Below are 55166 nucleotides of genomic sequence, written 5' to 3'. Positions count from 1 at the left end.
AAATGTCCGGGGCTTCCACATTGTGCGAGGCTACTAGAATTTTGCAAGCTCTTTGCAATGCGTCGCCTCTGCATTCCGTGCATCTTTGATTTGGTTTATTCTTGGCAAAGCTATAGTCTGATCATTGACCGAAAGATCGGAGCAGCGCGTTATGGCAGAAATTAACATCTGGATTGTGATCGGTGCGGCGTTGCTGACTGGGTTGACGCCGGGCCCTGTCATGCTGGCCATTGCGGGCACGGCCATGGCACGGGGGCGGCGGCATGGGTTTGCGGTTACCTATGGCATTACGGCGGGCGCCTCGGTCTGGGCGGTTTTGTCAGCCCTTGGGATGGGGGCATTGTTGACCGCCAATCAGTGGCTTTTCGAAACCCTGCGGTATGCTGGCGCGGCCTATCTGGCCTGGCTGGGGGTCAGGGCCGCGCGGTCTGCCTTTGGCCCCGACCGGCCGTTTGAGACCAAAGATCTGGGCGGGTCGTACAAAATGGCGGCATTGCGCGGCGCTTTGATCCATCTGACCAACCCAAAAGCCCTTTTCTTTTGGGGATCGATCTTTGCCATAGGTGCAAAGCCCGACGCATCGCCGTCGGCGGTCGTTTGGATCGTCGGCCTTAGCATGGCGGTGAACATCACCCTTGTGACGACCTGGGCCGTGTTGTTTTCGACACCGGCTTTGATGGCCGCCTATCTGCGCTTCCGACGCTGGATCGAAGGCATCTTCGCGGGGTTCTTTGGTGCCGCTGCGGTGTTCGTTGTCGCAAATCGTTCGGCGGATTAGAGTCCAAGGCGTTGTTCTAAAAAACGAATCTATTTCATGAGAGCTGAGGGCAGCGACCGGCCCGAGGGTGGGCGAGAAGCGCCCGCCCTGGGGGGCGGGTCGGGCGCTGCCCGGTGGTGCCCACCGGGCAGGACAAATAAACATGGTATCGCAGACTTTAAAACGATGATCTACGACATACGGGTTCAGCCTTTAGCATAGCAAAAACCACGCGAGATCAAGGCCAAAGGCCGCCGCGCATCGCCGTGCCGGGGGGCGGCCCGGCGATGTGCGTCTTTAGATCAATACGGCATCCCATATGCCTTGTGCGCGGCGGCGATGTCGGTCAGGACCTCGTCGCTCAACTCGACATCGACGCTGCCAAGCGCCACTTCTAGCTGGTCCATACTGGTCGCGCCGAAGATGGCCGAGCACATGAAGGGCCGGGTGCGGCACCAGGCCAGCGACATCTGCGTGACATCCAGCCCGTGCTTTTCGGCCACCGCGATATAAGCATCAACAGCCTTGAACGCGTTGTCGGTTTTGCGCCCGCCCAGATTGCCGTTCAGGTCCATCCGGCTGCCCTTGGGCACCGCGCCGCCCTGATATTTGCCCGTTAAAAGACCCGCGGCAAGGGGCGAATAGGCCAGAAGGCCCACGTCTTCGTTCACGCTGAGTTCCGACATATCGGTGTCGTAGTGACGGCAGAGCAGCGAATATTCATTCTGCATCGATACCACCCGCGGCAGGCCCTTGTCTTCGCTGATGCGCAGCCATTGCGAGGTGCCCCAGGCGCTGTCATTCGACAAGCCGAAATGGCGGATCGTGCCGCGATCGACCTCTTTTTGCAGGGCCTCAAGTGCCTCTTCTATATGGGCCAGAGTGTCGGCTTTGTTCTGGTTCGAGGGATCAAAGCCCCAGTTCTGGCGGAAGTGATATGATCCGCGGTTGGGCCAGTGAAACTGATACAGATCGATATAGTCGGTCTGCAGCCGTTTCAGGTTGCCCTCAATCACCTTGGGGATGCTGTCGCTGGTGATCGGTGCACCGTCGCGCACGGCCATCAGTCCTGCGCCGGAATGTTTGGTGGCCAGGATCACCTGATCGCGCCGTCCGGTTTTGGCAAACCAGTCGCCGATGATTTCCTCGGTCCGGCCAATGGTTTCAGCCTTGACCGGGTTGACGGGGTACATTTCTGCCGTGTCGATAAAGTTGATGCCCGCATCCAGCGATCGGTCGATCTGGGCGTGGCCTTCTTCAAGCGTATTCTGCGACCCCCAGGTCATTGATCCCAGGCATAATTCGCTGACTTTCAGACCGGTTCGGCCCAGTTCTTTCATTCGCATGGCATCTGCCCCTTATTCCGACTTTGACGGGACCTTAGTGGTTTGGCGGCGGGGGGCAAGGCGACAGGCCAGAAAAAACCTGTGCTTATAGGCGCAGGTGGCCTAGGGTCGGGATATGCGTTGGATATGGATTGTCTTTTGGTGCGTCGCGTGGCCGCTTTGGGCCGATCCACAGCGCTATGTCCTGGATGCTGAGCGATCGGATGTTGGTTTCGTCTATGCGTTTCAGGGGCAGCCCACGCAAGGCACGATGCCGGTGCGGTCGGCCGATATCACCCTTGATCTAAGGGATGTATCGCGCAGTCAGGTTGCCGTCGCGCTGGACCCGGCCCGAGCGCGGGCGGGCTTTGTCTTTGCCACGCAGACGATGAAGGGGCCCAGCATTCTGGACACCGCGCGGTTTCCCACGATCACCTTCCGGTCAACGCGTGTGACGGGCACGGTGAACGATGCGCGTCTGACGGGTGATATCACGATCCGCGGTGTGACTCGGCCCATTACGCTGACCGCGGGGCTGTTTCAGGAACAGGGCGTTGATCCGGCGCAGCGGGACAAGCTGCTGATCGTGATCAAGGGGTCAGTGAACCGCAATGATTTTGGCGCGGGTGGCTGGCCGAATTATGTGGATGAGCGGATTGATCTGAACATCCGTGCCTGGATCGACCGGGTGCAGTAGGCCGGTCTTGGACTGGGGCTTCGCCCGTTCGGGCCTGAAACGCTCCCCCAGAGCGTTTCCTAGACGGCCCTCACCCCACGGGAGTATTTTTCGAACAATAAAGAAAGTGTGGTGCTTGCATCAGGTCAGCGGGGGGCGTTAAACGGGTCGGACCACAGCAACAAAGGCACAGGATCATGGCCCGGCATCTAATTACCTCTGCCATTCCCTATATCAACGGCATCAAGCATCTGGGCAATCTGATCGGGTCCCAACTGCCTGCCGATCTGTTCGCCCGCTATCAGCGTGCGCGCGGGCATGAGGTGATGTTTCTGTGTGCCACCGATGAACACGGTACGCCGGCTGAGTTGGCGGCGGCCAAGGCGGGCAAGCCGGTGGATGAGTATTGCCGTGAGATGCACGCCATTCAGTCCGAAATTGCGGACGGGTTTCGGCTGTCGTTTGATCATTTCGGGCGATCGTCCAGCCCGCAGAACCATCGGCTGACCCAGCATTTCGCGGGGCGTCTGGCCCAGGCCGGGTTGATTGAGGAGGTCAGTGAAAAGCAGGTTTATTCGAACGCTGATGGGCGGTTCCTACCCGACCGGTATATCGAAGGCACATGTCCCAACTGCGGCTATGACAAGGCGCGGGGGGATCAGTGCGAAAACTGCACAATTCAGCTGAACCCCACCGACCTGATCAACCCGCGCAGTGCGGTTTCGGGGTCAAGTGACCTTGAGGTGCGCGAGACAAAGCATCTTCACCTGCGCCAGTCCGCCATGAAGGACAAGCTGGATCAGTGGATCGACAGCCAGGTGGATTGGCCAGTGCTGACGACCTCGATCGCCAAGAAGTGGCTGCACGACGGGGATGGTTTGCAGGATCGCGGCATCACCCGCGATCTGGACTGGGGCATTCCGGTGAAAAAGGGCGATCAGGATTGGCCGGGGATGGAGGACAAGGTCTTCTACGTCTGGTTCGACGCGCCCATTGAATATATCGCTTGCGGTGGCGAATGGGCCGAGGCGCATGGCAAGACGGATGCCGATTGGGAACGCTGGTGGCGTACCGACAAGGGCGCCGATGACGTGCGCTATACGCAGTTCATGGGCAAGGACAACGTGCCCTTCCACACGCTGTCGTTCCCGGCCACGATCATGGGGTCGGGCGAACCGTGGAAGCTGGTCGATTACATCAAATCGTTCAACTATCTGAACTACGACGGTGGCCAGTTCAGCACGTCGCAAGGGCGCGGGGTGTTCATGGATCAGGCGCTGGAAATTCTGCCTGCGGACTACTGGCGCTGGTGGCTGCTAAGTCATGCGCCCGAAAATTCAGACAGTGAGTTCACCTGGGAAAATTTCCAGGCCTCGGTGAACAAGGACCTGGCCGACGTTCTGGGCAATTTTGTCAGCCGCGTGACCAAGTTCTGCCGGTCGAAGTTCGGCGAAGAGGTCCCCGCGGGCGGTGACTACGGCCCGCAGGAACAGGCGCTGATCGACGACCTGACCCGCCGCATTCGCGCGTATGAGGCGCATATGGACGCGATTGAGATCCGCAAAGCCGCAGGCGAGTTGCGCGCGATCTGGGTAGCCGGGAATGAATACCTGCAATCGGCCGAGCCTTGGGCCAAATTCAAGACCGACCCAGATGCCGCCGCTGCCGTCGTACGCCTGTCGCTGAACCTGATCCGGCTTTATGCGGTGCTGTCGCAGCCCTTTATCCCCGATGCCGCGGCCACGCTGATGACGGCGATGAACACCGATGACGACAGCTGGCCCGATGATGTCGAACAGGCGCTGTCGGCTTTGCCCGCGGGTCATGGCTTTGCCGTTCCAGACGTGCTGTTTCGCAAGATCACGGATGAGGAACGCGAAGACTGGCAAACCCGATTTTCAGGCACGCGCGACGGATGAAGGCCATCCTGTTTCCATCGGCTGAGACACTGACCAAGTGGTTGGCCAGCCAAACCGATGCAGCCGAGCATGTCGTTGCTTTGCCCGAAGCCGAGGAATATTCAGCCAGTCTTGAAATCGAACATGCCATCATCGCCCATGGCTGGTGGCGCATTGGTCCTGCGATTTCCAGAAGTGGTAACAGTGTTGCGGTGATCCGTCCTGCGGAAAAGGGCACGGTACTAAGCGATCACATGACGGCGGCGGCAATGGGGGCCAGGGTGCGCGGCTGGATGATGCCCGCAGGAAACGCCCTCATCAAGGCTGACCCAATGGCCCAGGATGTAAAAGACATCCCCGAAGATTTGCGCAGTATTCTTGAGGATCACGATGTTTCGGATGTGTGGGAAATGGTGCCCGTCAGCATGCAGAACATCATGCTTGCAGGTCTGGCGTTGGCACCGCCGGATGAACGTCAGGGGGCCATGATATCGATCACAGATAACCTTGTGAAAATCAGGCAACGATATCAGTGATGTGGCGGGTTTTGCTTGCCTTGCCATTGGTAATTGCGGCCTGTGGCCCGGATGAAACGATCTCGGGCTATGCCGATCCTGCGGCGACCTATGGGTTGGTGCAGATGAATGGGGCCGACTTCGACGCCACGGCCACGATCCGCTTTCCGGCCAAGGGCGCTGTGCAGGGGCAGGGGCCGTGCAATGCCTATTTGGCGTCCCAGTCCGCGCCGTATCCATGGTTTGACCTTGGCCCGGTTCAAGCAACCAGAATGGCCTGTCCCGCCCTGGGGGATGAAACGCGCTTTTTCGAAAACCTGGTCCAGATGACATTGGCCGAGGTGTCGGGGGATGTGCTGATCCTATCGAATGACGCGGGCGACCAGATGGTGTTTCAGGCGCGCGACTGACGGTGCAGGATATCCAGAAATCTGGCACGCGCGGGTGGAACAGGCCGGTTGCCCAAGGCCGTGGCCAAGGCATGTTCGATGAAATATCCTGTTGTCTGAAGGGCTTGCGCGATTTCATCGTTGTGGGCATCACCGTGCCCCAGCATCACCGGCGGCAAGTGCAGCAGTTTGTCGGCCCAGTCGCCCGCGCCTTTTTCCGTGACCGCCCGGCCGGATTTGGGCGAGACATAGGTCAGCCCCTCGGTCGCACCGCTCACAGCGCAAGCGCTTAGGTCCAGACCAAAGCCCAGTTCCTGCAGCAGCGCCATTTCCCACCGAAGATAAGCCAGCGGCCACAGGTCATTCTGGCCCAGCAAATCCAGCAGGTTTTCAGTGCTTTGATAAAGCGGCGGATGCGGTTCGCGTTCGGGCAGGGCAAAGCAGATCAGGGCGCAGACCGCGTTCAGCCCCGCCAGCGCCAGCGCGTCGCCCATGACCTGCGCGGCGCGGCTGCGGATGGGTTCAACGGTGTAGCTGCCGATATGGTCTTCCAGCCGGGCTTTCCAGGTGACATCCAATTGCGCGCCCGGTTGCAGGATGGGCGCGACCTTGCGGCTGCTGGCCCCACGCACGACACCGGCGGTCAGACCGTGGGCCTTGGTGAAAACCTCGATTATCGCGGCGGTTTCCCCGTGTTTGCGCACCGCCATCAGAGCCCCGTCTTCGCGCCATTCGATCATGATGTATTTCGCAACAATGAGCGGAGGGCAGCGCCCGGCCCGAGGGTGGGCGAGAAGCGCCCGCCCAGGGGGGCGGGTCGGGCGCGGCCCGGTGGTGCCCACCGGGCGGGAATTGCGGCAAGAAGCATCACTCCAACCCCGGCTCATCCAGCAGGTGTCGCCCGGCGCGGTCTTCGACTTCGATCACCCACAGATCAGGGTCAAACCCGCGCTGTTTTTCGATGCTGGCGTCCACGTCCGCCTCGGCCCCTTCGACCAGCACGACCCATTTGCGGTCCCCTGTCATCAGGTCAAATGATCGCTGCCAGGTCACCGCCTGACCGTCCAATGTGTTCAGCTTGACCAGCACCGCGCCCGCCGTCGCATCACCGCGGCTGGTCACAAAGGCCGGTATCCCCGCCAGTTGCAGCCGCATCAGATAGGCCTGCACCCAAAACCCGGACGTCAGCCGCGTCATGCGTTTCCGTCGCGAAAATCAAGGCCCATCTCGGAATAGCGTTCCTTTTCCTCAAGCCAGCCGGGTCGCACTTTGACCTGCGTGAACAGATGCACCTTGCGGTCCAGAAACTCTTCCAGTTCTTCGCGCGCGGCCTTGCCCACAGCCTTGATCGTTTCGCCCTTGTTGCCCAGAACGATGCCCTTGTGCCCGTCACGCATCACATAGATCAACTGATCGATCCGGACCGAACCATCCTTGCGGTCTTCCCATTTTTCGGTCTCGACGGTCAGCTGATAGGGCAGTTCCTGATGCAGGCGCAGGGTCAGCTTTTCGCGGGTGATTTCAGCGGCGATCATGCGCAGCGGCAGGTCGGCAATCTGATCTTCGGGGTAAAGCCACGGGCTTTCAGGCAGTTGCGCGGCCAGCCAGGCCTTCAGATCATCAGCGCCGTAGCCCTTTTCGGCCGAGATCATGAAGGTTTCAGCAAAATCAAAGCGGTCGTTCAGGTCTTTGGACAGACCCAGCAAGACCTCGGACTGGACGCGGTCAATCTTGTTGATGGCCAGCGCGATTGTTTGACCTTCGGCGCGGTCCTGCAGACTGTCCAGAATGGCCTGAACCCCGTCGGTGATCCCGCGGTGCGCCTCGACCATCAGAACGACGATATCGGCATCCGCAGCCCCGCCCCAGGCGGCGGCGACCATGGCACGGTCCAACCGGCGGCGTGGGCGAAACAGGCCGGGCGTGTCGACAAAAACGATCTGCGCGTCCCCTTCCATCGCCACCCCGCGAATGCGCGCGCGCGTCGTCTGCACCTTATGCGTGACGATCGACACCTTGGCCCCCACCATCCGATTCAGCAACGTCGATTTGCCCGCATTCGGTTCGCCGATCAGGGCCACAAAACCCGCGCGTGTTGATGGTTTGGTCATCCTGTTGTCCCTAAAATTTGTGCAGCCGCGTGAACCAATGCGGCATTATCCCGTGCCGGGTCGCCGTTTGGCAACAGGATCGTGTCCTCAAACCCTATGCGCGTGGCGTGGCCGTCTTGTAGCGCGGCCATGGCGATGGGCCAAGCGCTGCGATCTTCGCCATGGGCCAGAACAGGAGTGCGCCCGTCAAGCTTTAAAACCATGGTGCGATACAGATCCAGCGCGGTATCGGCGTCCAGATCTGGAACTTCGATCAGAACCCGCAGAACCTGTGGCACTGACAGGCCAAGAAAACGGTCCACATCCGCCACAGACCACAACCCGGCCTCGATCCCGATCCCCTTGGCGCTGGCGATCTGCATGATGTCTGGTGCGTCGTCTTCGGACAGGTTTATGCTGACAAAATCGGGGGTTACGCCCCACGCCGCGATATCCGCATGGAGCGCAAGGCTAGCGGGTGTGATCCACGCACCCGTGCTGATACCAACCGGGGTTCCGGGGACAGCATCGCGAATGGCGTTTAGGCAGTCGGCAACGGGCGTTGGCGCAAGCGTTTCGATGCCATCTTGATAGGGATGAACATGCAGGCTTTCCGCCCCGGCCATAACAGCGCCCCTGGCGGCATCGGCCAATTCAGTCGCTGTGCGCGGGATATGCACGCCTTGGGTCGCAGGGCGCGCGCCGTTCAGGCAGGCTTGCAGCCTCATTGGCTGACCTTATCCAGCAGTGCTTTCGCGGCGGCCTGTTCGGCCTGGCGTTTGGATTTGGCGGTGGCGATTTCGGCCTGACCGTCATCCAGCCGCGCCTGAATGGTGAAAACCGGCGCGTGGTCGGGGCCGTCACGTTTCAGTTCGACATAATCGGGCGGGGTTTGGCCGCGGGCCTGGGCCCATTCCTGCAGGGCGGTTTTGGCGTCGCGGGCGTCAGCCTCGACGGTTGTTACGCGGTCACCCCACAGGCGCAGGATCATCGCTTTGGCTGCATCAAACCCCGCATCGCGGTAAACAGCGGCGATCACAGCCTCCATCGCGTCGGCCAGCAGCGCCTCTTTCCGCCGCCCACCTGAAATCATCTCGGACCGGCCCAGTTTCAGAACCTCGCCCAGTCCCACCTGACGGGCGACATCGGCGCAGGTTTCCTTGCGCACCAGCGCGTTGAAACGGGGGGCCAACTGCCCTTCGCTGGCGTTCACGTCGGCCTCAAGCAGTGCCTCGGCCATGACCAGCCCTAGCACCCGGTCGCCCAAGAATTCCAGCCGTTCATTGTCGTCGCGCGTGGCCGATGATATCGACGCATGGGTGACGGCGCGCAGCAAAAGGTCGGGGCGGTTGAATGAATGCCCGATCCGGTCGGCAAAGGCCTTCAGGTCGGCTGACAGTTTCACTCTAACCTCTTGAAGAACCGATCAGACCGCCATGTCCAGAAAAACAGGATCGAGCTGCCCTCGGCCGAAAAGACCACGCGATCCGCACGGCCGATCAGATATTCCTCGGACACCAGACCTACGCCGGGCTGACCCAGGGCGGATTGTGCAAAGCGGCTGTCGACGGAATTATCGCGGTTATCACCGATAAAGAAATAATGCCCATCGGGTACAAAAACGACCGGTGTGTTGTCTTGCCGTCTGTTGGCGGTGTTCAGGACGCTATGGCTGACGCCGCCAGGCAGCACTTCGGTGAATTTTTCCTTCAGGCAGGGGGCGCCGATTGCAGGCTGACCATTCATGCAGCTTGGAAAGTTTCGCGGGTCACGGGGGAAGCTGAAATCGCCCGTGCGGAGGCCGCGGCCGATCATCTGGAGGGTCCGCGGGATCACCATGGTTGTGCCCTGCAGTTCATAGGGTTCTTCAAAGGTGCCGTTGGCGATGGTCTGCACCGGCTGGCCGTTCAACTGCAGCCGTCCGTTTATCATCTGGACGCTGTCCCCGGGCATGCCGATCAGGCGCTTGATATAGTCCTGGTTGGTGACAGGGTGGCGAAAGACAACGATATCGCCGCGTTCTGGGTCAGACCCGAACAGGCGCCCTTCGATGGGGCACATGGAAAACGGGCAGGAATAGCGCGAATAGCCGTAAGCCATTTTATTGACGAACAGAAAATCACCGATCAGCAGGGTGTCTTTCATTGATCCAGAGGGAATCCAAAAGGGCTGAAAAAACAGTGTTCTAAAGACACCGGCAATCAGCAGGGCGTAAAACACTGTCTTCACTGTTTCGTAGAAACTGTCTTTTTTCTCTGCCTTTTCGGCCATTTCTATGATCTCCTGCAGGGGTCGGTGCTACATGCGCAGGCTTGACCGGGGTGTCAAGCGGGCAGGGCGTCTTTTGGCCGTGCCTCGATCACGACAAAGGCCTGCGCCCAGGGGTGATCGTCGGTCAGGGTGACATGGATAATGGCTTCATGGCCCGGAGGGGTCATCTGGTCCAGCCGGTCAGCGGCCCAGCCCGTGACATGCATGATGGGCTGGCCCGTGTGCAGGTTGCTGACGGCCATGTCTTTCCAAGAAATCCCCATGCGCAGGCCGGTGCCAAGCGCTTTGGAGCATGCCTCTTTCGCCGCCCATCGCTTGGCATAGGTGCCCGCCGTATCTTTGCGCCGTTCGGCCTTTTGCTGTTCGATATCGGTGAAAACGCGATTGCGAAACCTGTCGCCAAAGCGGTTCAAGGTGCCCTCGATCCGTTCAATATTCGCCAGATCGGTGCCGATGCCAAGGATCATGTGGACTGCTTTTCGTCATTGATTTTGGGGCAGGTTAGACTGGTTGGGAATGATGTGCAATTTCTGCATCTGCAGTGGCTATTAGCGTAAAGTGGCGATGAGGTCCCGGATCAAGTCCGGGACTGCGCCGGTGTGCATAGGCCCGGTGAACAGGCCGCAGGCCCCGGGCCATCGCCTGCCCACCCCATCGGGCTGGCGATTTGTCGATGCTTGGTTGGTAGCTGCCGCGATGCGCGGATTTGGCTGGGATAAAGCGCAGAAGCTTATCCATCCAACGCCATCCCGCGGGCAGACGATGGCCCTATGATTTGAGCCATTTCAGTTTTAAGAATGATACCTTAGAACCTAGTCCCGAAAATCTGCTCCATTACATCCACCCATCCCGCCCGGTGGGCACCACCGGGCAGCGCCCGACCCGCCCCACAGGGCGGGCGCTTCTCGCCCACCCTCGGGTCGGTCGCCGCCCTTTGTTGGTAGTCTTTAAGTTCAACACTTCTGGATTACGCGCTACACCAACCGCGAGTTTTCCACGGCGGCGCGGATGAAATCGGCGAATAGGGGGTGGGGGTCGAAGGGTTTGGACTTCAGTTCAGGGTGGAACTGGACGCCGATGAACCAGGGGTGGTCTTTAACCTCTACGATTTCAGGCAGGCGGCCGTCGGGGGACATGCCGGAAAAGATCAGCCCCTGCTTTTCCAGATCATCGCGGTATTCGATATCGACTTCATAGCGGTGGCGGTGGCGTTCTTCGATGGCGGTGGTGTTATAGACCTGCGCCACTTTCGATCCTTTGGTCAGCGTCGCGTCATACGCACCAAGGCGCATGGTGCCACCTTTGTCATCGGTGGCTTTTCGTTCGACCTTGTGGTTGCCCTGCACCCATTCTTTGAGGTGATAAACCACGGGCGTAAAACGCTTTTTCCCGGCTTCGTGATCAAATTCCTCGGACCCTGCGTTTTCCATTCCGGCCAGATTGCGCGCGGCCTCGATCACGGCCATCTGCATGCCCAGACAGATGCCCAGATAGGGGATCTTGCGGGTGCGGGCGAATTCGGCGGCTTTGATCTTGCCCTCGGTCCCGCGTTCGCCAAAACCGCCGGGGACCAGGATCGCATGATAGCCCTCAAGATAGGGCGCGGCATCTTCGCGGTCGAAAAGTTCCGCATCGACCCATTCGATGCTGACCTTGACGCGGTTGGCCATGCCGCCGTGGGTCAGGGCCTCGGCAATGGATTTATAGGCGTCCTCAAGCTGAGTGTATTTGCCGACGATGGCGATTTTGACCTCGCCCTCAGCGTTATAGATCCGGTCGGCGACGTCTTCCCATTTGCTCAGGTCCGGTTTCGGCGCGGGGCTGATGTTGAAGGCGTCCAGCACCGCCTGATCCAGCCCTTCGCGATGATAGGCCAGCGGGGCCTCATAGATCGATTTCAGGTCTTGCGCGGCGATCACGCTGTCGGGGCGAACGTTGCAGAACAGCGCCAGCTTTTCGCGTTCCTTGACCGGAATCGGGCCTTCCGACCGGCAGACCAGCACATCGGGGGCGATGCCGATGGACCGCAGTTCCTTGACGCTGTGCTGGGTTGGTTTGGTTTTCAATTCGCCACTGGCCTTGATATAGGGCAGCAGCGTCAGATGCATAAAGATACACTGGCCGCGCGGTTTGTCCTGACTGAACTGGCGGATCGCCTCAAAGAACGGCAGGCCTTCGATATCGCCCACAGTGCCGCCGATTTCGCACAGCATAAAGTCGACCTCGTCCTCGCCGATGCGGATGAAGTCTTTGATTTCGTTAGTCACATGGGGGATCACCTGGATGGTCTTGCCCAGATAATCGCCGCGCCGTTCCTTTTCCAGCACGTCGGAATAGATCCGCCCCGAGGATACAGAATCAGTCTTGCGCGCGGCCACGCCGGTGAAGCGTTCATAATGGCCCAGATCCAGATCGGTTTCGGCGCCGTCATCGGTCACAAAGACCTCGCCATGTTCAAAGGGCGACATGGTGCCGGGATCGACGTTCAGATAGGGATCCAGTTTGCGCAACCGGACGCTGAAGCCGCGGGCCTGCAGCAGCGATCCCAACGCGGCCGAGGCCAGCCCCTTGCCGAGAGACGAAACAACACCACCTGTGATAAAAATAAACCGCGCCATTGTCTGGCTGTCTCCCGTGATTATGACGTGCACATGGGCACGCAACTGCTGCCTTAAAACTGCTGCAACACGCCAAATTTGGCGCTGCATCACGGGATTTAAGCTATAGAAGATTCGGTGGCCGCTGACAACAGCACCTCTAGATCATGGGGTCAGAAAAATGTCGAACCCCAAGATTTGCGTCAGTCTGCGCGCGGAATCAGAGGCGCGTTGTCGTTTTCTGCGGGCGGCAGAAGATCGTCAGATGGCACCGATGGGACAAGTGGCGCGTCATCGGTCGTGCCTTCGGCCGGGGGTGGGGCCAGGTCAAAGACCGAACTGCCTGACGAATTCTGCGCCGAAATGATCGTCAGCGCCAGCGACGTGGCCATAAAGGCAATGCCCAGCACCCATGTCAGCTTGCTAAGCGCCGTGGCAGCCCCGCGTGCACTGACCAGGCCACCGCCGCCACCGCCGCCGCCCAGACCCAGCCCACCGCTTTCGGACCGTTGCAGAAGAACGACCGCAATCAGCGCAAGCGCAAGGATCAGAAGGACGATAAGAAGGACGTTTTGCATCGGTTTGCCTGTTCATTCGGGTTAGGGGGCTGTTTAGGCCCCTTGGCGGCCGGTCGCAAGCACTGAAATGCGCCAATTTAAGTGTTTCACCCACCGTCATGGCCCTATATACCGGCGCGGGTTCAGATTCTGGGAAAGGTCAGTCATGGCAAATGTGGTGGTCGTCGGCGCGCAGTGGGGCGATGAGGGCAAGGGCAAGATCGTCGACTGGCTGAGCGAGCGGGCCGATGTCATCGCGCGATTTCAGGGCGGGCACAACGCGGGCCACACGCTGGTGATCGATGGGCAGGTCTATAAGCTTAGCCTGCTGCCCTCGGGGATTTTGCGGCAGGGCAAGCTAGCGGTGATCGGCAACGGCGTGGTGCTGGACCCCTGGGCGTTGATTGATGAGATCGCCAAGATCGAAAGGCAGGGGGTCAGCGTGGGCACCCATAATCTGATGATCGCCGAAAACACGCCACTGATCCTGCCGGTGCATGGCGAATTGGATCGCGCCCGCGAAAGCCAGAACTCGGTCGCCAAGATCGGTACAACCGGGCGCGGTATCGGTCCGGCCTATGAGGATAAGGTGGGCCGCCGTGTGATCCGCGTGGCCGATCTGGCGGATGAGGCGACGCTGGACACGCGCATCGGGCGGCTGTTGGTTCATCATAATGCGTTGCGCAAGGGACTGGGGCTGCCCGAGGTGGACGGCGCCGCGCTGAAAGCGTCACTGTTGGAAATCGCGCCCAAGATCCTGCCCTATGCCGCACCGGTCTGGAAAGTGCTGAACGAACGCCGCCGCGCCGGGCAACGGATTTTGTTCGAAGGCGCGCAAGGGTCGCTGCTGGACGTCGATTTCGGGACGTACCCTTATGTGACGTCATCGACGACCCTGTCCGGTATGGCCGCGACGGGCACCGGGCTTGGGCCGGGCGCTGTGGATTTCGTTCTGGGTATTGTGAAGGCCTACACCACCCGCGTGGGCGAGGGGCCGTTTCCGTGCGAGTTGTTCGATGACGTGGGCGAACACCTGGCGACCGTGGGTCGCGAAAAGGGCACGGTGACGGGCCGATCGCGCCGCTGCGGCTGGTTCGATGCGGTGCTGGTGCGTCAGACCTGTGTCTTGTCTGGGGTCAATGGAATCGCGCTGACCAAGATGGACGTGCTGGACGGTCTTGAGGAACTGAAGATCTGCGTTGGCTACGATCTGGATGGTGAACGGCTGGATTACCTGCCCACCGCCGCCGATCAACAGGCGCGCGTGACCCCAATCTATGAGGTGATCGAGGGCTGGTCGGAGTCCACCGCAGGCGCGCGCAGCTGGGCCGATCTGCCCGCACAAGCCATCAAATACGTCCGCCGCATCGAAGAGTTGATCCAGTGCCCGGTCGCGCTAGTTTCCACCTCACCTGAACGCGATGATACAATCCTTGTCACGGACCCTTTTGCTGATTGATGCCCCTGTCTTACAAAACACGCAAACGCCTTTCCCTGTTTATTCTGGTCGTGGGCATCCCGGCCTATATCGTGATTTGCGTCAGTATCATCAACTGGCTTTACCCTGATCCGCTGACGCTGCCGCCCTGGTGGGCGCAACTGTTGGTCTATGTCACTTTAGGCGTAGTCTGGGCGTTCCCGCTGAAGTTTATCTTCAAAGGAATCGGGCGCGAAGACCCTGATGCCCCGCCGCAGGATCAGGTCTGAAACGCCCTTTGCCCCGCATCACCTTTTGATGGCAGGGTTTAAGGTTCTGATCTGATAAGAAAGGTGGCGCCACCGTCTTGATAGTTGGTTTGGCCAGAAAGAGGTCGCAACGCCCCCGCTTTCAATTCTCATGCATGATCTTTCAGGCGGCTTGTGGTTTGGGGTTCCAAGCCAAAACACAAGTTCTGGAAAACCATTTCTGTACGATATCGTGGGGGCCGTTCTACGCCTCAAATGCTAACAGCAGCTTATAGTTACGAACGGTGGGATTTGAGTATTTGGGGAACAATAAAGTGCGGGCATATGCTTTATTGTTCCTAAAATACTCCGGGGGTGAGGGCCGAAGGCACGAGGGGGCAGAGCCCCCTATCTTTTCCGTTTTTCGAACCTGGGTAGCATAGCACTGAAATCACGGCCTGTTCCGTCTTCATGCTCAACGAATTGTTCGTACAATTCCGTCGCCCGCTGGCCCATAGGGGTATCGGCGGCGACGGCTTCGGCGGCTTGCTGGCTGAGGCGCAGGTCTTTCAGCATCAGATCAGCGGCAAATCCCGGTTTATAGTCGTTATCCGCAGGGCTTTGCGGGCCGATACCGGGGGCGGGGCAATAGGCGTTCATCGACCATGAATAGCCCGACGACGTGCTGACCACATCGAACATTGCCTGCCGGTCCAGCCCCAGTTTATCGGCCAGGGCGAAGGCCTCGCAGGTCGCGATCATCGTGGCCCCCAGGATCATGTTGTTGCAGATTTTCGCTGCCTGCCCGTTGCCCGAACCACCACAATGAACGGCCTTTTGACCCATGATGTCGAACAGCGGGGCGGCCTTGGCGAAGGCTTCGTCGGACCCACCCACCATAAACGTCAACGTCCCCGCCTGTGCGCCGCCGATGCCGCCGCTGACCGGCGCGTCCAGCGCCATCAGGCCAGCAGCCTGCGCCTGATCCGCCACGGCGCGGGCGCTTTCGACGTCGACGGTTGAGCAATCCAACAGCACGGCACCCGGCTGCATGGCCGGGATCACCTGATCGGCGACCGACCGCAGAATCGCCCCGTTTGGTAGCATCGTGATCACCACGTCGGCACCGCGTGCAGCCTCGGCGGCTGAGGGCGCAGCGCGGATGCCATCGGGGGTGCCCGCGGGGTCGAAGCCTGTCACATCGTGGCCCGCCTTGATCAGGTTTGCCGCCATCGGCCCGCCCATATTGCCCAAGCCGATAAATCCGATTTTCATGACGTGCCTCCCTCAAAGCTCAAACTGTCTTTTCTCAATGGCATCAGCATCTTGCTGACCGCACTGCCTGGAATGTCATCCAGATCATGCCGCCATTTCGGGCTGCGATCCTTATCAATAATCGCCGCGCGGATGCCTTCCAGAAAATCGCCATGTTCCATCGCACGGAAGGTGAAGCGGTATTCCAGTTCCAGCGCGCGTCGGATGTCGGCCGTGCCGCGCAGACGGTGGACCATCTCAACCGCGCAAGCCATGGACAGGGGCGCGTTGCGCGATAGTGCCTTGAGCGCCTGGGCTGTGAACTCAGTCTCTTCCGCACGCAAGGCGCGTAGGATGTCGCCCAGGGTTTCGCCCCCGAAAAAACTGTTGATCTGGTCGAGTTGCGCGGCCAACTGACCCTGCGGCGGTTGCTGCGCGGCACGATCAACGGCAGTCCAATCGCCGGTTTCGACCAAAGCGCCTTTTAATGCAGGCCAATCCGCCTGAGGCACGAAATAATCCGCAAACCCCGCATAAATCGCATCTGCGGGTCCCATGCGCGCGGCCGTCGTGCCCAGATATTCGCCCAACCGTCCGGGGGCCTGCGACAGCAGAAGCGACCCGCCTACATCGGGGATCAGGCCTATGCCGACCTCGGGCATCGCAATCTGGCTGCTCTCGCACACGATCCGGTGCGAGCCATGGCAGCCCACGCCCACGCCGCCGCCCATCGTAAACCCCTGCAGAAAGCTGACGACGGGCTTGGGGAATTCGAACAGCTTGGCGTTCATGCGGTATTCGTCGCGCCAGAAGCGGCGGCCGTAGTCGTAATCGCCCGCGGTCCCGGTCGCGTACATCTCGGCTATGTCACCGCCCGCGCAGAAGGCCTTATCACCCGTCGCATCGATCAACAGCAGCTTGACCTGATCGTCCCCGGCCCAACGGTCCAACGCCTGTTCGATATCTAGGCACATCTGATAGGTCAGCGCATTCAGCGCCTTGGGGCGGTTCAGCGTGATGCGACCCGCGGCGCCCTCTTTGCGGATCAGAATATCGCTCATCGCGCCGCCAGCATCTGACGGGCGACGATCAGGCGCATGATTTCGTTGGTGCCTTCCAGTATCTGATGCACCCGCAGGTCGCGTACGATCTTTTCGACGCCATAATCGGCCAGATAGCCATAGCCGCCGTGCAGTTGCAGGCATTGATCGGCAACCTTTGATCCGGCCTCGGTCACGAATTTCTTGGCCATGGCGCAGAATTGCGTGGCGTCGGGTGTGCCGTGGTCCAGTTTCCACGCGGCTTGACGCAGAAAGGTGCGGGCGGCCTGCAGTTCGATCTCCATGTCGGCCAGACGGAATTGCAGCGCCTGGAACTGGTCGATCGGTTTGCCGAAGGCCTGCCGTTCGCCCATATAGGCCAGTGTCGCGGTCAGGGCGGCCTGCGCGGCCCCAAGCGAACAGGCCGCGATGTTCAACCGCCCGCCGTCCAGGCCCATCATGGCGTAGCGAAATCCGTGACCTTCGTCGCCCAAAAGGTTCTCGGTCGGGACGCTGCAGTCATCAAGCTGGACTTGACGGGTGGGTTGGCTGCGCCAGCCCATCTTATCTTCAAGCCCGCCAAAGCTAAGACCCGGTGTGCCGTCCTCAACAATCAGGGCGCTGATGCCCTTGGGGCCAGCGTCACCGGTGCGGGCCATCACGATATAGGCGTCCGAATATCCCCCGCCCGAGATAAACGCCTTGGTCCCGTTCAGGGTATAGCCTGCGTTGGTGCGGTCCGCGCGGGTTTTCAGGGCGGCGGCGTCGGACCCGGACCCGGGTTCGGTCAGGCAGTAGGAAAAGAAGGTCTGCATCGTCAGCGCATCGGGCAGAAGCCGCGCTTTCAGGTCGTCGCTGCCGAAATTGTCCAGCATCTTGGCGCACATATTGTGGATCGACAGGAACGCCGCGACGGACGGGCAGGCGTGGCTGAGTGCCTCGAACACCAGGGTCGCGTCCAGCCGCGACAGACCCGCCCCGCCGCTGTCTTCGCTGACGTAAAGCCCCCCAAAGCCCAGTTCGGCCAGTTTCGGCCACAGGTCTTTCGGGATCGTGCCCTGTTTTTCCCATTCGGTGGCATGGGGCGCGATGTGGTCGTCGCCGAACGCCTTGGCCATATCGAAAATGGCGGTTTGTTCTTCGGTCATTGCGAAGTCCATGTTGCGTCGCTCCCCTCCCTGAATTGAACGCTTGTTTAGTTATTGCGATCCGAAGGGGTATTGCAAGTTATTTAGAGTTTGAGGGCAGCGCCCGGCCCGAGGGTGGGCAATCTGAGGCTAAGTCTATTCCCTGCCCCAACCATCCGCCTGCATTTCGCGCAGACGGCTGGCAGTGCGTTCGAATTCGAAACTGCCTTCGCCCTCAAGATACAGCAATTCGGGCACCGCCTCGGCTGACGCAATCAGCTTCACACGCGCCTCATAAAGCGCGTCGATCAGTGTGACAAAGCGCTTGGCCTCATTAAAATTGAACCGCCCCAGGCAGGGTATGTTTTCCAGGATCAGCACCCGCGCATTGCGCGCCAGTTCCAGATAATCGGCGGCGCCCAGGGGTTGGCCGCACAGATCATAAAACGACGCCCGCGCGACCCCGTTGTGAAAGGCGGGGATATGCACCTTGCGCCCCTTGACCGTCAGGTCCAGCGATCCCGTGGCACCACCGGTCAGATCCTGCCAGACCGCCTCGATCTGCGCGCGCGCGGTGGCATCAACGGGGGTGAAATAGACGGGCGAGCCCGCCAGTCGGTCCTGCCGGTAATCTGTGGGCGAGGTCAGTTCCCAGATCACAAGCCGGTCTTTCAGCATGTCGATAAAGGGCAGGAAAAGCTGGCGGTTCAGGCCGTCTTTGTACAGATCATCGGGCACACGGTTCGATGTCGTGACGATCACGACGCCTGCTTCAAACAGCTTTTCAAACAGCCGCCCGACGATCATCGCGTCGGTGATATCGGTGATCTGCATTTCGTCAAAGGCCAGGCAGCGGACCTGAGACATCACATCCTGCGCCACCGGCAGGATCGCATCATCGACACCGGTCTGACGGGCCTTGTGCATCGCTTCGTGGATTTCCTGCATGAATTCGTGAAAATGCACGCGGCGGCAGGGCACGGTGACGTTGGCCGCGAACAGATCCATCAGCATCGACTTGCCACGCCCCACGCCGCCCCACAGGTAAAGCCCCTTAGGCGGTTCGGGTGCCTTGCGAAACAGGCCTTTTTTCACAGGCTCGGCCAGGGCGGTGCGGATGCGGTCCAACTCTGGCAGCACGGCTTCCTGCGCGGGGTCGGCAGTCAGATCACCGGCGGCGACCTTGTTGCGGTATATTTCCATCAGTTCCATCGTCATCCGCCTTAAAGCATTGTTGTTAAAGGCTGCAACACAGGAATGAAGGCGCAGAGGGCAGCGACCGGCCGAGGTGGACGTGAAGCGCCCGCCGTCGTGCTGTAAGCACGCCTTTGGCGTGACGGGGCGGTCGGGCGCTGCCCGGTGGTGCCCACCGGGCGGATTGGTTGGGCAGAGCGTTCCAAATACAGACACAGCGTAGGGTTTTCTGCACGTGCGAAAGGTTCTGCTTGAACAATCCGGTCAAAATATGCCAGCTCTGCGCAAGATTGTTGCGGAAAGGCCAGAATCATGACAGCGCGCCCCTATCGTTCGGTTCTTTACATCCCAGCCTCGAAAGAGCGGGCGTTGGAAAAGGCCAAGACGCTGCCCGTCGATGCGATCATCTTTGATCTGGAAGACGCGGTGGCGGTGGATGAAAAGGAAAATGCGCGGGCGCTGCTGACCGATACTCTGAAAACCACCGACTATGGCCCGCGCGCCCGGATTGCCCGGATCAATGGGCTGGATACGGAATGGGGGCAGGCGGATGCCGCCGCCGTGGGCGATGCCGATGCGGTGCTATTGCCCAAGGTGAACAGTGCCGCGGACGTGCAGGCGCTGGCCGATCTGCTGCCCGCGGGCAAGCCCATATGGGCGATGATGGAAACGCCCCTGGGCGTGCTGAACGCCGCCGAGATTGCCGCACATCCTCAGCTGCAGGGCTTCGTTCTGGGCACCAATGATCTGGCCAAGGACCTGAACACGCGCTTTCGGCCGGATCGCGAACCTTTGCTGACCTCACTTCAACTGTGCCTGCTAGCCGCGCGGGCCTATGGGGTTGTGGCGATTGACGGGGTTTACAACGCCTTCAAGGATGCCGATGGTCTGCGGGCGGAATGTGATCAGGGGCGAGACATGGGATTTGACGGCAAAACGCTGATCCACCCGGCGCAGGTGGATATTGCGAATGCGGCCTTTGCGCCGACCGCAGCTGAAATTGACCTGGCCGAACGGCAAATCGCGGCCTTTGAAGAAGCCGAGGCCGCCGGGCAAGGCGTCGCGGTGGTCGATGGCAAGATCGTCGAAAACCTGCATATCGTGACGGCGCGGGCCACGCTGGCCAAGGCCGAAGCGATTGCAGCTTTAGAGGCCGACTGATGCCCTGGGTTTTGCTGATCGGCGGCATTACGATCTGGTGGGGTGTCCATCTGTTCAAACGCTGGATGCCCGAGACGCGGGCGAAACTGGGCGATCCGGGCAAGGGGCTGGTGGCAGTCGGCGTACTGATCAGCCTGGCGCTGATTATCATCGGATATAGCCGCGTCGAGTTCATTCCGCTGTGGTATCCGCCGGAATTCCTGACGCATGTGAACAACCTGCTGATGGTCATTGCGTTCTACATCTATGGCGCGGGGGCGGCCAAGGGGGCCAAGGTCTGGTTGGGCACGAAAATCCGGCACCCTCAGCTGACCGCGGTCAAGGTCTGGGCGCTGGCGCATTTGCTGGTCAATGGCGACCTGGCGTCGGTCATTTTGTTCGGCGCGATGCTGGCCTGGGCCGTCGTGTCGGTCATCGTGATCAACCGGGCCGAAGGTGCGTGGGACCGCCCGCCGCAAGCGCCCGTGAAGAAAGAAATCATCCATGTGACGATCAGCGTCGTGCTGTTCATCATCGTGGCGCTGATCCACAACTGGCTGGGCGTATATCCGTTTGGGGGATAGCATGAAACTTTACCGTTTTCTGACCGAGGATGACACCTCGGCCTTTTGTCACAAGGTCACCGATGCGCTGAACAAGGGCTGGGTGTTGCACGGCGATCCGACCTATGCCTTTGATCAGGCCAACGGCGTGATGCGCTGCGGTCAGGCCGTCGTGAAAGAGGTCGAGGGCACCTATACCCCGGACATAAAGCTGGGGCAGCAGTGATGGGCAAAACCAACGCCGGTCGTTTCTTCGAGGATTATGCCGTTGGCGATGTGATCGATCACGCGGTGCCACGGACGGTTTCGGGCGGGGAACGCGCGCTGTATCATGCGCTTTATCCTGCGCGGCATGCGATTTATTCGTCGGACGAATTCGCGCGGGGCTGTGGATTGGCGGCGTCGCCTATCGATGATCTGGCGGCGTTTCATGTGGTCTTTGGCAAGACGGTGCCTGATATCTCGCTGAATGCCGTGGCCAATCTGGGCTATGCCGAGGGGCGGTTTTTGCAGCCCGTTTACCCCGGTGACACCCTGCGGTCGGTGTCCGAGGTGATCGGGGTCAAGCAGAATTCAAACGGTAAAACCGGCGTGGTCTGGGTGCGCACCAAGGGGCTGAACCAGCGTGATCAGATTGTGCTGGAGTACGTGCGCTGGGTCATGGTGCGCAAAAACGATCTTGATGCGCCTGCACCGGAAACCGTGGTGCCGGATCTGGCCGACGTCGTGGCGCCCGGTCAGCTGGCCATTCCCGAAGGCCTGGATTTTTCGGATTATGATTTCACATTGGCCGGCGAGCCGCATTGCTGGCGCGATTATGAGATCGGCGAAAAGATCGACCATGTGGACGGCGTGACGATCGAAGAGGCCGAACATATGATGGCCACCCGCCTGTGGCAGAACACCGCGAAGGTGCATTTCGATGCGACCTTCCGGCCAGACGGACAGCGGCTGATCTATGGCGGGCATGTCATTTCGATGGCGCGGGCGCTGTCGTTCAACGGCCTGGCGAATGCGCAGATGATCATCGGGCTGAACGCGGGCGCGCACGCGAACCCCTGTTTCAGTGGCGATACCATATGCGCCTGGTCCGAGGTGCTGGACAAGGCCGAAACCAGCGCCCCCGGCATCGCCGCCCTGCGCCTGCGCCTGGTCGCCACCAAAGGCGCCCCGTTTGAGCTGCGGGGGGATGACGGCAAGTACCTGCCCGATGTTCTGCTGGATCTGGACTACTGGGCACTGATGCCGATTTAGCTTTGATTTGAATGGCCCTGCGCAGTCCCGGACCTGATCCGGGACCTCATTGATCAATAATGGCCGATGATTTCTTGAGCACTCTAAAGTAGTCAGCTGAGGGCGGCGACCGGCCCGAGGGTGGGTGCAAAGCGCCCGCCGTCGGGCTGGAAGCACGCCTTTGGCGTGACGGGGCGGGTCGGGCGCTGCCCGGTGGTGCCCACCGGGCGGGGGGTTATCCAAGATCAGGCAGGTTTAGGAAACCACTTTTGATGCTCTTATGTTATCAAAATACCTCTTCATCCGCGGGGGCCAGCGGGTCGGGGCCATAGCGGTTGGGGCCGGGTGTGCCGGGCAGGCAGTAGAAGACCAGCAGCACGATGCCACCGAACGGGATCAGGGCGATGAAATACCACCAGCCGGATTTATTCTGATCATGCAAGCGGCGGATTGATACGCAGATCTGTGCAAGTGCCATCCAACCAAGCAGCATATACAGGACCGACAGCAGGATAAAACCGAATATACCGCCAATTGCCGCCCCAACGGCCGCCGCGTCCGACCCTGAAGCCGCAGCTACAGCCATAGGTCCGCCGATCAAGACAACAAGCAAAAGCGTGCCGCCTATTGCAACAATGATGAACCACAGAAAAAACCACCAGAATTCGGATCGCGACGCGCGGCCTTCGAAGGGTTTAACCATATTGTGCTTGAATGCTTCCATAAATCCCATGGATCAAATCTCCTTTGACTATGACAAAACAGGCGGGAAAGCCCGAACTGGTGGCTTTGCTAAATTCTTTCCCGACGTCAGTCCAGCGTTTTGGTCTGCAATTCACTGCCTTGTAGCATTTTGACCTCACGCTGTGGGAAGGGGATGGAAATTTCGTTTTCCTGAAACGCGTCCCACAGCGCCAGATAGACCTGACCGCGCACGTTGGTCAGACCGCCGGTAGGGTCCGATATCCAGAACCGCAGGATATAGTCGACCGAACTGTCGCCAAAGCCCACGATATGACACACGGGCTTGCGTGGGTGGCTGAGCACGCGGTCAACGCTAAGGGCTGCGTCAATCGCGATCTGGCGGACTTTGTGGGGGTCATCGGCGTAGGCGGTGCCGAAATAGATATCCAGCCGCACGAATTCGTTGGAATGTGACCAGTTCACGACCTGGCCGGTGATCAGGTCTTCGTTCGGGATCAGGTATTCGCGCCCGTCCCGCGTGACGACCGACACATAGCGCGCGCCCAGTGAATTGATCCAGCCGAACGTATCGCCCAGGCTGATGACATCGCCGGGCTTGATCGATTTATCCAGCAGGATGATGATGCCCGACACCAGGTTCGACACGACCTTTTGCAGACCAAAACCCAGGCCCACGCCGATGGCACCTGACAACACCGCAAGGCCCGTCAGATCGACCCCGATCGATCGCAGCCCGATGACAAAAGCCGCACCATACAGCAGGACCTGAATGAATTTGACCGTCAGCACCTGCATCGAGGGCGAGATGTTTTCGTTCTTGCGGATCCGGTCAGCCGTTGTGCGCGATATGAACCGCGCACCAATGAAAAACAGCCCCAGAACGATGATGGCCTGAATGACCAGCCACATCGAAATGCGCATTTCGCCAAAGGTCAGCGCCAGACTGTCCAGCAGTTCCTGCGTCTGGTCGGTCAGGTTCAGAATGCTGAGCGTCACCCAGATCCAGGCGCCATAGCGCACGACCTGCCGCAAAAAGACATTACTGATCAATCGCGTCGCAAAGGCAACGACCAACCATGCGGTTGCCAGGTTGGCGAAGATGGCGATCAGAAAGGATCGGCTGGGCCAGGTGACTTCACGCATCACACCAACGACAATCCAGATCAGGATCACCAGGAAAATCGCGCGCAGGCGTTTGTGGATGACGACCAGAACGCGCAGACGCCATTTGGGCCAGCCTTCGCGGGTGCGCATCCAATCGTGCAGGCGCGGCCCGACGAACATGTTCAGCACATAGGCCACCGCAACGGTGCCCAATATGATCAGAAGCTGATATGCCCCCCAGGGCCGCAACATAAATGACAGCAGGCTTTCGATATTCGTAAGCAGGCTTTGACCGATCTCAAGCATATCGGCCTGTTGCGGCTGCAGCTCTTCTCCGTCCAGGAAATCCATATGCTCGGGCGCCCCTTTTTTCCATTATACTGCACTGACTTGGCGTTTGAGACAAGTTGCGCCCTTGCGAGGCGGGGCAGGCCGCTGTATCTGACGCCCTATGAGACGAATTTTTGATATGGATGATCGCGCACGCCTGCCTTGGCGGTTCTTTGGTGCGGCGCGAAGGGCGCTGGCGCGACTACGGATGCAGGCCGCCTGAAGCCCATCCACTGTCCGTTCATTTCAAGGGAGAGGACCCATGTCCCCCAAAACACTCTATGATAAAATCTGGGATGCCCACGTCGCGCATGAAGCCGAGGATGGCACCTGTCTGCTATATATCGACCGCCATCTGGTGCATGAGGTCACAAGCCCGCAAGCCTTTGAGGGGCTGCGCATGGCGGGCCGCAAGGTGCATGCGCCGGATAAAACGATCGCTGTGCCCGATCACAACGTGCCCACCACGCTGGACCGCGCGAATGGGATCGAGAACGAGGAAAGCCGCATTCAGGTCGAGGCGCTGGATAAGAACGCCAAGGACTTTGGCATTCATTATTATCCGGTGAACGACGTCCGTCAGGGGATCGTGCATATTGTGGGCCCAGAACAGGGATGGACACTGCCCGGCATGACCGTAGTCTGCGGCGATAGTCACACCGCGACGCATGGGGCGTTCGGGGCGCTGGCCCATGGGATCGGCACGTCTGAGGTCGAACATGTGCTGGCCACGCAGACGCTGATCCAGAAGAAGTCCAAGAACATGAAGGTCGAGATCACCGGCAAACTGCGCCCCGGTGTGACGGCCAAGGATATCACGCTTTCGGTGATTGGTGAAACCGGCACCGCGGGCGGTACAGGTTATGTCATTGAATATTGTGGTGAGGCGATCCGCGATCTGAGCATGGAAGGCCGCATGACCGTCTGCAACATGGCGATTGAAGGTGGCGCGCGCGCCGGGCTGATTGCCCCGGATGAAAAGACCTTTGACTATGTTCAGGGTCGTCCGCATGCGCCGAAGGGTGCCCAGTGGGAGGCTGCGCTGGCCTGGTGGAAGACGCTTTATTCCGATGACGATGCGCAGTGGGACAAGGTCGTGACGATCCGCGGCGAAGACATTGCGCCGGTTGTCACATGGGGCACCAGCCCCGAAGACGTGCTGCCGATCACCGCGGCGGTCCCTGCGGCCAGCGATTTTGAGGGCGGCAAGGTTGGGGCGGCGGAACGGTCGCTGGAATATATGGGGCTGACGCCCGGTACCCCGCTGAGCGAGATCGAGATCGACACGGTCTTTATCGGATCCTGCACCAATGGCCGGATCGAGGATTTGCGCGCTGCGGCCGAAATCCTGCGCGGCAAGAAGATCAAGGAAGGTCTGCGCGCGATGGTCGTGCCGGGATCAGGTTTGGTGCGGGCGCAGGCCGAGGAAGAGGGGCTGGCCGATGTCTTTAAGGAGGCCGGGTTTGAGTGGCGCCTGGCGGGCTGTTCGATGTGTCTGGCCATGAACCCAGATCAGCTGTCACCCGGTGAGCGCTGCGCGGCGACGTCAAACCGGAATTTCGAGGGCCGCCAGGGCCGTGGCGGGCGCACGCATCTGATGTCACCGGCGATGGCGGCGGCGGCGGCGGTGACGGGCCGGTTGACCGATGTTCGGGATCTGATGTGATTTTACTGTTAAGCGGAGGCGCGCTGACGCGCGCCACGTTTTTTGTTTTGCGCCGCGTTTCACGCGTCGCGGTGCCTTCGGCGAGAGTATTTTTGCCAAGAAGAAGGGGCTTTTGTGCGGATTTATAAGATATTCAGGTCCTCGGAATGGGACGGGTTTCAGGCCGCCGGTGAGACCGTGGGTGCGCCGGTGGATTTGGCGGATGGGTTTATTCATTTTTCGACCGCTGAACAGGTGCGAGAGACAGCGGCCAAGCATTTTGCGGGTGTGGGTGGGCTTTGGCTGGTGGCGTTTGATGCGGATACCATGGGGGATGCGATGAAGTGGGAACCGTCGCGCGGCGGCGCGCTGTTCCCGCATCTTTATCGCGTTTTGCGGATGGATGAGGTGCTTTGGGCGAAGCCACTGCCCCTGGACGGTGACGTGCATCAGTTTCCGGACGATCTGGCATGAGCCTGCTGGAAAAGGCGGGGCTGGGCCTGTTACGCCAGATGGACCCCGAGCGTGCGCATGGGCTGTCTATCCGGGCGCTGAACATGGGGCTGGCGCCGACGCCGGGGGTTGTGACCTCGGACCGGTTGCGGACCACCGTTGCCGGGTTGCAGCTGCCCAATTCGGTTGGGTTGGCGGCGGGGTTTGATAAGAATGCTGAGGCTTTGGGGCCTTTGTCGCGCGCAGGCTTTGGCTTTATCGAGGTGGGTGCCGTCACGCCGCGCCCGCAGCCCGGCAACCCTAAGCCGCGGTTGTTTCGCCTGACAGAAGATTATGCGGCCATCAATCGGTTTGGGTTCAACAACGATGGGATGCACGTGGTGGCCGAACGGCTGGCGCAGCGGCCCAAGGATGCCGTGATCGGGCTGAACCTGGGGGCCAACAAGGACAGCGACAATCGCGCGGCGGATTTTGCGACGGTTCTGGCGCATTGCGGGCCGCACGTGGATTTTGCGACGGTCAATGTCAGCAGTCCGAACACCGAAAAACTGCGCGATCTGCAGGGGAGCGAGGCGCTGGGTGCGTTGTTGGCAGGCGTGCTGGACGCGCGCGCGGGGCTGGCGCGGCAGATCCCGATTTTCCTGAAAATCGCCCCCGATCTTAACCCCGCAGAGATCAGCGAGATTGCCGAGGTCGCCGGGACATCCGGCATCGATGGCATCATTGCGACCAACACGACGCTTGGCCGTGATGGCATCGGCGGCCAGCCGCTTGACAGTCCGCATCGTGATCAGGCGGGCGGTCTGTCGGGGGCGCCCTTGTTTGGGCGGTCGACCGAGGTTCTGGCCCAACTTGCCGGGCAAACCGATCTGCCATTGATCGGCGTGGGCGGCATTTTCACGGCCGAAGATGCCTATGATAAGATCAAGGCGGGGGCCAGCGCCGTGCAGTTTTACACCGCGATGGTCTATCAGGGCCTGTCGATGGCCGCCCGTCTGCCCACTGAACTGGATCAGCTTCTGGCGCGCGATGGCTATGCGACGGTGGCCGATGCAGTGGGTGCCGAACGCCACAGGTGGGCGTGATCCGACACAAGGCCACTGTTCAAACCGGCATCGATCCGCTACCCCTGTGCCCCTAGGGTACGTTTGAAGATGTTGAGATGAAAGCATTTCTGGCGCTTGTGACAGGTGAGGCAATTTTGCTGTTTGCCCGCTTTATGACAGCGGTCCGCGGGATATGGGAGGGGATCGAGCCCGTTCCCCGTCAGCGCGTTTACTTTGCAAACCACACCAGCAACGGCGATTTTGTCCTAATCTGGACGGTGCTGCCCAGCTATCTGCGCCGTAAAACCCGGCCCGTGGCCGCCGCCGATTACTGGCTGTCGTCGAAGCTGAAGACATTTATCGGGCGTGAGGTTTTTAACGCAGTGCTGATCGACCGCCGCCCCGACGAACGCGACCATGACCCGATGGAACGGATTATCGAAGCCGTGGACGAAGGATCGTCGCTGATCATTTTCCCCGAAGGCAAACGGAACAACACCGATGAATTTCTGCTGCCCTTCAAGGCGGGGGTTTATAATCTGGCGCAGGCGCGGCCGGATGTTGATCTGATCCCGGTCTGGATCGAAAACCTGAACAGCGTCATGCCCAAGGGTGAGGTCGTGCCGATCCCGTTGATCTGTACTGTCACCTTTGGCGCGCCCATTCATGTGCAGGAAGATGAGGATAAGGATGCCTTTCTGACCCGCGCCCGCAGCGCGTTGATCGATCTGTCGGAAACCGTGAAGGGGGCGCAGTGATGGGACTTCACGCGGAATTCGTGACATTGCTGGCGGGTATTCTGACCGTGCTGATCGTGGCCTCGGGCGTTGGGTATGTGTTGCGCCAGCGGATCGCGCCCGACGGGTCGAATGCGATGATCGAAAACCTGAACGCGCGCATCATCGCGTGGTGGGGCATGGTTATTCTGATGTCATTGGCGTTCTTGTTTGGGCGTGGCGGCGTGATCTTGTTGTTTGCCTTCTGCTCCTTCGCCGCCTTGCGGGAATTTCTGACGCTGACGACCAAATCGCGTGCGGATCACTGGGCGCTGGTGGGGGCGTTTTTTGTGGTCTTGCCGATTCAGTATATTCTGATTTGGATCGACTGGTATGGGCTTTATTCGGTGTTTATCCCAGTCTATGCCTTTTTGCTGATGCCGATTGTCGCCGCAATGCGCGGTGATACGCAGGATTTCCTGGTGCGTACGGCTGAAACGCAATACGGGCTGATGATCGCGGTTTTTTGCGTGTCGCATGTCCCGGCGCTGCTTTACCTGCAAATTCCGGGGTTTGAGGGCAAAAACGTCTTGTTGATCGCGTTTCTGGTGGTGGTCGTACAATCCAGCGACGTCCTGCAATATGTCTGGGGCAAGCTGTTGGGCAAACATCCCGTCGCGCCGAAACTGTCGCCGTCCAAAACATGGGAAGGTCTGATTGGCGGTGTTCTCAGCGCCACGCTGATCGGCGCCGGTCTGTGGTGGATGACACCCTTTACCATGTTTGAGGCCGCCGTTCTGTCGCTGATCATCACAACGCTTGGCTTTTTCGGCGGGCTGGTGATGTCGGCCATCAAGCGCGATCGGGGGGTCAAGGACTGGGGACATCTGATCGCAGGCCACGGCGGGTTTATCGACCGGCTGGATTCAGTGGTCTTTTCGGCCCCGATCTTTTTCCATCTGGTGCGGTTCTGGTGGTCGGTGACGTGACTGATCCGCCCGCAAAAGGGCGCAGTCTGATCCATATGGGCGCAGGCTTTGCGCTGATGGGAAGCTGGGCCGTTTTTGCCAATCGATATCACCCGATGCCCAACCCGATTATCGCGGGACTTGTGCAGGGAACGCTTAGTGCAACCATCACCCTGGTCATGAAAATCGCACTTGAGGCAATGGTGCAACGGTTTTCCGGGCGTTTCGGCTTATTCCTGCCGCCTTTGGTGGCTGCGCTGATTTCCGCCAGCGTTCTTTCTGTCGTACACATGATAGTACGAACGCCCGAGGTTTTGGCAACCATTGCCGTGCCGGTGACTGTGGCCACGACCTATGCCAGCGTTTACACGTATGCCTTATGGGCGAGAGGGAGGTCCTGAAGTATGAGTGAAGACGTATCGCGTCGCCCAATTGCCAGCCGTCAATCGGCCTGGGCCAAGAAGCTGGCGGTCAAACTGGCCGATGCCCAAATCTCACCCAATCAGATTTCACAGGCCAGTATCGCGTTCGCGGCACTCGCGGGTGTCGCCTTTGCCTTATCCGGGCTGGCATCGGGGTTTGGGTTGCGGGCGTTTCTGCTGATCTTGGCAATGCTGTGTTGTGGGCTGCGGTTGATCTGTAATCTGCTGGATGGGATGGTCGCCGACGAAAGCGGGCAGCCCGAACCCGATGGTGCCCTGTGGAATGAGGTGCCCGATCGCGTGTCGGATACGCTGATTCTGGTGGGTGCCGGTCTGGGCGCCGGGGTGCCTGTCTTGGGATGGGCGGCTGCGGTCTTTGCAGTGATGACAGCCTATGTGCGCGAATTCGGGCGGGCCGAGGGCTTTGCCCAGGATTTCAGCGGCCCCTTCGCCAAACCGCACCGCATGATCGCCTTATGCGTCGGCGCGCTGGTCGCCATTTTCTGGAGCAACACAGCGCTTTTGATCGCCCTTTTGATCGTGGCCCTTGGCACGTTGGGCACAGCCGGATGGCGGGCCTATAAGATCATGACGCAGATGCAGCAAAAACGCCCATCCCGCGTTGTGAAGCCGCGTAAGGTTGTGGACGAGGCCACCGGTGAGGAAACGGAAGAATTGACCGAAGACGAAGAAGACGAGGCGCTGATGCGTCGTCTGAAGAAGATGTCGAAGGCGTAAGGTCTAATCGGGCTTATCGAGGATCGTTCGCAAAGCAGTATTGATCCGGATACATGGTTTGGAAAACAGACCGGAATCAAGGCGAAGCCGCCGGTCTGATCGCCGCCCCTCGGTCCGGCGATCCGACCGGTTTCAGATCATGGTGCATGGCATTAAAGTCAGGAATTTAGCTGCAACAGATCCCATTTGTTGCCGAAAGGGTCCTGAAAAACGACGACGGTTCCATAGGGCTCATGCCGCGGGTCTTCCAGAAATGTGACCCCGGCCTGACTCAGACGCTCGTAATCGCGATCAAAATCATCACTATGCAAAAACAAAAACACACGGCCCCCTGTCTGATTGCCGATGGCCTGGTTTTGCGCATCGCCCGCGGCTTTGGCCAGTAACAGCCGTGTCTGACCGCTGCCCGGCGGAGCCACCAGAACCCATCGCTTGTCAGGTGACAGCACCGTGTCCTGGATCAGGTCAAAGTCCATTGTGCCGACATAAAACTCAATCGCCTGATCATAATCCGGTACGACCAGCGATACGGCATGGATGAACTGCGCCATCAGCTGCCGCGATAGGTCGAGTATCCGTAAGGCGAAAGCAGAAGCGGCACGTGGTAATGGGTATCCTCGCTGATGCCGAAACGGATCGGTATAATATCCAGAAACAGCGGTTCGGTCCCTGCCTGACTGGTTTGACGCAGATAGTCGCCTGCGTGAAACAGCAGCTCATATGTGCCCGTGACGAACTGATCGGCTGGCAAGATGGGGCTGTCGGTGCGACCATCGGCGTTGGTGATCATGCTGGCCACTTCCTCGGTCGCGGCGATGCTGACGCGGAACAGCCCGATCCGCAGACCCGCCGCTGGTTGACCGCGGCCTGTGTCCAGAACATGTGTCGTCAGAAATCCGTTTGCCATCATCGTCCCCTTTAATCCGCGTTGCCCAAGACTTGGGCGTTTGGCGGGCGCGTGGCAAGTCAAAAGCGGCTATGGTCTTGCCTTTATTATATTTTCGGCGTCTATTGGCGGCAGTTTCTGAAAGGTTCTGATGACACCGCCCGCCCGCTATCCACGCGACATGATCGGCTATGGCCCCACGCCCCCTGACCCGAAATGGCCCGGCGGCGCGAAAATCGCTGTGCAGATCGTGCTGAATTACGAAGAAGGCAGCGAAAACTGCCTGCTGCACGGCGATGCCGCGTCCGAGGCGTTTTTGTCCGAAATCGTGGGCGCCGCCGCTTGGCCCGATCAGCGGCATTGGAACATGGAGTCGATCTATGACTACGGCGCGCGGGTGGGGTTCTGGCGGTTGCATCGCCTGATGCGCGATCTGCCGGTGACGGTTTACGGCGTCGCCACGGCGCTGGCCCGCAGCCCCGAACAGGTCGCCGCGATGCAAGACGCGGGGTGGGAAATTGCCAGCCACGGCCTGAAATGGATCGACTATAAGGACTTCAGCGAAAGTGACGAACGTGCCCATATGCAGCAGGCCATCGCCCTGCATGCGCAGGTCACCGGCACCCGGCCGCGCGGCTGGTACATCGGTCGCTGTTCGATGAATACGGTTCGTTTGGCGGCGGAAGAGGGCGGTTTCGATTATATCTCAGACAGTTACGCCGATGATCTGCCCTATTGGATGCGCTTTGGGACCCGTGATCAGCTAATCATCCCCTATACGCTGGACGCCAACGACATGCGCTTTGCGACGCCGCAGGGGTTCAACGCGGGCGATCAGTTTTTCAGCTATCTGAAAGACAGCTTCGATGCGCTTTATGATGAAGGGCATGCGGGTAAAGCAAAGATGATGTCGGTCGGTCTGCACTGCCGCCTGATCGGAAGACCCGGCCGCGTGCAAGCTCTGCGCCGGTTTCTGGACTATGCGCGGGGGCACAGCGGCGTCTGGTTCGCCACCCGCCAGCAGATTGCCGACCACTGGGCGCGGGTGCATCCGCCGGTGTCGTTCGAACGTCCCAGCCAGATGGATCAGGCGCGGTTTATTGAGCGGTTCGGCGGCGTTTTCGAACACTCCCCCTGGATCGCCGAACGCGCCCATGGGTTGGAACTTGGCCCCGCCCATGACACCGCCGCGGGGCTGCACAACGCACTGGCACGCGTGTTTCGCAGCGCGTCCGACGACGAACGTCTGGGCGTTCTGCGCGCGCACCCCAACCTGGCCGGTAAGCTTGCGGCGGCCAGGCGGCTGACGGCGGAAAGTACTGCCGAACAGGCGTCGGCCGGGCTGGACGCGCTGACCGACCCCGAACGTGAGACCTTTACGAAACTGAACGCCGATTACACCGCCAAACATGGCTTCCCTTTCATCATCGCCGTGCGCGATCATGACAAAGCCGGTATTCTGACGGCTTTTCACCAGCGCCTTGAAAATGACCACACAACCGAATTTACCCATGCCTGTCAACAGGTTGAGCGGATCGCCCGCCTGCGCCTGAACGACATGCTGCCATAAGGATCAACCGATGCCGACGATCGAAAGCCTGAACCCCGATGTCCCGCTGTTCGCGCGCACCGGCATCAACCTGGCCTCGGCGGGGTTGGGGGCCAGGGCGATCTCGGCCACCAATGAATTCTTCGCGCCTTTGGGCCGGATGTTGCAGGATTCCGACCCGATCTTCATCCCCGAAAAGTTCGATGACCATGGCAAATGGATGGACGGCTGGGAAACGCAGCGCCGCCGCGATGGCGGGCATGATCACGCGATCATACAGCTGGCCGGGCCGGGGCGTATTTTGGGGTTCAACGTCGATACCTCACACTTCACCGGTAACTATGCGCCTGCCTGCCGGATTGAGGCGGCGGCACCTGTTGGCGGTGAGCTGAGCGATGAGACCCTATGGGTCGAAGTCCTGCCGCACAGCCCCCTTGGCCCAAGCGCGCAGCATTTTTTCAAGTGCAAAAGCTTCGAAAGTTGGAGCCACCTGCGCATTCACATCTATCCAGACGGCGGCATCGCGCGGTTGCGGGTTTACGGTGTGCCCGAACTGGCCGAGGCGGATACAAAGGGCGAAATCGATCTGGCCGCAGCGCTGAATGGCGGGCGTATCCTGGCATTTTCCGACGCGCATTACGGCGATTATATGCGATTGTTGGCGCCTGGGCGGGGCATCAATATGGGCGACGGCTGGGAAACGCGGCGGCGGCGCGAACCGGGATATGACTGGATGGTGATCGCTTTGGGCGCGCGCGGACGCATCGAAAAGGCGCTGATCGACACGGCGCATTTCAAGGGTAATTTTCCCGATGGCGCCTCTCTGCAAGCCGCTGATTTATTAAGCTTTGGCGATGGTCTGACCGACGCGCTGGTGACAGATTCGATGTTCTGGCGTGATCTGCTGCCGCGGCAAAAACTGCAGGCGGATTTTGAACACCGCTTTCGGGATGAGCTGATTGATCTGGGGCCCGTCACGCATGTGCGGTTCAATATCTATCCCGATGGGGGGGTTAGTCGTCTGAGATTGTTCGGAAAACCGGAATGACCACGATCCGGGTGCAACCGCTGACGGCCAAAGATTTTGCGCCTTATGGTGACGTGCTGCAGGCTGACGGGGACCCGGACGTGATGATCAACCAGAGCCTTTGCGGGCGGTACCACGATTGCGCCGGGCTTGATTTTTCAGGCGGCCGAGCGGGTATCAGCATCTTTAACGCCGAACCTCGGGCGCTGCCGCTGCCGCTTGAGATGATGGAACGCCACCCGCTGGGGTCGCAGGCCTTTATCCCCATGACGCAACATCCGTTTCTGGTGATTGTTGCAGCCGATGACGCTGGGCAACCCGCTGATATCAAAGCGTTTCTGACGGTGCCAGGGCAAGGTGTGAACTATCATCGCGGCACGTGGCACGGCGTTCTGACCCCATTGCACACTCCGGGACTATTCGCTGTGGTCGACCGGATCGGACAGGGCGAAAATCTGCAGGAACACTGGTTCGAAACACCGGTGCAGATTGTGGAATAAAAGGCGCTCTAATCTATGAGGTCCCGGATTAAATCCGGGACGTCGCTAGGTGTCGAACGACAGCAATGTCAGTTTTGGGCCTGATACGGGGCGGACCGGTTTTTGCACCTGGGGGCGTTCGACCGCCGGAGCGGACCGTTGGACCGGGCGGTCTGACAGTGCGGTGCATTGGGCGTCGCTGATTTCAAAACGGCGGGGGGTACGACCGACGGTGCCGTGTGACACAAGGCAGCCCAGTGCGCGGCTGACGTCACCCAGGTCGCTTTTCAGCGGCAACAGAACCATATTGGCGAACAGGGCCGGCCTGCGAAACCCATCGGGCGCGGTCAACGAAAGGCTAATGATTTCAGGCGTATCGAACAGGCGTTCGATATATTGCCCCATGTCTTTGCGCGCCTCGGGCATGAACAGGCTGGTCATGGGCATGCCGCGCACATCCATGCCCATCAGGTCCGTCAGATGCGATCCCGTCAGACGAAACCGCGCCAGACCCGGCGCAATCCGTTCCAGAATAAAGGCATACTCCAGCGAATTTTCGATCCCGCGCGGATCGACATCGGACCTGCTGGGCAACATCCGGTTGCCGCGGATTTTATGCCAATAGGCTTCAACCTCGGTGGTTGAAGGGAAAACGCGCTCGGGCTGGAAATCAAAGATCGAAACAACGTTACTGCCCTGCTGCACGATATCTGTATGACCTGTCATTGTTCTGACCGCTTACCTTTTGTTGGGGTCCCGCCAAGCGATGTTAACACCCGATTCACACTTCTTAACATTTCATTAAAATGCGCCAGTTAAAGTCAAATGTAACTAAAATTGTACCCAATTGGTTAACCGAACCGATGCGTGCCTTTCGGCTGCATGCTTTGCTGAAATTGACGGCGTGATAAGAACTGCGTGATGCGGCGTCTTGTTCGGCGGTCGGTAAGTCGTTTAAATGGCGCAACATAATTCGAGGGGAAAGTGATGCAGTCGATGACCGGGTTCGCCACGCGCGCGGGGCAGGGGAATGGCTATTCCTGGCAGTGGGACATGCGGGGCGTTAACTCAAAAGGTCTGGATCTGCGTCTGCGTATGCCCGACTGGATCGATGGTCTTGAACAGGATGTGCGCGGCGCCACTGTCAAAAAACTGGCCCGCGGCAGCGTCACGATCAGCCTGCGGGTCACGCGCGAAGACTCCGAGGTGCCGATCGCGCTGAATGATGATCAGCTTGACCGGGTGCTGGCCGCCCTGTCGCACATCAAGGCCCGCGCCGATTGGGTTGGGCTTGAGATGGCCAAGCCTTCCCCCATGGACATCCTGCAGCACAAGGGCGTCTCAAACGGCACTATGGCGGCCGAAGACACTCAGGCCCTGAAAAAGCTGTTGCTGTCCGATCTGGATCATCTGATCACAGAATTCCAGCAGGTGCGTCAGATCGAAGGGCAGGCGCTGCAATCGGTGCTGCAGGGGCATATCGCGCGCATTGGTGATCTGACAAAAGACGCAGGCGACACCGCCGAAGCGCAGCGCCCGAAAGCCGCCGAAAGCCTGCGCGCGGCCATGGCCCGCGTCATTGAAAACACCGATAATGTGGACGGAGCCCGCGTGATGCAGGAACTGGCGTTGCTGGCTGTCAAATCCGACGTGACCGAAGAAATCGACCGCCTGAACGCCCATGTCGCCGCCGCGCAGGACCTGTTGCAGTCTGACGGCCCCATCGGCCGCCGCCTGGATTTTCTGGCCCAGGAATTCAACCGAGAGTCGAACACAATCTGTTCCAAATCGAATTCCGTCGAATTGACCCGCATCGGGCTTGACCTTAAGGCCACCATCGATCAGATGCGCGAACAGGTTCAAAATGTTGAATAATATGCCACAGCGTCGCGGTCTTCTTATCATCCTGTCTTCGCCCTCGGGCGCTGGAAAATCCACACTGGCCAAGCGTCTTATGGCCTGGGATCCGGACATCCGCTTTTCGATCTCGGCCACCACCCGCGCGCCCCGCCCCGATGAGGTCGACGGCAAGGATTATCATTTCACGACCGAAGCGGGCTTTAAAAATCAGGTCGCGACCGGCGACATGCTGGAACACGCCCATGTGTTCGGCAATTTCTATGGCTCGCCTCGTGCGCCCGTTGAGACTGCCATCAGCGCCGGACAGGATGTGTTGTTCGATATTGATTGGCAGGGCGCGCAGCAAATCCGCAACTCGGCCCTTGGGCAGAACACCCTGTCGATCTTTCTGCTGCCCCCCTCGATCGAGGAACTGCACCGCCGCCTGATTTCCCGCGGTCAGGACGCCGCTGATGTCATTGATCGCCGCATGCAAAAAAGCTGGGACGAAATAAGCCACTGGGACGGTTACGATTTCGTTCTGGTCAACGACGATCTGGACAAGACCGAGGCGCAGCTGAAAACCATCCTGCAGGCCACCCGTCTGCGCCGGTCGCAGCAACCCGGCCTGACCGACCATGTGCGCGCCCTGCAACAACAGTTTGAGGATCTGCCATGACCCTTTACGCCCTGGGCGACAGCCAGCCTGACATCGCCGAAGACACCTGGATCGCCCCCGACGCGAATGTGATCGGCAAGGTGCGTGTGGAAGCCGGTGGGTCTGTCTGGTTTGGTTGCACCCTGCGGGGCGACAACGAATGGATCACTGTGGGGCAGGGCACCAATGTGCAGGAAAACACCATCATGCACACCGATATGGGCTATCCGCTGACCATCGGCAAAAATTGCACTATCGGGCATAAGGCGATGCTGCACGGCTGCACCATCGGCGATCAGACCCTGATCGGCATGGGCGCCACCGTGCTGAACGGTGCAAAAATCGGCAACAACTGCCTGATTGGCGCCAAAGCCCTGATCACCGAAGGCAAAGAGATCCCCGACGGCAGTCTGGTCATGGGATCGCCGGGCAAGATTGTCCGACAGCTGGATGATCCCACCATTCAGATGCTGCTGGCCTCGGCCATCCATTACCAGGACAACATGCGCCGTTTCCGCGCCGATCTGAAAGAGCTTTAGATGAAACAGACCTTTGTCCGCCGCACCGCCGCGCCCCGGTCAGACAGCCGCCCGCTGGTGACCCCCTTGCAGCCGTCGGTCGTCTATACTTCGGACAGCCCTGATATGCTGGATGCGCAATATGACGGCGATGTGCCGGGCTTTGTCTATTCCCGCGAAGGTCACCCTAACGCCACCGGTCTGGCCCGCCTGATCGACGGGCTTGAGGGCGCCGAGGGCGGTATCGTCGTGGGCTCTGGCATGGCCGCTGTTACCGCGACCATGATGGGCGTGCTGCAACAGGGCGATCACGTCATCGGGGGCAATCAGCTGTATGGCCGGTCCCTGCGCATGCTGCAGGAAGAACTGCCGCGCATGGGCGTCGAGGTATCGCTGGTCGATGCAACCGATGCCGCCGATGTGGCCCGCGCCATCCGCCCAAATACGAAACTGATGCTGGTTGAGGTCGTCTCAAACCCCACGATCCGTGTGGCCGATATGTCCGCCATCCTGCAAATCTGTCGCGACAATAATGTGCTGGTCGCTGTCGATAACACCTTCACCACCCCGCGCGGCTATCGGCCATTCGACCATGGCGCCGATATCATCATCCATTCGGTGACCAAGCTGCTGTCGGGGCATTCCGACGCCATGCTGGGCTATGTCGCAGTGCGTGATGCGGAACTGCGTGACCGGATCGAAACCGTGACCATGACGCTGGGCCTGACCGCCAGCCCCTTTGACTGCTGGCTGGCCGAACGCGGGCTTTACAGCTTTGACCTGCGCTATCAGCGGGCCAGTGAAAACGCCCGGTTGCTGGCCGACCATCTGGCAGGTCACCCCGCCGTCAAGCGTGTGCTTTACCCCACGCGGCCCGACCACCCCGACCACAACCGCGCCGTGGATATCCTGCAGGATCGGGGCGGCAATATGCTCAGCTTCGAAATCGCAGGCGACCGTGCCCAGGCCAACGCATTCGTCCGTGCCTGTAATAATCTACCCTTTGCCCCGACCCTGGGCGACATCGGCACCACAATCTCGCACCCCGCGTCATCGTCCCACCGCGCCCTGACCCCAGAAGCCCGCGCGCAGATGGGCGTCAGCGAAGGCTTCTTCCGCCTGTCCATCGGCGTCGAGGATATCCAGACGCTGAAAACCGAACTGACCACCGGTTTAGACACCACCGCCTGATCGCCTATGTGATGCAGATCAAAGCAACCGCTGCCCCCTACGACTAACGGTCGTGTCATGGAGCTTGCCGGATTTCTCGTGACGCTGGGCGTTCTTTTCCTCGCCGGGCTGGTGGCCGATCAGGTCGGCCGCGCCACCCGCCTGCCGCGGGTCACGATGCTGTTGCTGCTGGGTCTGATCGCCGGAAGCGCAGGGTTTGACCTGATCCCGACCGATATCGCCGAATGGTTTGACGAACTGTCCATCGTGGCCCTGACCATGGTCGCCTTCCTGCTGGGCGGGTCACTGTCGAAAAAGAACCTGACCCAACATGGGCGCGCGATCTTTGTGCTATCGGTCGCCATTGTCATCTGCACCGTCCTGATCGTCGCCCTGGGCCTGTCTGCCGCGGGGTTGCCATGGGGGCTGTCACTGCTGCTGGGGGCCATCGCAACCGCAACCGCCCCGGCGGCGATGACCGACGTGATCCGGCAATCGGGCATCGACAATGACTTCACCGACACACTGAAGGGGATCGTCGCCATCGATGACGCCTGGGGCCTGATCGTCTTCAGCATCACGCTGGTTCTGGTCAGCCAAACCGATGGTGATTACCGGCGCGGCCTGGGACCTGGGCGGTGCCATAGCACTGGGATGCGCCATCGGGGCGCCCGCCGCGTTTCTGACCGGGCGCATCAAGCCCGGCGAACCGATGCAGGCCGAAGCCATGGGCCTGGTCTTTCTGTCCGCGGGCCTTGCGCTCTGGCTTGAGGTATCGTTCCTTGTTGCCGGCATGACCGCAGGCGCCGTCATCGCCAACTTCGCACGCCATCACGACCGCGCCTTTCACGAAATCGAACATATTCAGTGGCCCTTCATGATCCTGTTCTTCCTGCTGGCTGGCGCCACGCTTGAGGTCGAGGCGCTGCAATTGATGGGCTGGGCCGGTCTGCTGTTTCTTGCCCTACGAACAGTCGCACGGATTTTGGGCGGATACATCGGCGGCAAAATCGGCAATGTCCCACGCGAGGAAATCACCTGGTACGGCCCCGCATTGCTGCCTCAGGCCGGGGTCGCCGTGGGCATGGCCCTGGTCGCCGCCGAAGAGCTTGTGCAATGGGGGCCGGTGATCATGGCCTTTACGATCTCCAGCACTGTGGTGTTCGAAATCATCGGCCCCCCGGTCACATTATTCGCAATCCGGCGGGTCGAGGCGCTGCGGCAGAGAACTATTTGATTTTTGTCAGATGCTATCGGCCTTTGACGGCATCGCTCCTTCAGATTTACAAAACCGTCGCTTTTTTGTGCAGAACGGCTTGCAATTCACTGCGCAATAATGTTGCGTGCGACTGACGACAGTCGGAGTTTACGATGCGCATTGCCCTTTACCCCGGAACCTTTGATCCCCTCACATTGGGCCATATCGACATCATCCGCCGCGCCGCGGCCCTGGTCGACCGCCTGGTCATCGGCGTTGCCATCAACCGCGACAAGGGCCCGATGTTCACGCTGGAAGAACGCGTCGCCATGATCGAAGCCGAATGCGCCAACCTGTCGGCACAAACCGGGACCGAAATCGTGGCCCACCCTTTTGAGAACCTTCTGATCGACTGCGCCCGCGATGTCGGCGCACAACTGATCGTCCGTGGCCTGCGCGCCGTTGCTGATTTTGAGTATGAATTTCAAATGGTTGGCATGAACCGCAAACTGGATGACAGTATCGAAACCGTCTTCCTGATGGCCGAGGCCGAACATCAGGCCATCGCCTCAAAACTGGTCAAGGAAATCGCGCGCCTTGGCGGTGACGTCTCAAAATTCGTGACGCCGCCCGTGGTCAAAGCCTTGCACGACAAACTCGGGTAACCCCTTCTTCTTGGCCAAAATACTCCGGGGTGAGGCCCGCCAGGGCCGAGGGGCAGCGCCCCTCAACATTCTTTTGACCTTAGGTAAATAAATTGCTACCCTAAGAACATATCATGAACATGGATTGGAGAAATCAATGCCCGATATGTCCCTGCAAGACATTGCCAACGAACTGGTCTCCGGCTGCCGCGAAGGGCGCGATGTTGAAAATATCGATAAACTGTACGACGCCAACGTCGTTTCAGTCGAAGCCGCCGATTTTTCCGGTATGGGCCGCGAAACCCATGGAATCCAAGGATTAAAAGGCAAACACGATTGGTGGAATACCAACTTCGAGGTCAAGGATTTCAAAGTCGACGGCCCCTTTCTGCACGGTGACGATCGCTTTTCCGTGATCTTCGAAATGGACACCGTCCAGAAAGACACCGGCGAACGCACCCAGGGAAAAGAGGTCGCCGTCTACCACGTCGCAAACGGCAAAATCACGCGCGAAGAGTTCTTTTACGCGTCCTGAACAATAATCGGCCGCGCGATCAGCACGTCACAGGGCGGGTCGCGCATCAGGTCATTGGCCAAACTGCCCAGGACCGCCGGCATGCTGCCCACGCGCCCATGCGCCCCTACAGCCACCAGATCAGCTTGTGATTTAAGCACCCGATCACATAAGACTGGATAGACAGATCCATCAACGATTTCAATGTCTTGTTCGTCAATTGGCAAATCGGTCTGACCCAGCCAGGTCGCCGCATTCTGCTTGGCTTCTTTGATGAACGCACCGGCTAGCGCTTCAGAGCTTTGATCACCGGTCGCCAGCCGACCCTGATACGGGACATGTACAACATGAAGCCCCTTCAGCAGACCGCCGGGCGACATATCATGCGCCAGCCGCAGCGCCGCGGTCGAGGATGGCGAAAAATCAACCGCCGCCAGGATCGTGTCATAATCATCCTCACCGCCATCCTTGACCAGCAAAACAGGGCAGGCCGTCTGGCGCACGATACGTTGCATCGTCGTTTCACGTAGCAGATCCATAAAGGGGCGCGGCCGGTGCGTGCCCATGACCAATAGATCAACGGCTTCGTCATCAACCTTCCTCAGAATATCGACAGTGGGATCGCCAGGATGAATATCGATTGTATAATCAACCCCATCAGCGGCCAGCGAATGATCAATGACATCCTGAAGTGTTTTCTGCGCTTTGCCCGTCAGTACCTGCACCATGTCGTCAGGCATGGCGTTATCCAGAACAGACAGGACCGTCAGCTTAGCCATACGCGATTTTGCAATCTGGCACGCCCGACGAACCGCCCGATCAGATCGCGCCGATAAATCCGTTGCCACCAAAACGTGACTGATCATGTGCCCCTCCTCTTTATGATCTATTGGCTCTGCCGTTCAAATATGTAATCGAATGGTCCGATCTGCAATCGATTGCAAAGGGTTATGGCATGGATTTAGGAATTTCGGGCAAAAAAGCGTTGGTTTGCGCGTCTAGCAAGGGGCTTGGCTTTGGATGCGCCCAGGCGCTGGCGGCGGCGGGCGTCGATCTGGTCATGAACGCACGATCAGAGGGCCCGCTTGAACAGGCCGCCGAACGGCTGCGTCAGGAACACGGCGTCATGATCAAGGCGATTGCGGCGGATATCACCACCGATAAGGGCCGAGACCAGGTTTTGAACGCACTTCCCGATCCCGATATTCTGGTCTCCAACGCCGGTGGCCCACCCCCTGGACTCTGGAGCGATTGGGACCGCGACGATTTCATTGCCGCACTCGATGCCAACATGCTGACCCCGATCGCGCTGATGAAAGCGCTGTTGCCCGGCATGATCGACCGAAAATGGGGCAGGGTGGTCAACATCACCAGCCAATCCGTCAAATCACCGATCCCCGTGCTGGGCTTGTCCAACGCAGCAAGGGCCGGACTGACCGGCTATGTCGCCGGAACCGCGCGTCAGGTCGCAGGCCACGGTGTGACGATCAACAACCTGCTGCCGGGTATCCACGCCACAGACCGCGCCGACGCGCTTGATCAGGCAGTCTGCGACGCACAGGGCATCACCATGGATCAGGCCCGCGACCAACGCAGCGCGACAATCCCCGCAGGCCGATATGGAACCGCCCAGGAATTCGGCGCCGCCTGCGCCTTCCTATGCTCACAACACGCAGGCTTCATCATCGGGCAGAACATCCTGCTGGACGGTGGGGCGGTCAACACAACCCTGTAAACCCAGGCCCCCACCTTCTTCTTGGCAAAAATACTCAATCCCAAACGCGCGATCCGATACCCCATTCGAATTGACGCCCCAAGCTGCCACCGATGTCCTCAACTACAGTTCAGCCGAACTTCGACCGGGTTGGGGACCAAGTCCTGAGTTGCGCCTGTCGCGGCATCAACCCCCAGGCCGATCACGCCGCCAAGCAATATATTACCTGCCGCCCCGACAGCCCCACGGTCCGAGGTCTGGTTGGTAACGCGTATCTGTTTTGTTTCGCATCCCGGTTTCGAAACCGTTACGATGAATTCAGATCTTCTCGGAATATCAATCTGGCACGGTGTCGGACCGCAACTATAGCCATTTGTTGTCTCAACTGTCGCACCGCTTGGTGTCGAGATGATCTGAAGGGTGTCATCAGACCCACGTGTAATTGTCGCGCATCCTGACGTCAGCAAAAGTGCTCCTGAAAACAGCAATCTACAAATGAATGATTTAGATATCATATTGAAACTCCGTATTTATTTTCCCACTGACACTATGAGATAACGGGTCATTTGCCACCACTTCCGGAATAATTCTTAAGATGTGATGTCTTAACAACAGCATTATCGAAGACCTTCTTCTTGGTAAAAATACTCAATCCCGAACAGGCGGCCGGATAAACCGTTTGGATTGACGTCCAAGGCCGCAAGCTATTCCCAACCGCACGCAGTGCCAGAGGAAACGCGCCGCAGGCGCACCTCTGAATTAAAATAAAAACGGGGGGCGCAAGGCCCCCCAGTTTCGCCGTTCAAGCTCATCGTTGTTACCGCTCGGTTATCGTTTTCTGCCTGCGGCCTGAACGTCGTCAGGGGCGAGCGCACCCGCCCCGGATCCTTTTAGCTACACCCGCTCGTTGCGCCGCAGGTATTGCATTTCATGCAGGTGCCGTTGCGCACCAGCGTGTAGTTTCCGCAGTCGCCACAGGGGTCGCCCTCATAGCCCTGCATCTTGGCCTTGGCGCGGGCGTCCATGCCGACGGTACCGGTGGCCATGGCCGTTGTGGTGGTCGTGGTCTGGGCCACCGCGGTGGCGGGGACCAGTGTTTGCAGAACGGTGTCGGCATCAACCGATCCATCCAGCGCCACAGCGCCCATATTGCCGCCTTGCAGCACGACCAGTTCTTGTGGGACCCGCTTGCGCAAATACCCGGTTGAGCTGATCTGTTTCAGCACTTCCAGCGACTTGGTGGCGGCAAATTCGCTGACCTCGGTGAAGTTGCGCTTGCCTTCCTCTTCGCCGCGGCCCAGGTCATCGAAGCTTTGACCATCGGGCTTCACATGGGCCAGATCGGTGCGGTCCAGATAGGACACGGCCAGTTCGCGGAAGATGTAGTCCAGGATCGACGTCGCATTCTTGATGCTGTCGTTGCCCTGCACCATGCCCGCGGGTTCGAATTTGGTAAAGGTGAAGGCCTCGACAAATTCCTCAAGCGGCACCCCATATTGCAGGCCGACCGACACGGAGATGGCGAAGTTGTTCATCATTGCGCGGAACCCGGCACCTTCTTTGTGCATGTCGATGAATATCTCGCCAAGCGATCCGTCCTGATATTCGCCGGTACGCAGATACACCTTGTGGCCGCCGACGATTGCCTTCTGGGTATAGCCCTTGCGGCGCTCGGGCAGTTTTTCGCGGCCGCGGGCGATCTCTTTGACAACCACCTTCTCGATGATCTTCTCGGCCAGGACCTGCGCCTTTTCCTGCTGCGATCCGGTGGCCAGGATTTCTTCGGCTTCCTCGTCATCCTCCACCAGCGCTGCCGCCAAGGGCTGAGACAGTTTCGATCCGTCGCGATAGAGCGCATTGGCCTTGATCCCAAGCGACCAGGACAGCTCATAGGCCTTCTGGCAGTCTTCGATCGTGGCGTCGTTCGGCATATTGATCGTTTTCGAAATCGCGCCCGAGATAAAGGATTGCGCGGCGGCCATCATATAGATGTGGCTGTCCACACTCAGGAACCGCTTGCCTTTCTTGCCGCACGGATTGGCACAGTCGAAAACGCTGTAGTGCTCTTTCTTCAGATACGGCGCGCCTTCCAGCGTCATGGTCCCGCAGACGTGATCGTTGGCAGCGTCGATATCGGCTTTGGTAAAGCCAAGATGACGCAGCAGATCAAAGGTCGGATCGTTCAGCTTATCGGCAGGGATGCCCAGAACATTGGTGCAGAATTCCTCGCCCAGGGTCCACTGGTTGAAGACAAACCGGATGTCAAAGGCGCTTGGCAGGGCGGCTTCGATTTTCTCTAGCTCATTGGAACCAAACCCGTGCCCGATCAGCGAGGTGTGGTTGATGCCAGGGGCATTGCCCAACGTGCCGTGACCGACAGCATAGCTGATGATCTCTTCTATCTGCGCACTGCCATAGCCCATTTTTTCAAGTGCTGCCGGGACGGACCGGTTGATGATCTTGAAGTACCCGCCACCAGCAAGCTTTTTGAATTTGACCAGCGCGAAATCCGGTTCAATCCCTGTGGTATCGCAGTCCATGACCAGACCGATGGTGCCTGTGGGCGCGATCACGGTGGATTGAGCGTTGCGGTAGCCATGCTTTTCACCCAGCTTCAGGGCCTCGTCCCAGCTCGATTTCGCCAGAGAGATCAGGCGCTTGTCGGGGCAGTTGGCGTGATCGAGGGCAACGGGCTTTACGGCCAGATCCTCATACCCATCCGTCTTGCCATAGGCGGCGGTGCGGTGGTTGCGGATGACCCGCAGCATGTGGTTCGCGTTGCGCTTGTAGCCGGGGAAGGGACCCAGTTCGCCTGCAATCTCGGCCGAGGTCGCATAGCTGACGCCAGTCATGATGGCGGTCAGTGCACCGCAGATTGCACGCCCCTCGTCACTGTCATAGCCTAGGCCCATGTTCATCAAAAGGCCACCGATATTGGCATAGCCCAGACCCAAGGTGCGGAAATCGTAAGACAATTGCGCGATTTCCTTGGATGGGAACTGCGCCATCATCACGCTGATTTCCAGCGTCAGCGTCCAGAGGCGGGTGGCGTGCATGTAATCTTCGACCTGGAATTCCCCGTCCTTATAGAAGGTCAGCAGGTTCATCGAGGCCAGGTTACAGGCCGTGTCATCCAGGAACATGTACTCAGAACACGGGTTCGACCCGCGGATCTGACCGTCTTCGGGGCAGGTGTGCCAGGCGTTGACGGTGTCATGGTACTGGATGCCGGGATCGGCACAGGCCCAAGCGGCGTGGCCCACCTGTTCCCACAGATCGCGCGCTTTGATCGTCTTGGCGACAGACCCGTCACGGCGGTTCAGCAGTTCCCAGTCGTCGTCATTTTTGACAGCTTTCAGGAAGGCATCTGTGACGCGGATCGAATTGTTCGAATTCTGGCCCGACACGCTGGAATAGGCTTCACTGTCCCAATCGGTGTTATACGTCGGGAATTCGATGCTGCTGTATCCCTGACGCGCATAGTCCAGAACGCGCTTGATGTAAGTTTCGGGGATCGATACCTTTTTCGCGGCTTTCACTGCCGCCTTCAGCGCGTCGTTTGCTTTGGGATCATAGGCGTCGGCCTCGGCACCATCCCATGTGCGGATGGCTTCAAAGATGCCGTTCAGCTTTTCTTCGTGCATCTTGGAACCGGCGACGATGGACGCGACTTTCTGTTCCTCGATGACCTTCCAGTTCACGAATTCTTCGATATCGGGGTGATCGGCATCACAGATCACCATCTTGGCGGCCCTGCGGGTTGTGCCGCCCGATTTAATGGCACCGGCGGCCCGGTCGCCGATTTTCAGAAAACCCATCAGGCCCGAGGATTTGCCGCCGCCTGACAGTGCCTCGCCATCAGCGCGCAGGCTTGAGAAATTGGTGCCCGTGCCCGAGCCATATTTGAACAAACGCGCCTCACGCACCCACAGGTCCATGATGCCGCCTTCGTTCACCAGATCGTCAGCAACGGACTGGATAAAGCAGGCATGCGGCTGCGGATGTTCATAGGCGGATTTGGATTTGGTCAGTTTGCCGGTTTTGTAGTCGACGTAATAGTGCCCCTGGCTGGGGCCATCGATGCCATAAGCCCAATGCAGACCAGTGTTGAACCACTGCGGGCTGTTCGGGGCCGCGCGTTGCGTGGCCAGCATATAGCGCATTTCGTCGAAATAGGTGCGGGCATCTTTTTCGGTGGTGAAATAGCCACCCTTCCAACCCCAATAGGTCCAAGCGCCGGCCAGACGATCAAAGACCTGCTTCGCCGATGTCTCGCCAATGATACGCTCATCCTCTGGCAGTTCCTCCAGGGCTTTTTCATCGGCAACCGAACGCCAAAGAAATTCGGGCACGCCCTTTTCCTTGACCTTCTTCAGGCGGGCAGGGACACCGGCCTTGCGGAAATATTTCTGGGCTATGACGTCTGAGGCCACCTGGCTCCAACTATCTGGAACTTCCAGATTGTCCTGACGGAAAACCACTGTGCCGTCAGGATTTCGGATTTCTGAAACTGTTGTGTTAAACGCGACCTGTGCATATGCGTCCTGTCCAGCTTCTGTGAATGTGCGATCAATTTTCATGTCCCGGCCCTATTTATCCTTTTACACTGCCCCCCACGCCTGCGTGATCGCAGGTGTGGCATTCCAACGAACGGTCAAAGACAATTCCGCAGAACGCTGTTCTGCAGTGATAAAAGGACCAAGTGGCGTGATCCTTTGATGATACTGTCTGTATGCGACCTGCCACTACATATTGTGGCACCCCCGTCGGCCCGCACAACTTTGCGTATCTACCCATAGGTGGTCAACGATTAAATTTGGATTTTAGTACTTTTTTTACGGTTGACGGGGTGCTTTTCGCGGCGCGGGTGATTCACGGGGTTGTCATATCCACATGTGCCACCCACATTGCTGCGGCGCGGCGTAAAACATTCGCCCATAAAGCGAAAAAATCAGGCAGGAAGCACTATATGTTGTGCCTGCGCCGCGCGGTGACCGCGAATCTATGGCGCAACATATATGACGCTTTTATGTCGAGGTGGTTTACGCTTGTGCCCGTGCCTGCCGTTTGCGTTCATGCGGATCAAGATGGCGTTTGCGCAGGCGGATCGCATTTGGCGTGACTTCAACCAACTCGTCATCGTCGATATAGGCGATGGCTTCCTCAAGCGACATCTTGACCGGCGTTGTCAGGCGCACGTTTTCATCAGACCCCGATGCGCGCACGTTGGTCAGTTTTTTGCCTTTCAGCGGGTTCACTTCCAGATCGTTTTCCCGGTTGTGTTCACCGATGATCATGCCCTGATAGACATCTTCCTGCGCGCCGATGAAAAACTTGCCGCGGTCTTCCAGGTTGAAGATCGCATAGGCGACCGAGGTGCCGTTTTCCATCGAAATCAGAACGCCCGCGCGCCGGCCCGGGATCGACCCCTTGTGCGGCGCCCAGTCATGAAAGACGCGGTTCAGTACGCCAGTGCCTCGGGTATCGGTCAGAAATTCGCCGTGATAGCCGATCAACCCGCGTGATGGCACGTGCGCGATGATCCGCGTTTTCCCTGCGTTTTGCTTCATTTCGACCAGATCGCCTTTGCGCGGGCCGGTGATCTTTTCGATCACCGCACCTGAATATTCATCGTCGACATCAATGGTGACCTCTTCAATGGGTTCCAGACGCTGGCCGTTTTCTTCGCGAAACAACACCTGGGGCCGACTGATCGACAGCTCAAACCCCTCGCGGCGCATATTTTCGATCAGAACACCCATCTGCAGTTCGCCGCGACCTGCGACCTCGAACGCTTCGCCGCCAGGGGTGTCGGTGACGCGGATGGCGACGTTCGATTCGGCCTCTTTCATCAACCGGTCGCGGATCACGCGGGATTGGACCTTTTTCCCGTCACGGCCCGCTAGGGGGCTGTCGTTGATGCCGAAGGTCACCGTGATGGTCGGCGGATCGATGGGTTGCGCGGGGATTGGGGCGTCGACCTCGGGCGCGCAGATCGTGTCTGCCACCGTCGCCTTGGTCATACCGGCCAGACTGACGATATCGCCCGCCTCGGCCACATCAATCGGTTGCTGGGCCAGACCACGGAAGGCCAGAATTTTGGTGACACGAAACTGTTCCACCCGGTCGCCTTCGCGCGATAGCGCCTTCACTGTTTCGCCCGTTTTCAGCGTGCCGCTTTCAACACGACCCGTCAGAATACGCCCGATAAACGGGTCTGAACCCAGGGTCGTGGCCAGCATGCGGAAGGGCTCTGTCTTGGCCTCAATCTGTTTGGGGGCAGGCACGTGACGCACGATCAGATCAAAAAGCGCCGACAGATCCTTTCGCGGACCATCCAGCGCCTCATCCGCCCAACCGGACCGGCCCGAGGCATATAGGGCCGGGAAATCAAGCTGTTCGTCGTTGGCGTCCAGACTGGCGAACAGGTCAAAGACTTCGTCCAGTGCGCGGTCGGGTTCGGCATCGGGCTTGTCGACCTTGTTCAGCACCACAATCGGGCGCAAGCCAAGGGCCAGCGCCTTGGAGGTCACGAACTTGGTCTGCGGCATCGGGCCTTCGGCTGCGTCAACCAGCAGCACAACGCCATCAACCATCGACAGAATGCGCTCAACCTCGGCCCCGAAATCGGCGTGGCCGGGGGTGTCGACGATATTGATCCGTGTGTCGTTCCATTCCACACTGGTCGCCTTGGCCAGAATGGTGATGCCTCGCTCGCGTTCCAGATCGTTTGAATCCATCGCGCGTTCAGCCACCGCCTGATTTTCCCGGAATGCCCCGGATTGTTTCAGCAATTCATCCACCAGGGTGGTCTTGCCGTGGTCGACGTGGGCGATGATTGCGATATTGCGAAGGTCCATTTTCACTGCCTTATTCATAAGTTGCGCAGGCGTTAGCGTGCAACTGCAGAAAAGGCCAGCAGAAAGCAAAGTGACATTACGAAAAAGGATACTTATGAACATAGAGATTGAAGAAACGGGCAGTGGGATAGGGATTTGAACGAAGAGAACAATGCCGATCTTGAGTTTGCGTTGCAGGATTACTGGCCCGAGTTGAAACACACCCGTAACCGTATCTGGCGCTATGTGGCGATCTGGTTTGGTATTCTGATTGGGATTATTGTCGGTGCGCATGTGGTGTTTGGTGGCATGCATTTGATGTTGTGGGTCTTTATTATGATTTTTCTTTGGATAGGTTTCAGGTTCGCCAACAAGTATCTGACCGGTCTGGCCAGCGATCGTCTGATGCCCGCGCTGGCAAAGGTCACGGGGCTGGACTACGCCAAGGAATTCGATGACATCAAATCACTGATGCGGCGGGGCATGCTGCCGAATGAGGACTATTATGCGACGGAAGATGTGTTTTCAAACCAGGATGACAGTCTGAAATTTACTCTGGCCGAAGTCAGGATCAGCGGGTCGCCAAAGCGCGAATCGGGAAAGAAAAGTGTTTTATTTGATGGGGTTGTGATTGCCGTGAAACGCAATTCCCCCGAAGGTCAGGTCCTGGTTGTGCCTGCGAACGGCCGTCCGGCGCAATCAATCGCGCGCAGCCTGCGCGGCAAGGTGCAGTATCGCCACGCCGATCCGCAGCGCCGTAGAATTGGGGGCTATCAGGTGAATGTCCACACCAGCAAACGGGTGAAGGATGCTTCGGGTTTTTTGACCAAGCTGGAACAGATCAACGGCATGCTGCCCGCAGGATATACGTTTTTTTCGGCCTATCAGGACCCGACCGATACGTATGTGGGGCTGTATCACACGCGGGATCTGCATCGATTGGGTGGGTTGTTCATGACACAACGGGGGATACGCGACCGCATGGGCCGCGCGCTGTGGGATATCAAGGTGCAGTTGAAGCTGGTCGGTGTGCTGTTTGAGGACCCGTCTGATGCTGAGTCAGTCAAAAGCGCTTCGACTGTGTAAAAGCTGCTGATCGCGGGTTATGCCTTGGGCGACCATGACAGATGTTATCATTGAAGTGAAAAGCGATATGATCAGTATTGCTACCGAAATAATAAGGGCCAAAATGTTGATGAGACTGGTGGAAGTCCAAATAAATTCCGACATCAATAGACTAGCAATAAGACAAATGTACGTAGTGAATAATAGAAATGATGTAATCCACCAGATGTAAAAAACCAACGGTATTTCTGATTGCCGCCATTCATTTAGTTTTCTTGATACTTTCCAAATGTTTCGTAAAGCCATAAATGGTATCCAAAGATGTAAAATAGGGATTAGTTTTGATCCTGTAACAAAAACAGGCATTACTTTGAAATCATCCGCGCCCAAAGCCAAAGCATTATTGGCGGCACGATACATCCACATCATAAAACTGATGAAAGATGCGATTAAAAGAATAGTTGCTGCTATTGAGAGGTATTCTGGAATTAAGACGATCAAGATCATTACAGTATCTGTGGACAGAAATAGGTCTAATAATAAAAAACCCATAACCGCTTCTATAATAAAACTTAATGTCCCGCAGAAAAGCGTCAGATAAGTCGTCCATTTGACCCAAGCCAGTCGGGTTGAAGGGTCGCGGAACTCAGGGTGTTTATCTGTCATCGGTTCAATTGATCAAAAGAAAAATGGGCCACCCTTGATCGGGCGGCCCGTCTGGTTTTACATCGCGGCGTTCAGGTTTTCGTCGATTTTCTCAAGGAACCCTTCGGTCGTCAGCCATTTCTGATCGGGGCCGACCAGAAGGGCCAGGTCTTTTGTCATGTGACCGCTTTCGACCGTGTCGACGATGACCTTTTCCAGCGTTTCGGCGAATTTGGTCAGTTCCGCGTTGCCGTCCAGTTTCGCGCGGTGTTTCAACCCGCCGGTCCAGGCAAAAATGGACGCGATTGAGTTGGTCGAGGTCGCTTCGCCCTTCTGGTGCTGGCGGTAGTGGCGGGTGACGGTGCCGTGGGCGGCCTCGGCCTCGACAATCTTCCCATCGGGGGTCATCAGTTGCGATGTCATCAGGCCAAGCGAGCCAAAGCCCTGCGCCACGGTGTCGGACTGCACGTCACCGTCGTAGTTCTTACAGGCCCAGACAAAGCCACCATTCCATTTCATCGCACAGGCAACCATGTCATCGATCAGGCGGTGTTCGTAGTGGATGCCTTTGGCTTTGAACTTGTCTTCGAATTCTTCCTCGTAAACCTTCTGGAACAGCTCAAGGAAGCGGCCGTCGTATTGCTTCAGGATGGTGTTCTTGGTCGAGAGGTACACAGGCCAACCCAGGTTCAGGCCGTAGTTCATCGACGCGCGCGCAAAGTCGATGATTGAGGCGTCCAGGTTGTACATGCCCATTGCGATCCCGGCGGCGGGGGCCTGGAACACCTCGTGTTCGATCACATTGCCGTCGTCGCCCACGAATTTCATCGATAGTGTCCCCGCAGTGGGGAATTTGAAATCGGTGGCGCGGTATTGGTCGCCAAAAGCGTGACGACCGATGACGATGGGCTGAGTCCAGCCGGGCACAAGACGGGGGACGTTTTTACAGATGATCGGCGCGCGGAAGACAACACCGCCCAGAATGTTACGGATCGTGCCATTGGGGCTGCGCCACATCTTCTTCAGGCCGAATTCCTCAACCCGCGCCTCATCCGGCGTGATGGTCGCACATTTCACCCCGACACCAACTTCCTTGATCTTTTCGGCGGCATCGATGGTGATCTGGTCATCGGTACGGTCGCGTTCTTCGATCCCCAAGTCATAATAGAGCAGGTCGACATCCAGATAGGGCAGGATGAGCTTTTTCTTGATGAAATCCCAGATGATCCGGGTCATTTCATCGCCGTCAAGCTCGACAACCGGATTTTCAACTTTGATCTTTGACATGGGGTCCCCCTTGTTGCGTGAATCGGTCTTTGGCGTCGTCTAGCCTAATTTGCCACGCGGGGGAAGGTATGCCGTTGTATACGAAAGTGGTTGAGGGCTATTCGGGGTCTTGTTCCTGAGACTTCTGATAGGCATGCAGTTTGTCGGCAAGGAAGTGGCGGGCCTTGTCAAAAGCCAGTTTGGTTCGTACGGCGCTCAGAAAAGCTTCTTCCAGTGTTTGTGACGACGCACCGATCACTGTGCCCATTTTAACAAATAGGCGATCATCGCCTATCTCTTCCTGAACAGCGATACATTCATCGGCCAGCTGTTCGGCCATTTCTTCCAGTTTGGACATAATCAGCGTGTGTTTTCGGTCATCCTACGTTGGACGTATTCTGTGACATTTCCGATCATCGTGTCCATATGCGGGTCTTCGAAAAAGTGACCGGCGCCTTCGATTTCCTGGTGGGTGATCGTGATGCCCTTTTGTTCATGCAGCTTTTCGACCAGCGAATGTGTATCGGCGGGTGGCGCCACGCGGTCGTTTGTACCGTTGATGATCAAACCCGAACTGGGGCAGGGCGCCAGGAACGAAAAGTCGTACATATTGGCAGGTGGTGACACACTGATGAACCCCGTGATTTCAGGCCGGCGCATCAAAAGCTGCATACCGATCCATGCGCCGAAGGAAAAGCCTGCGACCCAGCAATGCTTTGAGTTGTTGTTCATCGACTGCAGGTAATCTAGGGCCGAGGCTGCATCGGACAGCTCACCAATCCCCTGATCATATTCGCCCTGGCTGCGTCCGACACCACGGAAGTTGAAGCGCAGCACGGTAAAGCCCATGTTGTAAAAGGCGTAGTGCAGGTTATAGACCACGCGATTGTTCATCGTGCCGCCGAACTGCGGATGTGGATGCAGGATAATCGCGATAGGGGCGTCTTTTTCTTTTTGCGGGTGATAACGGCCTTCTAGCCGGCCTTCGGGGCCGGGGAATATCACTTCGGGCATGGGCGTCCCTGTCTTTTTGCAGTTCTTTGGTTCGGTATTCTTGACGAATTCACTCGATTACCTTAGAACAATTCTAAACTACTGTATCGGGCACGGAATGTGCTGGAATAAGGCAACTAAGCAATCTGCCTTGGGACGTCAATGCAAATGCGGGTAGAGCAACGATGAAGCTAAGTACAAAGGGCAGATATGCAATGGTGGCGTTGGCCGATCTTGCGTTGCAGCCTTCGGATGCGCTGGTATCTCTGGGTGAGATTTCCAAACGCCAGGATATCTCGCTGCCATATCTGGAACAGCTGTTTGTCAAACTGCGCCGAGCCGAACTGGTCGATAGTGTCCGCGGGCCTGGCGGCGGATATCGGTTGGCGCGTCCGGCGTCCGAGATTCGTGTGGTGGATATATTGGCCGCTGTGGATGAAACGGTGGATGCGATGCACACCGGGGCCGGGGCCTCGGGTGGGGTGTCGGGCAGCCGGGCGCAGTCGATGACGAACCGGTTATGGGAAAGCCTGTCGGCGCATGTTTATGTGTTCTTGCACCAGACACGGTTGTCGGATGTGGTGAAAAACGATCTGACGCCGTGTCCCGCTGTTCCGAACCTTTTTGAGGTCGTGGACGGATGAACTGGTCAACGGAAACGCCTGCGGCGTTACGCCTTCTGGCACTTCGTGCGGTTTGCGCCTGCGGCGCGAGTGTGAGGACCGTCTCGGAAACGCTCTGGGGGAGCGTTTCAGGTCCGAACGGGCGGAGCCCAGCCAAGAAGAAGGTGGGGGTATGAGCCGGGTTTATCTGGATTATAATGCCACCGCTCCGCTGCGGGTCGAGGCGCGTGAGGCGATGTTGGCGGCCATGGATGTGGTCGGTAACCCGTCTTCGGTTCATGCCGAGGGTCGCGCGGCGAAGGCGATTGTTGAGAAGGCCCGTGGCCAGGTAGCGGCGCTGGTGGGCTGTGATCCACAGGAGGTGATTTTTACCAGTGGTGCGACTGAGGCGGTCGCCATGGCGGCCTATGACTCGGACGAGATTTTTGCTGCTCCTGTGGAGCATGATTGCGTGATCGCGAATGAGACCCTTCCGGAAGATTCTGCAAAGGTTTTCGATGTCTCGAAAGATGGGATCGTCAGCTTTACCGGCTATGCGCATCCGAGCTGGTTCTGCGGCGGTAATGAGCTGTTCTTTTTCCAGCGCGCAAACAGTGAAACAGGTGTACTGCAGGATGTATCGATGCCGCAAACAGCGCGCGATATTGGCATTGACGGTTTCAACGTGTTCCGGGATGTCGCACAGGCTTTGGGTAAGATTGCCGATCTAGGGCGTATACCTCCAAGGGAAGAGGCTAGTATTGGCAGTAGTTTAGCGGTGTCCGCACACAAGATCGGGGGCCCCAAAGGTGTCGGCGCTTTGATTGCCGGTCCTGGTTATACTCCTGGTCCGTTCAACATGCTGATTGAAGGCGGCGGGCAAGAGATGGGGCGGCGCTCGGGGACTGAGAATGTCATCGGGATTGCTGGATTTGGGGCTGCGGCAGAGGCTGCGGCACGAGATCTTGAGGCGGGCGTCTGGGAAAAAATTGAGAAACTTAGAAATATTCTAGAAAGTGCTATTGAGGCCCGCTCAAATGATACTATTTTTGTCGGGAAAGGGGCCGAACGGCTTCCCAATACCTCATGCTTTGCGACCCCCGGTTGGAAGGGCGAAACGCAGGTGATGCAGATGGACCTGG

At 58.7% G+C, this 55166-nt stretch carries 60 protein-coding genes (1 of these 60 only partly in view); 33 read left to right on the top strand and 27 right to left on the bottom strand.

Annotated elements, in window-relative coordinates:
• Nucleotides 1-151 precede the first annotated feature (151 nt).
• Nucleotides 152-778, top strand: a complete 627-nt coding sequence (locus H7848_RS05000) for a LysE family translocator (RefSeq protein WP_208348586.1) — start codon at nucleotides 152-154, stop codon at nucleotides 776-778.
• A 281-nt stretch (nucleotides 779-1059) separates the two neighbouring features.
• On the opposite strand, the gene H7848_RS04995 is transcribed toward H7848_RS05000, so the two are convergent.
• On the bottom strand, nucleotides 1060-2103 hold the full coding sequence (locus H7848_RS04995) for an aldo/keto reductase (protein WP_208348583.1): 1044 nt from the start codon (nucleotides 2101-2103) through the stop codon (nucleotides 1060-1062).
• Nucleotides 2104-2218: 115 nt separating this feature from the next.
• Here H7848_RS04995 and H7848_RS04990 point away from each other — a divergent pair, with 115 nt between their 5' ends.
• The 4 genes from H7848_RS04990 (at nucleotide 2219) to H7848_RS04975 (ending at nucleotide 5581) form a co-directional block, all read left to right on the top strand.
• Complete coding sequence (locus tag H7848_RS04990; protein ID WP_208348581.1) at nucleotides 2219-2779, top strand: YceI family protein; 561 nt, start codon at nucleotides 2219-2221, stop codon at nucleotides 2777-2779.
• Between the two features lie 176 nt (nucleotides 2780-2955).
• Nucleotides 2956-4677, top strand: coding sequence for a methionine--tRNA ligase (metG, locus tag H7848_RS04985; protein WP_208348578.1), 1722 nt, complete (start codon nucleotides 2956-2958; stop codon nucleotides 4675-4677).
• Nucleotides 4674-5192, top strand: coding sequence for a hypothetical protein (locus tag H7848_RS04980; protein ID WP_208348575.1), 519 nt, complete (start codon nucleotides 4674-4676; stop codon nucleotides 5190-5192). The genes metG and H7848_RS04980 overlap by 4 nt, the downstream gene beginning before the upstream one ends.
• Nucleotides 5192-5581: an META domain-containing protein gene (locus H7848_RS04975; RefSeq protein ID WP_208348574.1), complete on the top strand. Its 390-nt coding sequence runs from the start codon at nucleotides 5192-5194 to the stop codon at nucleotides 5579-5581. Before H7848_RS04980 ends, H7848_RS04975 begins: the two co-directional genes overlap by 1 nt.
• Here the strand turns inward: H7848_RS04975 and recO are convergent.
• The 9 genes from recO to secG form a co-directional block, all read right to left on the bottom strand.
• The gene (recO, locus tag H7848_RS04970) at nucleotides 5566-6297 is read right to left on the bottom strand and encodes a DNA repair protein RecO (protein ID WP_208348643.1); all 732 of its coding nucleotides are present in this window, start codon (nucleotides 6295-6297) and stop codon (nucleotides 5566-5568) included. The two genes, H7848_RS04975 and recO, sit on opposite strands and share 16 nt — an antisense overlap.
• Before the next feature lie 130 nt (nucleotides 6298-6427).
• Nucleotides 6428-6757, bottom strand: a complete 330-nt coding sequence (locus H7848_RS04965) for a DUF1491 family protein (protein WP_208348573.1) — start codon at nucleotides 6755-6757, stop codon at nucleotides 6428-6430.
• Complete coding sequence (era, locus tag H7848_RS04960) at nucleotides 6754-7671, bottom strand: GTPase Era (RefSeq protein ID WP_208348572.1); 918 nt, start codon at nucleotides 7669-7671, stop codon at nucleotides 6754-6756. The genes H7848_RS04965 and era overlap by 4 nt, the downstream gene beginning before the upstream one ends.
• The gene (locus H7848_RS04955; protein WP_208348571.1) at nucleotides 7668-8378 is read right to left on the bottom strand and encodes a 3-keto-5-aminohexanoate cleavage protein; all 711 of its coding nucleotides are present in this window, start codon (nucleotides 8376-8378) and stop codon (nucleotides 7668-7670) included. Before H7848_RS04955 ends, era begins: the two co-directional genes overlap by 4 nt.
• Nucleotides 8375-9055 carry a ribonuclease III gene (rnc, locus tag H7848_RS04950; RefSeq protein ID WP_208348568.1) on the bottom strand — a complete coding sequence of 227 codons (681 nt, stop codon included), beginning with the start codon at nucleotides 9053-9055 and terminating at the stop codon, nucleotides 8375-8377. The genes H7848_RS04955 and rnc overlap by 4 nt, the downstream gene beginning before the upstream one ends.
• Nucleotides 9052-9921 carry a signal peptidase I gene (gene lepB, locus H7848_RS04945; protein WP_208348567.1) on the bottom strand — a complete coding sequence of 290 codons (870 nt, stop codon included), beginning with the start codon at nucleotides 9919-9921 and terminating at the stop codon, nucleotides 9052-9054. The genes rnc and lepB overlap by 4 nt, the downstream gene beginning before the upstream one ends.
• Nucleotides 9922-9974: 53 nt before the next feature.
• Nucleotides 9975-10388, bottom strand: coding sequence for a holo-ACP synthase (gene acpS / locus H7848_RS04940; RefSeq protein WP_208348566.1), 414 nt, complete (start codon nucleotides 10386-10388; stop codon nucleotides 9975-9977).
• Nucleotides 10389-10895: 507 nt separating this feature from the next.
• Nucleotides 10896-12539 carry a CTP synthase gene (locus tag H7848_RS04935; protein WP_208348565.1) on the bottom strand — a complete coding sequence of 548 codons (1644 nt, stop codon included), beginning with the start codon at nucleotides 12537-12539 and terminating at the stop codon, nucleotides 10896-10898.
• 182 nt (nucleotides 12540-12721) lie between these two features.
• On the bottom strand, nucleotides 12722-13096 hold the full coding sequence (secG, locus tag H7848_RS04930) for a preprotein translocase subunit SecG (RefSeq protein WP_208348563.1): 375 nt from the start codon (nucleotides 13094-13096) through the stop codon (nucleotides 12722-12724).
• A gap of 145 nt (nucleotides 13097-13241) precedes the next feature.
• On the opposite strand from secG, the gene H7848_RS04925 reads away from it, so the two are divergent.
• Together H7848_RS04925 and H7848_RS04920 are read left to right on the top strand one after the other, a co-directional pair.
• A complete protein-coding gene (locus H7848_RS04925; protein ID WP_208348561.1) occupies nucleotides 13242-14534 on the top strand; it encodes an adenylosuccinate synthase in 1293 nt (430 codons plus the stop codon).
• Nucleotides 14534-14782 carry a DUF2842 domain-containing protein gene (locus tag H7848_RS04920; RefSeq protein ID WP_208348559.1) on the top strand — a complete coding sequence of 83 codons (249 nt, stop codon included), beginning with the start codon at nucleotides 14534-14536 and terminating at the stop codon, nucleotides 14780-14782. The genes H7848_RS04925 and H7848_RS04920 overlap by 1 nt, the downstream gene beginning before the upstream one ends.
• Nucleotides 14783-15148: 366 nt before the next feature.
• On the opposite strand, the gene mmsB is transcribed toward H7848_RS04920, so the two are convergent.
• The 4 genes from mmsB to zapE all read right to left on the bottom strand — a co-directional run bounded on the left by mmsB (nucleotide 15149) and on the right by zapE (nucleotide 19373).
• Nucleotides 15149-16015, bottom strand: coding sequence for a 3-hydroxyisobutyrate dehydrogenase (gene mmsB, locus H7848_RS04915; RefSeq protein WP_208348558.1), 867 nt, complete (start codon nucleotides 16013-16015; stop codon nucleotides 15149-15151).
• Nucleotides 16012-17055 (bottom strand): enoyl-CoA hydratase/isomerase family protein, encoded by a 1044-nt coding sequence (locus tag H7848_RS04910; protein WP_208348557.1) that lies wholly within the window; start codon nucleotides 17053-17055, stop codon nucleotides 16012-16014. The genes mmsB and H7848_RS04910 overlap by 4 nt, the downstream gene beginning before the upstream one ends.
• Complete coding sequence (locus tag H7848_RS04905; protein ID WP_208348548.1) at nucleotides 17052-18194, bottom strand: acyl-CoA dehydrogenase family protein; 1143 nt, start codon at nucleotides 18192-18194, stop codon at nucleotides 17052-17054. Before H7848_RS04905 ends, H7848_RS04910 begins: the two co-directional genes overlap by 4 nt.
• Before the next feature lie 123 nt (nucleotides 18195-18317).
• Entirely contained in the window at nucleotides 18318-19373 is a 1056-nt protein-coding gene (gene zapE / locus H7848_RS04900; protein ID WP_419555493.1) for a cell division protein ZapE, read from the bottom strand.
• 294 nt (nucleotides 19374-19667) lie between these two features.
• Between zapE and H7848_RS04895 the strand changes: the two genes are divergently transcribed.
• The 4 genes from H7848_RS04895 to H7848_RS04880 are packed head-to-tail and all read left to right on the top strand — an operon-like array spanning nucleotide 19668 to nucleotide 22312.
• Nucleotides 19668-20516, top strand: coding sequence for an HpcH/HpaI aldolase/citrate lyase family protein (locus H7848_RS04895; protein WP_208348545.1), 849 nt, complete (start codon nucleotides 19668-19670; stop codon nucleotides 20514-20516).
• Nucleotides 20516-21079, top strand: a complete 564-nt coding sequence (locus tag H7848_RS04890; protein WP_208348542.1) for an NnrU family protein — start codon at nucleotides 20516-20518, stop codon at nucleotides 21077-21079. The genes H7848_RS04895 and H7848_RS04890 overlap by 1 nt, the downstream gene beginning before the upstream one ends.
• Nucleotide 21080: 1 nt before the next feature.
• Nucleotides 21081-21284, top strand: coding sequence for a DUF1737 domain-containing protein (locus H7848_RS04885; RefSeq protein ID WP_208348541.1), 204 nt, complete (start codon nucleotides 21081-21083; stop codon nucleotides 21282-21284).
• The gene (locus tag H7848_RS04880) at nucleotides 21284-22312 is read left to right on the top strand and encodes a MaoC family dehydratase (protein WP_208348540.1); all 1029 of its coding nucleotides are present in this window, start codon (nucleotides 21284-21286) and stop codon (nucleotides 22310-22312) included. Before H7848_RS04885 ends, H7848_RS04880 begins: the two co-directional genes overlap by 1 nt.
• Before the next feature lie 265 nt (nucleotides 22313-22577).
• Here H7848_RS04880 and H7848_RS04875 read toward each other — a convergent pair whose 3' ends face one another.
• Together H7848_RS04875 and H7848_RS04870 are read right to left on the bottom strand one after the other, a co-directional pair.
• Nucleotides 22578-23024: a DUF805 domain-containing protein gene (locus H7848_RS04875; protein ID WP_208348539.1), complete on the bottom strand. Its 447-nt coding sequence runs from the start codon at nucleotides 23022-23024 to the stop codon at nucleotides 22578-22580.
• Nucleotides 23025-23101: 77 nt separating this feature from the next.
• Entirely contained in the window at nucleotides 23102-24451 is a 1350-nt protein-coding gene (locus tag H7848_RS04870; RefSeq protein WP_208348538.1) for a mechanosensitive ion channel family protein, read from the bottom strand.
• Between the two features lie 241 nt (nucleotides 24452-24692).
• Between H7848_RS04870 and leuC the strand changes: the two genes are divergently transcribed.
• The 7 genes from leuC (at nucleotide 24693) to H7848_RS04835 (ending at nucleotide 30418) form a co-directional block, all read left to right on the top strand.
• Nucleotides 24693-26096: a 3-isopropylmalate dehydratase large subunit gene (gene leuC / locus H7848_RS04865; protein WP_208348537.1), complete on the top strand. Its 1404-nt coding sequence runs from the start codon at nucleotides 24693-24695 to the stop codon at nucleotides 26094-26096.
• Nucleotides 26097-26210: 114 nt separating this feature from the next.
• Entirely contained in the window at nucleotides 26211-26549 is a 339-nt protein-coding gene (locus H7848_RS04860; RefSeq protein ID WP_208348536.1) for a DUF952 domain-containing protein, read from the top strand.
• Nucleotides 26546-27613: a quinone-dependent dihydroorotate dehydrogenase gene (locus H7848_RS04855; RefSeq protein ID WP_208348535.1), complete on the top strand. Its 1068-nt coding sequence runs from the start codon at nucleotides 26546-26548 to the stop codon at nucleotides 27611-27613. The genes H7848_RS04860 and H7848_RS04855 overlap by 4 nt, the downstream gene beginning before the upstream one ends.
• A gap of 77 nt (nucleotides 27614-27690) precedes the next feature.
• On the top strand, nucleotides 27691-28332 hold the full coding sequence (locus H7848_RS04850; protein WP_208348533.1) for a lysophospholipid acyltransferase family protein: 642 nt from the start codon (nucleotides 27691-27693) through the stop codon (nucleotides 28330-28332).
• Complete coding sequence (locus H7848_RS04845) at nucleotides 28332-29279, top strand: phosphatidate cytidylyltransferase (RefSeq protein ID WP_208348530.1); 948 nt, start codon at nucleotides 28332-28334, stop codon at nucleotides 29277-29279. The genes H7848_RS04850 and H7848_RS04845 overlap by 1 nt, the downstream gene beginning before the upstream one ends.
• The gene (locus H7848_RS04840; protein WP_208348527.1) at nucleotides 29276-29659 is read left to right on the top strand and encodes a hypothetical protein; all 384 of its coding nucleotides are present in this window, start codon (nucleotides 29276-29278) and stop codon (nucleotides 29657-29659) included. The genes H7848_RS04845 and H7848_RS04840 overlap by 4 nt, the downstream gene beginning before the upstream one ends.
• A gap of 3 nt (nucleotides 29660-29662) precedes the next feature.
• On the top strand, nucleotides 29663-30418 hold the full coding sequence (locus H7848_RS04835; protein WP_208348524.1) for a CDP-alcohol phosphatidyltransferase family protein: 756 nt from the start codon (nucleotides 29663-29665) through the stop codon (nucleotides 30416-30418).
• A gap of 158 nt (nucleotides 30419-30576) precedes the next feature.
• Here H7848_RS04835 and H7848_RS04830 read toward each other — a convergent pair whose 3' ends face one another.
• Both H7848_RS04830 and uraH read right to left on the bottom strand, forming a co-directional pair.
• Nucleotides 30577-30969 carry a VOC family protein gene (locus H7848_RS04830; protein WP_208348522.1) on the bottom strand — a complete coding sequence of 131 codons (393 nt, stop codon included), beginning with the start codon at nucleotides 30967-30969 and terminating at the stop codon, nucleotides 30577-30579.
• Entirely contained in the window at nucleotides 30969-31325 is a 357-nt protein-coding gene (gene uraH / locus H7848_RS04825) for a hydroxyisourate hydrolase (RefSeq protein ID WP_208348520.1), read from the bottom strand. The genes H7848_RS04830 and uraH overlap by 1 nt, the downstream gene beginning before the upstream one ends.
• Nucleotides 31326-31455: 130 nt before the next feature.
• Between uraH and puuE the strand changes: the two genes are divergently transcribed.
• From puuE to H7848_RS04810, 3 genes are read left to right on the top strand one after another with little or no spacing between them, the layout of a single operon-like run.
• Nucleotides 31456-32874, top strand: coding sequence for an allantoinase PuuE (gene puuE / locus H7848_RS04820; protein ID WP_208348517.1), 1419 nt, complete (start codon nucleotides 31456-31458; stop codon nucleotides 32872-32874).
• A 10-nt stretch (nucleotides 32875-32884) separates the two neighbouring features.
• On the top strand, nucleotides 32885-33901 hold the full coding sequence (gene alc / locus H7848_RS04815; RefSeq protein WP_208348516.1) for an allantoicase: 1017 nt from the start codon (nucleotides 32885-32887) through the stop codon (nucleotides 33899-33901).
• Complete coding sequence (locus H7848_RS04810; protein ID WP_208348515.1) at nucleotides 33898-34380, top strand: ureidoglycolate lyase; 483 nt, start codon at nucleotides 33898-33900, stop codon at nucleotides 34378-34380. The genes alc and H7848_RS04810 overlap by 4 nt, the downstream gene beginning before the upstream one ends.
• A gap of 45 nt (nucleotides 34381-34425) precedes the next feature.
• Here the strand turns inward: H7848_RS04810 and H7848_RS04805 are convergent, their stop codons facing one another.
• Nucleotides 34426-35085 carry a PAS domain-containing protein gene (locus H7848_RS04805; protein ID WP_208348514.1) on the bottom strand — a complete coding sequence of 220 codons (660 nt, stop codon included), beginning with the start codon at nucleotides 35083-35085 and terminating at the stop codon, nucleotides 34426-34428.
• Nucleotides 35086-35346: 261 nt separating this feature from the next.
• Between H7848_RS04805 and H7848_RS04800 the strand changes: the two genes are divergently transcribed.
• The 8 genes from H7848_RS04800 to H7848_RS04770 all read left to right on the top strand — a co-directional run bounded on the left by H7848_RS04800 (nucleotide 35347) and on the right by H7848_RS04770 (nucleotide 40921).
• Nucleotides 35347-36234, top strand: a complete 888-nt coding sequence (locus tag H7848_RS04800) for a YicC/YloC family endoribonuclease (protein WP_336512061.1) — start codon at nucleotides 35347-35349, stop codon at nucleotides 36232-36234.
• Nucleotide 36235: 1 nt separating this feature from the next.
• Nucleotides 36236-36877, top strand: coding sequence for a guanylate kinase (gene gmk / locus H7848_RS04795; RefSeq protein ID WP_419555492.1), 642 nt, complete (start codon nucleotides 36236-36238; stop codon nucleotides 36875-36877).
• A complete protein-coding gene (locus tag H7848_RS04790; protein WP_208348509.1) occupies nucleotides 36874-37395 on the top strand; it encodes a gamma carbonic anhydrase family protein in 522 nt (173 codons plus the stop codon). The genes gmk and H7848_RS04790 overlap by 4 nt, the downstream gene beginning before the upstream one ends.
• Nucleotides 37396-38565 (top strand): trans-sulfuration enzyme family protein, encoded by a 1170-nt coding sequence (locus tag H7848_RS04785; protein WP_208348508.1) that lies wholly within the window; start codon nucleotides 37396-37398, stop codon nucleotides 38563-38565.
• Nucleotides 38566-38622: 57 nt separating this feature from the next.
• A complete protein-coding gene (locus tag H7848_RS20145; protein WP_272874377.1) occupies nucleotides 38623-39315 on the top strand; it encodes a cation:proton antiporter in 693 nt (230 codons plus the stop codon).
• Nucleotides 39206-39781 carry a cation:proton antiporter gene (locus H7848_RS20140; RefSeq protein WP_336512062.1) on the top strand — a complete coding sequence of 192 codons (576 nt, stop codon included), beginning with the start codon at nucleotides 39206-39208 and terminating at the stop codon, nucleotides 39779-39781. Before H7848_RS20145 ends, H7848_RS20140 begins: the two co-directional genes overlap by 110 nt.
• A gap of 134 nt (nucleotides 39782-39915) precedes the next feature.
• Nucleotides 39916-40407: a pantetheine-phosphate adenylyltransferase gene (gene coaD / locus H7848_RS04775; protein WP_208348506.1), complete on the top strand. Its 492-nt coding sequence runs from the start codon at nucleotides 39916-39918 to the stop codon at nucleotides 40405-40407.
• Nucleotides 40408-40543: 136 nt separating this feature from the next.
• The gene (locus tag H7848_RS04770; RefSeq protein ID WP_336512060.1) at nucleotides 40544-40921 is read left to right on the top strand and encodes a nuclear transport factor 2 family protein; all 378 of its coding nucleotides are present in this window, start codon (nucleotides 40544-40546) and stop codon (nucleotides 40919-40921) included.
• Here H7848_RS04770 and H7848_RS04765 read toward each other — a convergent pair.
• A complete protein-coding gene (locus H7848_RS04765) occupies nucleotides 40909-41766 on the bottom strand; it encodes a universal stress protein (RefSeq protein ID WP_208348504.1) in 858 nt (285 codons plus the stop codon). The two genes, H7848_RS04770 and H7848_RS04765, sit on opposite strands and share 13 nt — an antisense overlap.
• Before the next feature lie 89 nt (nucleotides 41767-41855).
• Between H7848_RS04765 and H7848_RS04760 the strand changes: the two genes are divergently transcribed.
• The gene (locus H7848_RS04760; protein ID WP_208348503.1) at nucleotides 41856-42635 is read left to right on the top strand and encodes an SDR family oxidoreductase; all 780 of its coding nucleotides are present in this window, start codon (nucleotides 41856-41858) and stop codon (nucleotides 42633-42635) included.
• 98 nt (nucleotides 42636-42733) lie between these two features.
• Here H7848_RS04760 and H7848_RS04755 read toward each other — a convergent pair whose 3' ends face one another.
• The 3 genes from H7848_RS04755 to typA all read right to left on the bottom strand — a co-directional run bounded on the left by H7848_RS04755 (nucleotide 42734) and on the right by typA (nucleotide 49474).
• Nucleotides 42734-43081 (bottom strand): PEGA domain-containing protein, encoded by a 348-nt coding sequence (locus H7848_RS04755; protein ID WP_237072586.1) that lies wholly within the window; start codon nucleotides 43079-43081, stop codon nucleotides 42734-42736.
• A gap of 423 nt (nucleotides 43082-43504) precedes the next feature.
• On the bottom strand, nucleotides 43505-47194 hold the full coding sequence (locus H7848_RS04750) for a vitamin B12-dependent ribonucleotide reductase (protein WP_208348497.1): 3690 nt from the start codon (nucleotides 47192-47194) through the stop codon (nucleotides 43505-43507).
• 462 nt (nucleotides 47195-47656) lie between these two features.
• On the bottom strand, nucleotides 47657-49474 hold the full coding sequence (gene typA / locus H7848_RS04745) for a translational GTPase TypA (RefSeq protein ID WP_208348495.1): 1818 nt from the start codon (nucleotides 49472-49474) through the stop codon (nucleotides 47657-47659).
• A gap of 135 nt (nucleotides 49475-49609) precedes the next feature.
• On the opposite strand from typA, the gene H7848_RS04740 reads away from it, so the two are divergent.
• Nucleotides 49610-50539, top strand: a complete 930-nt coding sequence (locus H7848_RS04740; RefSeq protein WP_208348492.1) for a hypothetical protein — start codon at nucleotides 49610-49612, stop codon at nucleotides 50537-50539.
• On the opposite strand, the gene H7848_RS04735 is transcribed toward H7848_RS04740, so the two are convergent.
• The 4 genes from H7848_RS04735 to H7848_RS04720 all read right to left on the bottom strand — a co-directional run bounded on the left by H7848_RS04735 (nucleotide 50513) and on the right by H7848_RS04720 (nucleotide 53443).
• Entirely contained in the window at nucleotides 50513-51184 is a 672-nt protein-coding gene (locus H7848_RS04735) for a DUF4328 domain-containing protein (protein ID WP_208348489.1), read from the bottom strand. The two genes, H7848_RS04740 and H7848_RS04735, sit on opposite strands and share 27 nt — an antisense overlap.
• Before the next feature lie 57 nt (nucleotides 51185-51241).
• Entirely contained in the window at nucleotides 51242-52450 is a 1209-nt protein-coding gene (locus tag H7848_RS04730; protein WP_208348487.1) for an NADP-dependent isocitrate dehydrogenase, read from the bottom strand.
• A gap of 97 nt (nucleotides 52451-52547) precedes the next feature.
• Complete coding sequence (locus H7848_RS04725) at nucleotides 52548-52787, bottom strand: hypothetical protein (RefSeq protein WP_237072585.1); 240 nt, start codon at nucleotides 52785-52787, stop codon at nucleotides 52548-52550.
• A 2-nt stretch (nucleotides 52788-52789) separates the two neighbouring features.
• Nucleotides 52790-53443: an alpha/beta hydrolase gene (locus H7848_RS04720; RefSeq protein ID WP_208348485.1), complete on the bottom strand. Its 654-nt coding sequence runs from the start codon at nucleotides 53441-53443 to the stop codon at nucleotides 52790-52792.
• A gap of 164 nt (nucleotides 53444-53607) precedes the next feature.
• On the opposite strand from H7848_RS04720, the gene iscR reads away from it, so the two are divergent.
• Both iscR and H7848_RS04710 read left to right on the top strand, forming a co-directional pair.
• Complete coding sequence (iscR, locus tag H7848_RS04715) at nucleotides 53608-54066, top strand: Fe-S cluster assembly transcriptional regulator IscR (RefSeq protein WP_208348482.1); 459 nt, start codon at nucleotides 53608-53610, stop codon at nucleotides 54064-54066.
• 151 nt (nucleotides 54067-54217) lie between these two features.
• Nucleotides 54218-55166, top strand: the 5' portion of a protein-coding gene (locus H7848_RS04710) for a cysteine desulfurase family protein (protein ID WP_208348480.1). It continues 206 nt past the right edge of the window; 949 of the gene's 1155 nt are visible here — the first part of the coding sequence; it begins with the start codon at nucleotides 54218-54220; its stop codon lies beyond the right edge, outside the window.

This window comes from Pseudaestuariivita rosea (genome assembly GCF_017592335.1).
In the GTDB taxonomy this organism is placed as follows: Bacteria; Pseudomonadota; Alphaproteobacteria; order Rhodobacterales; family Rhodobacteraceae; genus Parasulfitobacter; species Parasulfitobacter rosea.
Note: the sequence above shows the minus strand (reverse complement) of the source record. Positions and strands in the feature narration are given on the sequence as shown.

What these genes read in the sequence shown, in the direction of transcription:
- acpS (WP_208348566.1), bottom strand. Translation starts at nt 10,388, where the DNA reads ATGATCCTTGGCATCGGCACCGATCTGGCGAATATTGAACGGATCGAG.
- H7848_RS04790 (WP_208348509.1), top strand. Translation starts at nt 36,874, where the DNA reads ATGACCCTTTACGCCCTGGGCGACAGCCAGCCTGACATCGCCGAAGAC.
- H7848_RS04980 (WP_208348575.1), top strand. Translation starts at nt 4,674, where the DNA reads ATGAAGGCCATCCTGTTTCCATCGGCTGAGACACTGACCAAGTGGTTG.
- era (WP_208348572.1), bottom strand. Translation starts at nt 7,671, where the DNA reads ATGACCAAACCATCAACACGCGCGGGTTTTGTGGCCCTGATCGGCGAA.
- H7848_RS04975 (WP_208348574.1), top strand. Translation starts at nt 5,192, where the DNA reads ATGTGGCGGGTTTTGCTTGCCTTGCCATTGGTAATTGCGGCCTGTGGC.
- H7848_RS04850 (WP_208348533.1), top strand. Translation starts at nt 27,691, where the DNA reads ATGAAAGCATTTCTGGCGCTTGTGACAGGTGAGGCAATTTTGCTGTTT.
- leuC (WP_208348537.1), top strand. Translation starts at nt 24,693, where the DNA reads ATGTCCCCCAAAACACTCTATGATAAAATCTGGGATGCCCACGTCGCG.
- H7848_RS04830 (WP_208348522.1), bottom strand. Translation starts at nt 30,969, where the DNA reads ATGGCGCAGTTCATCCATGCCGTATCGCTGGTCGTACCGGATTATGAT.
- H7848_RS04890 (WP_208348542.1), top strand. Translation starts at nt 20,516, where the DNA reads ATGCCCTGGGTTTTGCTGATCGGCGGCATTACGATCTGGTGGGGTGTC.
- H7848_RS04885 (WP_208348541.1), top strand. Translation starts at nt 21,081, where the DNA reads ATGAAACTTTACCGTTTTCTGACCGAGGATGACACCTCGGCCTTTTGT.
- H7848_RS04735 (WP_208348489.1), bottom strand. Translation starts at nt 51,184, where the DNA reads ATGACAGATAAACACCCTGAGTTCCGCGACCCTTCAACCCGACTGGCT.
- H7848_RS04965 (WP_208348573.1), bottom strand. Translation starts at nt 6,757, where the DNA reads ATGACGCGGCTGACGTCCGGGTTTTGGGTGCAGGCCTATCTGATGCGG.
- H7848_RS04995 (WP_208348583.1), bottom strand. Translation starts at nt 2,103, where the DNA reads ATGCGAATGAAAGAACTGGGCCGAACCGGTCTGAAAGTCAGCGAATTA.
- H7848_RS04955 (WP_208348571.1), bottom strand. Translation starts at nt 8,378, where the DNA reads ATGAGGCTGCAAGCCTGCCTGAACGGCGCGCGCCCTGCGACCCAAGGC.
- H7848_RS04925 (WP_208348561.1), top strand. Translation starts at nt 13,242, where the DNA reads ATGGCAAATGTGGTGGTCGTCGGCGCGCAGTGGGGCGATGAGGGCAAG.
- H7848_RS04725 (WP_237072585.1), bottom strand. Translation starts at nt 52,787, where the DNA reads ATGTCCAAACTGGAAGAAATGGCCGAACAGCTGGCCGATGAATGTATC.
- H7848_RS05000 (WP_208348586.1), top strand. Translation starts at nt 152, where the DNA reads ATGGCAGAAATTAACATCTGGATTGTGATCGGTGCGGCGTTGCTGACT.
- metG (WP_208348578.1), top strand. Translation starts at nt 2,956, where the DNA reads ATGGCCCGGCATCTAATTACCTCTGCCATTCCCTATATCAACGGCATC.
- secG (WP_208348563.1), bottom strand. Translation starts at nt 13,096, where the DNA reads ATGCAAAACGTCCTTCTTATCGTCCTTCTGATCCTTGCGCTTGCGCTG.
- H7848_RS04785 (WP_208348508.1), top strand. Translation starts at nt 37,396, where the DNA reads ATGAAACAGACCTTTGTCCGCCGCACCGCCGCGCCCCGGTCAGACAGC.
- H7848_RS20145 (WP_272874377.1), top strand. Translation starts at nt 38,623, where the DNA reads ATGGAGCTTGCCGGATTTCTCGTGACGCTGGGCGTTCTTTTCCTCGCC.
- mmsB (WP_208348558.1), bottom strand. Translation starts at nt 16,015, where the DNA reads ATGAAAATCGGATTTATCGGCTTGGGCAATATGGGCGGGCCGATGGCG.
- H7848_RS04805 (WP_208348514.1), bottom strand. Translation starts at nt 35,085, where the DNA reads ATGACAGGTCATACAGATATCGTGCAGCAGGGCAGTAACGTTGTTTCG.
- H7848_RS04765 (WP_208348504.1), bottom strand. Translation starts at nt 41,766, where the DNA reads ATGATCAGTCACGTTTTGGTGGCAACGGATTTATCGGCGCGATCTGAT.
- H7848_RS04760 (WP_208348503.1), top strand. Translation starts at nt 41,856, where the DNA reads ATGGATTTAGGAATTTCGGGCAAAAAAGCGTTGGTTTGCGCGTCTAGC.
- uraH (WP_208348520.1), bottom strand. Translation starts at nt 31,325, where the DNA reads ATGGCAAACGGATTTCTGACGACACATGTTCTGGACACAGGCCGCGGT.
- alc (WP_208348516.1), top strand. Translation starts at nt 32,885, where the DNA reads ATGCCGACGATCGAAAGCCTGAACCCCGATGTCCCGCTGTTCGCGCGC.
- H7848_RS04935 (WP_208348565.1), bottom strand. Translation starts at nt 12,539, where the DNA reads ATGGCGCGGTTTATTTTTATCACAGGTGGTGTTGTTTCGTCTCTCGGC.
- H7848_RS04800 (WP_336512061.1), top strand. Translation starts at nt 35,347, where the DNA reads ATGCAGTCGATGACCGGGTTCGCCACGCGCGCGGGGCAGGGGAATGGC.
- H7848_RS04990 (WP_208348581.1), top strand. Translation starts at nt 2,219, where the DNA reads ATGCGTTGGATATGGATTGTCTTTTGGTGCGTCGCGTGGCCGCTTTGG.
- puuE (WP_208348517.1), top strand. Translation starts at nt 31,456, where the DNA reads ATGACACCGCCCGCCCGCTATCCACGCGACATGATCGGCTATGGCCCC.
- H7848_RS04835 (WP_208348524.1), top strand. Translation starts at nt 29,663, where the DNA reads ATGAGTGAAGACGTATCGCGTCGCCCAATTGCCAGCCGTCAATCGGCC.
- H7848_RS04770 (WP_336512060.1), top strand. Translation starts at nt 40,544, where the DNA reads ATGCCCGATATGTCCCTGCAAGACATTGCCAACGAACTGGTCTCCGGC.
- typA (WP_208348495.1), bottom strand. Translation starts at nt 49,474, where the DNA reads ATGGACCTTCGCAATATCGCAATCATCGCCCACGTCGACCACGGCAAG.
- H7848_RS04870 (WP_208348538.1), bottom strand. Translation starts at nt 24,451, where the DNA reads ATGGATTTCCTGGACGGAGAAGAGCTGCAGCCGCAACAGGCCGATATG.
- H7848_RS04730 (WP_208348487.1), bottom strand. Translation starts at nt 52,450, where the DNA reads ATGTCAAAGATCAAAGTTGAAAATCCGGTTGTCGAGCTTGACGGCGAT.
- H7848_RS04875 (WP_208348539.1), bottom strand. Translation starts at nt 23,024, where the DNA reads ATGGGATTTATGGAAGCATTCAAGCACAATATGGTTAAACCCTTCGAA.
- coaD (WP_208348506.1), top strand. Translation starts at nt 39,916, where the DNA reads ATGCGCATTGCCCTTTACCCCGGAACCTTTGATCCCCTCACATTGGGC.
- H7848_RS04750 (WP_208348497.1), bottom strand. Translation starts at nt 47,194, where the DNA reads ATGAAAATTGATCGCACATTCACAGAAGCTGGACAGGACGCATATGCA.
- H7848_RS04810 (WP_208348515.1), top strand. Translation starts at nt 33,898, where the DNA reads ATGACCACGATCCGGGTGCAACCGCTGACGGCCAAAGATTTTGCGCCT.
- zapE (WP_419555493.1), bottom strand. Translation starts at nt 19,373, where the DNA reads ATGGAACTGATGGAAATATACCGCAACAAGGTCGCCGCCGGTGATCTG.
- H7848_RS04895 (WP_208348545.1), top strand. Translation starts at nt 19,668, where the DNA reads ATGACAGCGCGCCCCTATCGTTCGGTTCTTTACATCCCAGCCTCGAAA.
- iscR (WP_208348482.1), top strand. Translation starts at nt 53,608, where the DNA reads ATGAAGCTAAGTACAAAGGGCAGATATGCAATGGTGGCGTTGGCCGAT.
- lepB (WP_208348567.1), bottom strand. Translation starts at nt 9,921, where the DNA reads ATGGCCGAAAAGGCAGAGAAAAAAGACAGTTTCTACGAAACAGTGAAG.
- H7848_RS04905 (WP_208348548.1), bottom strand. Translation starts at nt 18,194, where the DNA reads ATGGACTTCGCAATGACCGAAGAACAAACCGCCATTTTCGATATGGCC.
- H7848_RS04880 (WP_208348540.1), top strand. Translation starts at nt 21,284, where the DNA reads ATGGGCAAAACCAACGCCGGTCGTTTCTTCGAGGATTATGCCGTTGGC.
- gmk (WP_419555492.1), top strand. Translation starts at nt 36,236, where the DNA reads ATGCCACAGCGTCGCGGTCTTCTTATCATCCTGTCTTCGCCCTCGGGC.
- H7848_RS04720 (WP_208348485.1), bottom strand. Translation starts at nt 53,443, where the DNA reads ATGCCCGAAGTGATATTCCCCGGCCCCGAAGGCCGGCTAGAAGGCCGT.
- H7848_RS04855 (WP_208348535.1), top strand. Translation starts at nt 26,546, where the DNA reads ATGAGCCTGCTGGAAAAGGCGGGGCTGGGCCTGTTACGCCAGATGGAC.
- H7848_RS04920 (WP_208348559.1), top strand. Translation starts at nt 14,534, where the DNA reads ATGCCCCTGTCTTACAAAACACGCAAACGCCTTTCCCTGTTTATTCTG.
- H7848_RS04910 (WP_208348557.1), bottom strand. Translation starts at nt 17,055, where the DNA reads ATGAGCGATATTCTGATCCGCAAAGAGGGCGCCGCGGGTCGCATCACG.
- H7848_RS04845 (WP_208348530.1), top strand. Translation starts at nt 28,332, where the DNA reads ATGGGACTTCACGCGGAATTCGTGACATTGCTGGCGGGTATTCTGACC.